The sequence below is a fragment of the Pedobacter steynii genome (assembly GCF_900103665.1).
Taxonomy (GTDB): Bacteria; Bacteroidota; Bacteroidia; order Sphingobacteriales; family Sphingobacteriaceae; genus Pedobacter; species Pedobacter steynii.
Genome location: NZ_FNGY01000005.1, coordinates 156,641 through 214,311, shown reverse-complemented (window position 1 = coordinate 214,311; position 57,671 = coordinate 156,641). Strand labels below are relative to the sequence as shown.

General features: G+C 38.2%; 55 protein-coding genes (1 of these 55 cut by a window edge). 12 read left to right on the top strand and 43 right to left on the bottom strand.

Annotation, left to right across the window (positions count from 1 at the left end; genetic code table 11):
* From wecB to gmd, 39 genes are all read right to left on the bottom strand, one after another.
* A protein-coding gene (wecB, locus tag BLQ87_RS15350) for a non-hydrolyzing UDP-N-acetylglucosamine 2-epimerase (RefSeq protein ID WP_074608340.1) crosses the window boundary here: on the bottom strand, positions 1–647 show its 5' portion. Its footprint begins 493 nt before the window's first position; the window shows 647 of its 1,140 coding nt (coding positions 1–647); its start codon is at positions 645–647; the stop codon falls past the left edge of the window.
* Between the two features lie 30 nt (positions 648–677).
* Complete coding sequence (locus BLQ87_RS15345; protein ID WP_074608337.1) at positions 678–1,796, bottom strand: polysaccharide biosynthesis C-terminal domain-containing protein; 1,119 nt, start codon at positions 1,794–1,796, stop codon at positions 678–680.
* Positions 1,797–1,799: 3 nt separating this feature from the next.
* Positions 1,800–2,234, bottom strand: coding sequence for a cupin domain-containing protein (locus BLQ87_RS15340; protein ID WP_074608975.1), 435 nt, complete (start codon positions 2,232–2,234; stop codon positions 1,800–1,802).
* A gap of 10 nt (positions 2,235–2,244) precedes the next feature.
* Entirely contained in the window at positions 2,245–3,282 is a 1,038-nt protein-coding gene (locus BLQ87_RS15335; RefSeq protein ID WP_074608334.1) for a polysaccharide biosynthesis protein, read from the bottom strand.
* A 29-nt stretch (positions 3,283–3,311) separates the two neighbouring features.
* On the bottom strand, positions 3,312–4,091 hold the full coding sequence (locus tag BLQ87_RS15330; RefSeq protein ID WP_074608332.1) for an AglZ/HisF2 family acetamidino modification protein: 780 nt from the start codon (positions 4,089–4,091) through the stop codon (positions 3,312–3,314).
* Entirely contained in the window at positions 4,091–4,705 is a 615-nt protein-coding gene (hisH, locus tag BLQ87_RS15325) for an imidazole glycerol phosphate synthase subunit HisH (protein ID WP_074608329.1), read from the bottom strand. Before hisH ends, BLQ87_RS15330 begins: the two co-directional genes overlap by 1 nt.
* Positions 4,702–5,844: an N-acetyl sugar amidotransferase gene (locus BLQ87_RS15320; RefSeq protein WP_074608326.1), complete on the bottom strand. Its 1,143-nt coding sequence runs from the start codon at positions 5,842–5,844 to the stop codon at positions 4,702–4,704. Before BLQ87_RS15320 ends, hisH begins: the two co-directional genes overlap by 4 nt.
* An 80-nt stretch (positions 5,845–5,924) precedes the next feature.
* The gene (locus BLQ87_RS15315) at positions 5,925–7,157 is read right to left on the bottom strand and encodes a glycosyltransferase family 4 protein (RefSeq protein WP_074608324.1); all 1,233 of its coding nucleotides are present in this window, start codon (positions 7,155–7,157) and stop codon (positions 5,925–5,927) included.
* Between the two features lie 183 nt (positions 7,158–7,340).
* On the bottom strand, positions 7,341–8,813 hold the full coding sequence (locus tag BLQ87_RS15310) for a hypothetical protein (RefSeq protein ID WP_074608322.1): 1,473 nt from the start codon (positions 8,811–8,813) through the stop codon (positions 7,341–7,343).
* Between the two features lie 39 nt (positions 8,814–8,852).
* Positions 8,853–9,629 (bottom strand): glycosyltransferase family 2 protein, encoded by a 777-nt coding sequence (locus BLQ87_RS15305; protein WP_074608320.1) that lies wholly within the window; start codon positions 9,627–9,629, stop codon positions 8,853–8,855.
* Complete coding sequence (locus BLQ87_RS15300; RefSeq protein WP_074608318.1) at positions 9,619–10,587, bottom strand: NAD-dependent epimerase/dehydratase family protein; 969 nt, start codon at positions 10,585–10,587, stop codon at positions 9,619–9,621. The genes BLQ87_RS15305 and BLQ87_RS15300 overlap by 11 nt, the downstream gene beginning before the upstream one ends.
* The gene (locus tag BLQ87_RS15295) at positions 10,584–11,024 is read right to left on the bottom strand and encodes a dTDP-4-dehydrorhamnose 3,5-epimerase (RefSeq protein WP_216857809.1); all 441 of its coding nucleotides are present in this window, start codon (positions 11,022–11,024) and stop codon (positions 10,584–10,586) included. The genes BLQ87_RS15300 and BLQ87_RS15295 overlap by 4 nt, the downstream gene beginning before the upstream one ends.
* Positions 11,012–12,109: a CDP-glucose 4,6-dehydratase gene (gene rfbG / locus BLQ87_RS15290; protein ID WP_074608316.1), complete on the bottom strand. Its 1,098-nt coding sequence runs from the start codon at positions 12,107–12,109 to the stop codon at positions 11,012–11,014. The genes BLQ87_RS15295 and rfbG overlap by 13 nt, the downstream gene beginning before the upstream one ends.
* Positions 12,102–12,893 (bottom strand): glucose-1-phosphate cytidylyltransferase, encoded by a 792-nt coding sequence (rfbF, locus tag BLQ87_RS15285; RefSeq protein ID WP_074608314.1) that lies wholly within the window; start codon positions 12,891–12,893, stop codon positions 12,102–12,104. Before rfbF ends, rfbG begins: the two co-directional genes overlap by 8 nt.
* Positions 12,894–12,965: 72 nt before the next feature.
* Positions 12,966–13,934 carry a glycosyltransferase family 2 protein gene (locus BLQ87_RS15280; protein ID WP_074608311.1) on the bottom strand — a complete coding sequence of 323 codons (969 nt, stop codon included), beginning with the start codon at positions 13,932–13,934 and terminating at the stop codon, positions 12,966–12,968.
* Positions 13,927–15,063: an NAD-dependent epimerase/dehydratase family protein gene (locus BLQ87_RS15275; RefSeq protein ID WP_074608309.1), complete on the bottom strand. Its 1,137-nt coding sequence runs from the start codon at positions 15,061–15,063 to the stop codon at positions 13,927–13,929. The genes BLQ87_RS15280 and BLQ87_RS15275 overlap by 8 nt, the downstream gene beginning before the upstream one ends.
* A gap of 72 nt (positions 15,064–15,135) precedes the next feature.
* Positions 15,136–15,717: an acyltransferase gene (locus BLQ87_RS15270; RefSeq protein WP_074608307.1), complete on the bottom strand. Its 582-nt coding sequence runs from the start codon at positions 15,715–15,717 to the stop codon at positions 15,136–15,138.
* Entirely contained in the window at positions 15,718–16,401 is a 684-nt protein-coding gene (locus BLQ87_RS15265) for a CatB-related O-acetyltransferase (protein ID WP_083361893.1), read from the bottom strand.
* 24 nt (positions 16,402–16,425) lie between these two features.
* Entirely contained in the window at positions 16,426–17,961 is a 1,536-nt protein-coding gene (locus tag BLQ87_RS15260) for a lipopolysaccharide biosynthesis protein (RefSeq protein WP_083361892.1), read from the bottom strand.
* Between the two features lie 2 nt (positions 17,962–17,963).
* The gene (locus BLQ87_RS15255) at positions 17,964–19,757 is read right to left on the bottom strand and encodes a hypothetical protein (protein WP_074608305.1); all 1,794 of its coding nucleotides are present in this window, start codon (positions 19,755–19,757) and stop codon (positions 17,964–17,966) included.
* Positions 19,757–20,317, bottom strand: a complete 561-nt coding sequence (locus BLQ87_RS34195; protein WP_172664887.1) for an acyltransferase — start codon at positions 20,315–20,317, stop codon at positions 19,757–19,759. Before BLQ87_RS34195 ends, BLQ87_RS15255 begins: the two co-directional genes overlap by 1 nt.
* Before the next feature lie 11 nt (positions 20,318–20,328).
* On the bottom strand, positions 20,329–21,306 hold the full coding sequence (locus tag BLQ87_RS15245; RefSeq protein WP_074608964.1) for a polysaccharide deacetylase family protein: 978 nt from the start codon (positions 21,304–21,306) through the stop codon (positions 20,329–20,331).
* Between the two features lie 4 nt (positions 21,307–21,310).
* Positions 21,311–22,300, bottom strand: a complete 990-nt coding sequence (locus BLQ87_RS15240) for a hypothetical protein (RefSeq protein ID WP_074608303.1) — start codon at positions 22,298–22,300, stop codon at positions 21,311–21,313.
* Entirely contained in the window at positions 22,300–23,028 is a 729-nt protein-coding gene (locus tag BLQ87_RS15235; protein WP_074608301.1) for an SDR family NAD(P)-dependent oxidoreductase, read from the bottom strand. Before BLQ87_RS15235 ends, BLQ87_RS15240 begins: the two co-directional genes overlap by 1 nt.
* Positions 23,021–23,440: a MaoC/PaaZ C-terminal domain-containing protein gene (locus BLQ87_RS15230; RefSeq protein ID WP_074608299.1), complete on the bottom strand. Its 420-nt coding sequence runs from the start codon at positions 23,438–23,440 to the stop codon at positions 23,021–23,023. Before BLQ87_RS15230 ends, BLQ87_RS15235 begins: the two co-directional genes overlap by 8 nt.
* The gene (locus tag BLQ87_RS15225; protein ID WP_074608296.1) at positions 23,440–23,685 is read right to left on the bottom strand and encodes an acyl carrier protein; all 246 of its coding nucleotides are present in this window, start codon (positions 23,683–23,685) and stop codon (positions 23,440–23,442) included. Before BLQ87_RS15225 ends, BLQ87_RS15230 begins: the two co-directional genes overlap by 1 nt.
* Positions 23,678–25,456 (bottom strand): HAD-IIIC family phosphatase, encoded by a 1,779-nt coding sequence (locus BLQ87_RS15220; RefSeq protein WP_074608293.1) that lies wholly within the window; start codon positions 25,454–25,456, stop codon positions 23,678–23,680. The genes BLQ87_RS15225 and BLQ87_RS15220 overlap by 8 nt, the downstream gene beginning before the upstream one ends.
* Positions 25,457–25,481: 25 nt before the next feature.
* Positions 25,482–26,228 (bottom strand): SDR family oxidoreductase, encoded by a 747-nt coding sequence (locus BLQ87_RS15215; RefSeq protein WP_074608291.1) that lies wholly within the window; start codon positions 26,226–26,228, stop codon positions 25,482–25,484.
* Complete coding sequence (locus tag BLQ87_RS15210) at positions 26,210–27,121, bottom strand: Gfo/Idh/MocA family protein (protein WP_074608288.1); 912 nt, start codon at positions 27,119–27,121, stop codon at positions 26,210–26,212. Before BLQ87_RS15210 ends, BLQ87_RS15215 begins: the two co-directional genes overlap by 19 nt.
* Positions 27,121–27,843 (bottom strand): acylneuraminate cytidylyltransferase family protein, encoded by a 723-nt coding sequence (locus tag BLQ87_RS15205; RefSeq protein ID WP_074608285.1) that lies wholly within the window; start codon positions 27,841–27,843, stop codon positions 27,121–27,123. The genes BLQ87_RS15210 and BLQ87_RS15205 overlap by 1 nt, the downstream gene beginning before the upstream one ends.
* A gap of 4 nt (positions 27,844–27,847) precedes the next feature.
* Positions 27,848–28,903: a nucleotidyltransferase family protein gene (locus BLQ87_RS15200; RefSeq protein ID WP_074608283.1), complete on the bottom strand. Its 1,056-nt coding sequence runs from the start codon at positions 28,901–28,903 to the stop codon at positions 27,848–27,850.
* Positions 28,896–30,008, bottom strand: a complete 1,113-nt coding sequence (gene neuC / locus BLQ87_RS15195; protein ID WP_074608281.1) for a UDP-N-acetylglucosamine 2-epimerase — start codon at positions 30,006–30,008, stop codon at positions 28,896–28,898. The genes BLQ87_RS15200 and neuC overlap by 8 nt, the downstream gene beginning before the upstream one ends.
* Positions 30,005–31,021, bottom strand: coding sequence for an N-acetylneuraminate synthase (gene neuB, locus BLQ87_RS15190; RefSeq protein WP_074608962.1), 1,017 nt, complete (start codon positions 31,019–31,021; stop codon positions 30,005–30,007). The genes neuC and neuB overlap by 4 nt, the downstream gene beginning before the upstream one ends.
* A 1-nt stretch (position 31,022) precedes the next feature.
* Positions 31,023–31,643 carry an acetyltransferase gene (locus tag BLQ87_RS15185; RefSeq protein ID WP_172664886.1) on the bottom strand — a complete coding sequence of 207 codons (621 nt, stop codon included), beginning with the start codon at positions 31,641–31,643 and terminating at the stop codon, positions 31,023–31,025.
* Positions 31,640–32,791 (bottom strand): LegC family aminotransferase, encoded by a 1,152-nt coding sequence (locus BLQ87_RS15180; protein ID WP_074608276.1) that lies wholly within the window; start codon positions 32,789–32,791, stop codon positions 31,640–31,642. Before BLQ87_RS15180 ends, BLQ87_RS15185 begins: the two co-directional genes overlap by 4 nt.
* Before the next feature lies 1 nt (position 32,792).
* Positions 32,793–33,791, bottom strand: coding sequence for an NAD-dependent 4,6-dehydratase LegB (locus tag BLQ87_RS15175; protein WP_074608274.1), 999 nt, complete (start codon positions 33,789–33,791; stop codon positions 32,793–32,795).
* A gap of 3 nt (positions 33,792–33,794) precedes the next feature.
* Entirely contained in the window at positions 33,795–34,868 is a 1,074-nt protein-coding gene (locus tag BLQ87_RS15170; protein ID WP_074608272.1) for a lipopolysaccharide biosynthesis protein, read from the bottom strand.
* Between the two features lie 24 nt (positions 34,869–34,892).
* Entirely contained in the window at positions 34,893–37,361 is a 2,469-nt protein-coding gene (locus BLQ87_RS15165; RefSeq protein ID WP_074608270.1) for an SLBB domain-containing protein, read from the bottom strand.
* A 96-nt stretch (positions 37,362–37,457) separates the two neighbouring features.
* Entirely contained in the window at positions 37,458–38,594 is a 1,137-nt protein-coding gene (gmd, locus tag BLQ87_RS15160) for a GDP-mannose 4,6-dehydratase (RefSeq protein ID WP_074608268.1), read from the bottom strand.
* Positions 38,595–38,906: 312 nt separating this feature from the next.
* Here gmd and BLQ87_RS15155 point away from each other — a divergent pair, with 312 nt between their 5' ends.
* Positions 38,907–39,137 (top strand): DUF4287 domain-containing protein, encoded by a 231-nt coding sequence (locus BLQ87_RS15155; RefSeq protein WP_074608266.1) that lies wholly within the window; start codon positions 38,907–38,909, stop codon positions 39,135–39,137.
* Positions 39,121–39,918: an SDR family NAD(P)-dependent oxidoreductase gene (locus tag BLQ87_RS15150; RefSeq protein WP_245723862.1), complete on the top strand. Its 798-nt coding sequence runs from the start codon at positions 39,121–39,123 to the stop codon at positions 39,916–39,918. Before BLQ87_RS15155 ends, BLQ87_RS15150 begins: the two co-directional genes overlap by 17 nt.
* Positions 39,919–40,001: 83 nt before the next feature.
* Here the strand turns inward: BLQ87_RS15150 and BLQ87_RS15145 are convergent, their stop codons facing one another.
* Positions 40,002–40,181 carry a hypothetical protein gene (locus BLQ87_RS15145; RefSeq protein ID WP_074608264.1) on the bottom strand — a complete coding sequence of 60 codons (180 nt, stop codon included), beginning with the start codon at positions 40,179–40,181 and terminating at the stop codon, positions 40,002–40,004.
* A gap of 15 nt (positions 40,182–40,196) precedes the next feature.
* Here BLQ87_RS15145 and BLQ87_RS15140 point away from each other — a divergent pair, with 15 nt between their 5' ends.
* The 4 genes from BLQ87_RS15140 (at position 40,197) to BLQ87_RS15125 (ending at position 44,297) form a co-directional block, all read left to right on the top strand.
* On the top strand, positions 40,197–41,003 hold the full coding sequence (locus BLQ87_RS15140; protein WP_074608262.1) for a phytanoyl-CoA dioxygenase family protein: 807 nt from the start codon (positions 40,197–40,199) through the stop codon (positions 41,001–41,003).
* 124 nt (positions 41,004–41,127) lie between these two features.
* Positions 41,128–42,348, top strand: coding sequence for a sterol desaturase family protein (locus BLQ87_RS15135; protein ID WP_074608260.1), 1,221 nt, complete (start codon positions 41,128–41,130; stop codon positions 42,346–42,348).
* A 113-nt stretch (positions 42,349–42,461) separates the two neighbouring features.
* Positions 42,462–42,881: a hypothetical protein gene (locus tag BLQ87_RS15130; RefSeq protein WP_074608258.1), complete on the top strand. Its 420-nt coding sequence runs from the start codon at positions 42,462–42,464 to the stop codon at positions 42,879–42,881.
* 126 nt (positions 42,882–43,007) lie between these two features.
* On the top strand, positions 43,008–44,297 hold the full coding sequence (locus tag BLQ87_RS15125) for an MFS transporter (RefSeq protein WP_074608255.1): 1,290 nt from the start codon (positions 43,008–43,010) through the stop codon (positions 44,295–44,297).
* Between the two features lie 6 nt (positions 44,298–44,303).
* Here the strand turns inward: BLQ87_RS15125 and BLQ87_RS15120 are convergent, their stop codons facing one another.
* Positions 44,304–45,002, bottom strand: coding sequence for a hypothetical protein (locus BLQ87_RS15120; protein WP_074608253.1), 699 nt, complete (start codon positions 45,000–45,002; stop codon positions 44,304–44,306).
* A gap of 283 nt (positions 45,003–45,285) precedes the next feature.
* Positions 45,286–46,569, bottom strand: coding sequence for a nucleotide sugar dehydrogenase (locus BLQ87_RS15115; protein ID WP_074608958.1), 1,284 nt, complete (start codon positions 46,567–46,569; stop codon positions 45,286–45,288).
* Between the two features lie 123 nt (positions 46,570–46,692).
* Between BLQ87_RS15115 and BLQ87_RS15110 the strand changes: the two genes are divergently transcribed.
* The gene (locus BLQ87_RS15110) at positions 46,693–47,673 is read left to right on the top strand and encodes an LCP family protein (RefSeq protein ID WP_074608250.1); all 981 of its coding nucleotides are present in this window, start codon (positions 46,693–46,695) and stop codon (positions 47,671–47,673) included.
* A gap of 16 nt (positions 47,674–47,689) precedes the next feature.
* Here BLQ87_RS15110 and BLQ87_RS15105 read toward each other — a convergent pair whose 3' ends face one another.
* Positions 47,690–48,235 (bottom strand): hypothetical protein, encoded by a 546-nt coding sequence (locus tag BLQ87_RS15105; RefSeq protein WP_074608248.1) that lies wholly within the window; start codon positions 48,233–48,235, stop codon positions 47,690–47,692.
* Between the two features lie 168 nt (positions 48,236–48,403).
* Between BLQ87_RS15105 and BLQ87_RS33780 the strand changes: the two genes are divergently transcribed.
* The 5 genes from BLQ87_RS33780 to BLQ87_RS15085 all read left to right on the top strand — a co-directional run.
* Positions 48,404–48,556 carry a hypothetical protein gene (locus BLQ87_RS33780; RefSeq protein ID WP_172664885.1) on the top strand — a complete coding sequence of 51 codons (153 nt, stop codon included), beginning with the start codon at positions 48,404–48,406 and terminating at the stop codon, positions 48,554–48,556.
* Positions 48,557–48,654: 98 nt separating this feature from the next.
* On the top strand, positions 48,655–49,218 hold the full coding sequence (locus tag BLQ87_RS15100) for a phage tail protein (RefSeq protein WP_074608245.1): 564 nt from the start codon (positions 48,655–48,657) through the stop codon (positions 49,216–49,218).
* Between the two features lie 54 nt (positions 49,219–49,272).
* Positions 49,273–49,836 carry a phage tail protein gene (locus BLQ87_RS15095; RefSeq protein ID WP_172664884.1) on the top strand — a complete coding sequence of 188 codons (564 nt, stop codon included), beginning with the start codon at positions 49,273–49,275 and terminating at the stop codon, positions 49,834–49,836.
* A gap of 578 nt (positions 49,837–50,414) precedes the next feature.
* Entirely contained in the window at positions 50,415–50,978 is a 564-nt protein-coding gene (locus BLQ87_RS15090) for a phage tail protein (RefSeq protein WP_074608240.1), read from the top strand.
* A gap of 38 nt (positions 50,979–51,016) precedes the next feature.
* Positions 51,017–57,671: MBG domain-containing protein (locus BLQ87_RS15085; RefSeq protein WP_074608237.1), on the top strand; the 6,655-nt coding region annotated here is incomplete at its 3' end.

Genomic DNA, 57,671 nt, shown 5'->3' with positions numbered 1-57,671 from the left:
TCACTACTGATATTCTCTTCTCTATGAGAAGAAACCACAAAATATTTATACTCCTCTAGTCCCAATCGATTTATTATATCAGATTTTTCAATCTGTGGCAGATAGTGATTTAAGACTTCAAACATCGGCGAGCCTGTTTTTATAATTCTGTCTGCAGGTAAGCCTTCACGTAAAAGATATTCTCTTGCAATGTCACTATAAGTAAGATTTACATCAGAAACATGATCTACAATTTTCCTGTTGGTCTCCTCCGGTACACGCTGATCAAAACAACGGTTTCCAGCTTCCATGTGAAAAATAGGGATGTGTCTTTTTTTAGCAGGAATTGCACATAAACAGCTATTTGTATCCCCAAGAACAAGGAATGCATCCGGTTTTTCGCTAACGAGCAAAGGATCTATCTTTATTAAAATCTGGCCTACAGTTTCGATTGCTGTGGCACCGGCTGCATTCAGAAAATGGTCAGGCTTCCTAATTGCCAAATCGTCAAAGAAAATCTGGTTTAATTCATAATCATAATTCTGTCCGGTGTGAACAATAATATGTTCTATAGCCTCAGAAGCATCAAGTGCAGCCATAACCCGAGCCAGTCTTATAATTTCAGGCCTGGTTCCTACCACTGTCATTACTTTAAGTTTTGATTTCATATTGTATAGCTCGCTCTTAACTGTATTAAATTAAACATTTTCAAAATAGGTATCTGGATCGGTTGGATCGAAAAATTCATTGATCCAGAAATTAGTATACAATTCATCATCACCAATATTTTTAATATTATGAGTATACCAGACCGGCATGTCAACATAAGCCGGTTCATTTCCATCAAGATAAAAATCAAAGATCTCTGTAGATCCGATTTTTCGCAATTGAATCAAGGCTTTACCTTTAATCACTGCAAATCTTTCAATCTTGCGGGTATGATAATGATTTCCCCTGGTTACCCCAGGAACTGTTGTCGAAAAGGACACTTGCCCTCCAACATTTAAACGTATAACTTCAACAAAGGTGCCCCGGACATCCGTATGTTGGATAAATTTAACCGGGAACTTATTTTTAACATCTATATACGACCTGAACGTATTGAATAGATCAAGGTCAAACTGCCCATTTAATGCCGGAATAATCCCTGCATCGAAGTATTGAGTTTTATACTTTTCCAAAAGGCTTAGTATCTCGGAAACTTTTCTTTCCTCGCTATGACAAACCGGGAAAAGGTCTCTGCCTGAGCAATTTCTGATCTCAGAAATCATGACTTTAACCAGGTCTGCCACATAAATTAGCTTTACTTCGCCGTCAACCTGTATTTCAGGCTGTTCAAAGTGTGTCAACTGATGACAAAATGTAGCGATAAAGGAATTATAATAAGGCTGTCCAAAAGGGCCAAAAACATTTGGAATAATCAGGCCCGTAAATTTTCCAGGTCCCTGAGCTGCCCAGTTGGCCAGAAGTTCTCTTCCCCTTTTTTTGCTTTTTCCATATAAATTGTCCTTTTCCTCCTGAGAAGAGGAAGAGAATAGAATGTGGGCCTTACTATTCGTAAAAACAAGCGCTTTATATAATTTATCTATCAATACGACATTGGTGTCGTATATAATTTGAGGATCAGGATCGCGATTCATTGCCGCCAGATGCACAATAACATCACAATTTGAAACGAAATTATTTAACCGTTCCTGATCTTCAAAAAACGAACGATGGTATTCAACTAATTCAAACTCTTCAGGGAAAAGTCTTATCGTGTTATATAAATGCTGACCAACAAAACCGCTTTGTCCGGTTATCCCAATTTTTATCATTAATTATGCTTTATTCCAATCATACCAGCTATTCTGGTCAAAACGATAATTATCGTCGGATGATTGTTCCGTTGAAAAATTTGAAAATACAATAAATTTGGAATTTGGTTCCAAAGCCTTAAATCCATTGGCATATCCGCCGGGAATATGTAAAACTCCCATGGACTCAACTGATAATGTAAATTCTATGACCTCCAGTTCTTCCGAAGGATTCACCCAATCGTCAGGTTTCACAACCAACATCTTAAAACTACCGGCTACCACACAAAACCATTTTTGTTCTACTTTGTGCCCTTGCCATGCCCTTACGATATCGATATTGGGATGGTCAATTGTATAAAGTCTCTTTACATTATCCAAATGAAAATCATTTACAAAAGAAACTACACCTCTAAAATCGCTGTGATGCCCCCCCGGAATAAATATTGGTTTTTCCATTGTAATTTTACTAATCCGGATATTGAGCACTTTCATCACCAAAGACCACTTTTCTCACTAAAGGAAGATTAGATAATATTTTTTTCATCCCCTCTACACCAAGTTGTTCAGTATTGTGAGAATGATAATCTTCAATAGTAGAAATGTCAGTTTCTCCCTCTGTAAAATATTGATTGTAATTCAGGTTTCTATTGTCTGCCGGGATTCTGTAGAACTCTCCCATATCCTGTGCCTTGGTCATTTCTTCCCGGGTACATAAAGTCTCATATAGCTTTTCACCATGTCTGGTCCCGATCACATCAATCTTATTGTCTGCATTACAAAGTTCTTTTAATGCTTGTGCAAGATCCCCAATGGTGCCAGCTGGCGCTTTATTAACAAATAAATCTCCCTGATTACCATGTTCAAATGCAAATAGCACCAATTCTACCGCCTCCTCCAGAGACATTAGAAACCTTGTCATTTTCGGATCAGTAATTGTGATTGTTTTTCCTTCTTTAATTTGTTTCAGAAACAACGGAATAACAGATCCTCTTGAGGCCATTACATTTCCATACCTTGTTAAACAAACAGTAGTCGTATTGTCAATGATATTACGCGAGGCAGCTATTGCAACTTTCTCCATCAACGCCTTAGAGATTCCCATTGCATTGATAGGATATGCAGCTTTGTCGGTACTTAAACAGATTACTTTAGAGACCTTGTTGACTACCGCAGCATCAATTACATTTTGAGTGCCAAAAACATTCGTTTTAGTGGCTTCCAAAGGAAAAAACTCACAGGAAGGGACTTGTTTCAGAGCCGCAGCATGGAACACGTAGTCTACGCCATGCATCGCTCGTTCAATGCTACTGTAATCACGAACATCACCAATATAAAATTTCAACTTTTCATTCTTAAGTTGATTTCTCATATCGTCCTGTTTCTTTTCATCTCTACTAAAAATTCTGATCTCTTTGAAATGATCTGTATGTAAAAATCTATTCAATACGGCATTTCCAAAAGAACCAGTGCCTCCGGTAATTAATAATATTTTATCTTGAAACATATTTTTATAGTTGATGCTTAATATCCTGGTTAAGAAAATTGAAAGCTGTTTTTTATCAAAGTATCTTTATCTGACGGATTAGGGTAGTTTATAAGCACAGCTTTATATATTCCTTTGAATACAAACAAACTTCCCGCCGACGCCCCAATTATTCCAAATTTGCTGATTAACTTTCCAATATCCTCTAAGGATCCGGCTCCCCCCAAAATTGTCAGCGGCAGATGAGTAACCGCTCTGATTTTATCTGCAAGGTTTAAATCATAGCCCTTCATTGCGCCATCCTGATCTATAGAATTTATCACGATCTCTCCAGCTCCTAATTTCTCGAGTTGTTTTACCAGATCAAATGGATTTTTACCAGTGGCTTTCTTTCCATTATTGATATAAACCTCATATCCTCCCAGCAACTTTTTCTTAACATCTATAATTACAACGACGCTTTGACTTCCTACTCTTTCCGCAATTCTTGAAACCAGTGTCGGATCTTCAACAGCCGCAGAACTGATAGCAATTTTTTCTACGCCTAAACTAAAAATTCGCTGTGCTTGTTCGGGTGTTTTAACACCACCACCATAACACAAGGGCATTCTGCATTCTGCAGCAAGGTTCTCGATCATTCTATAATCCGGTTCCCGGTTTTCGGCGGAGGCATCGATATCCAATACCGTCAATTCATCGACCTGTTTTTCATTAAAAATCCTAACTGCATTTATAGGATCCCCAACATATTTAGGATTTTTGAAGTGAACTGTTTTAACAAGGCCTTTGTCTTTGACTAATAAGCAGGGTATAATTCTGGGACGTAACATTATAATTTGGAAAAGTTGTTCAACAGTTGAATTCCGTATTGGTGACTTTTTTCAGGATGAAACTGTACGCCATAAATATTTTTTTTATTCACAGCACAGCTAAATTCAATTCCATAGTCAGTTGTTGCAATGATATCCTCTGCATCATTACAGTGGAAATAATAAGAATGCAAAAAATAAAATTTTGCATCTTTTTCTAATCCAGTCAGTATTGCATTTTCTTTCACAGGATTAACATCATTCCAGCCCATATGGGGTAGATGAGTTGAATATTTAATTTTACTTTCATCAAATTTCTTAACAGAAGCATCAATCCAACCAAGCCCCAGAAGTTTGCCTTCATCACTGGAATGAGCCAGCATTTGCATTCCAACACAAATGCCAACAACAGGAACATGATCTCCAAGTACCAGCTCATCCAGGCGCTGACGCATTCCGGATCGCTCCAATTGTTCCATAGCATGATCAAAAGCTCCTACTCCAGGAAGAATTATTTTAGTTACTTCAGTCAGGTCTTCCAGCTTTTGTGCTATTTTAATATGAACATCAAGTTTTTTATAAATGTTAGTAAAGGCTCTGATATTCCCTACTCCATAATCTATTATTGCTATCATCTAAATAATCTTTTTTCTAAGCCCAGTAAACGCATAACTTTAGTTCCAAGCCCTATGATACTCTTTTTATTTTTATAGTCTTTATACGTCTTATTTTCTCCATTAAAGATATCACGTAACTCCTGAACACTGAGATCAAGCTTGTTAGCCACATATTCAAATTCCTGCAATAGAAACTGATCATCCAACTCTGGCTTTGAAATTCGCTCAAGAGCCTCCTCCCGGCTCATCTGACCTGTGAGAATCAGACTTGAAAAATGCGCGCGGCGCTTCTCAAACCCAAACTTCCTTGGCAACCAGTAATCTTCGTAAAACCTTGTAAAACGGGATTCATGGTGCTTATGCTGAAATTTTTGCCATTTAAACTTATCTTCCAGTAATTTTTCTACATCTTTTTTAATGTAAGGCACAAGGTTTAAAGGCTTAAACACCTCCATCCCAAGGAAATACTTATAGAATATTTTATAAACCAACACGTCTACGATAGGAAAGGTTTTTAATGGTCTTTTACCAAACTTACGGTGTATGTCGTTTACCAGGGTTTTATCAATTCCTGCATAGCCTCCCCACTCTTCAGGCTCCCGACAACCTTCCGTTGAAATATTCGAACCAGTTAACACATATTTTATTTTATGTTTCCTCGCAAACTTATACAATGCAGAGAAAAAGGCATAATCCTGAACTAAGTCCTGATCAGGTATTTGTGATTTTAGAAATGCGACCTGGAGATCTTTTACTTCTTCCCAGTTGATCACCTCTGTATATAAGTCAAGGTTAAGGCCATCAATAAGCTTTTCAATATTTCCAACTGCCTGTTGTGTATTCCATCCTGCGTCAACATGAAAGATTAGCGGTCGCAGACCCATTTTTTCTTTTGCAACATAGGCTACATATGAGCTATCAAGCCCACCGCTCATTCCAATGATACAATCAAAGTCTTTCCCCAGACCTTCTTTTTTTATTTTTTCAGCAATTTTCATCAATTCCTTTTCTCCCTTTTCATCAGGGTGCCAATCCGGAACAATTGTGTTATGAAAATTGTGATAATAATCACTGACTCCATTTTCATCAAAAACAATATTAGGATCAGAAGTATCCATTATCGTTTTGGTGCAAATTTGGTATTTAACTTTACTCATATGTAATCATTGATAGTATAAATATTTTTAAAAATTAATAAGATCAAGGCCGAAATACGGGCCCTGTATCAACTTAAAACTTACTTTTTAAATTCCGGCAATTGATTTTCAAAAAGCTGAATGTTTGACGAAAGTACAAATGGATCAAATAAACGTCTTTGAATGTTTTCTTTAACCACCCTACGCTTTTCCGAATGTTGAGCACTACTTAATGAGGAGAATTCCTGAATTATGTTTACAAAAGTATCCATTTTTTCCAGATCTACGTCCCAACCAAGCCCATCATTATTTAAATCTCTCCATGGTGTTTCTGTGCTAATCAAGACAGGAGTCCCAACGGTTAAACACTCTGCAATAACATTGCCATAAGCTTCTCCACCAGTCGGGAATAAGAACAAATCATATTGACTAAATATTCTTAAAACCTGATCAGATGTAGCATTTCCAAGATAATTAACCTTAATATTATTCGGAAGTTGCTTGATCAGGCTCTGGCATTCTTTCCAATAGCTTTCATTTTCCGCCGGACCATAAATGTCAAACAAGATATTGGTTTCCACTTTACTCAGAACTTTAAGCGCATAATCCAGATTTTTCTCTCTTGAGATTCTGGATAAAAATACAATTCTTAAATCATGAGGGTCAGAACCTGACAAAGTTGGCTCCTGACTAAGAAAATCTGGAATATTTTTTATCGGCAAATCTCCCGTGATATGAATTGTGCCTGATTTAATATTCATTTCTTTAATAAGATCATTTTTCTCAAATTCACTTGAGACTCTCCAGATGACATTTTTGTACAAGCCCAGAAGTTTTGCAGCCTTGATAAAAAGATACTTTTTAAGATACTTCTGTCCGAGAGAAGCCCATGCAAATTCTCCAAACGGTGCAACAATAACCGGCTTAAACCCTATCCCGGAAAATCTCCTGATGAATAAGGTTTTAATGGTTAACGGATCAAAAAAACTATTCAACAATACGATGTCATGTGGAGTATGAGTTAACAGCGTTTTAATGCCTTTTAATGAAGCAACTTCAGGAGATAAATAATATACCTTCGCATTTCCTACTTCTTGCCATTCATTAAACCTAATGTTACCATAGGGTTCAGTGTCTCCCAGATCTCTATCTTTAGTTATAACTCGAAAATCAAAGCCATCAGACAAATGATCGATGGTATTGGCAATATTGCGTATAATCCCTCCTGCTTTATAACCAGGCAAATAATTACCAACAAAAACAAGTATAACCGGCTTATCCGGATTCTTTGCACCAGATTCGTTCTCTAATAATTGGATATTCTCTTTGGACATAATCTATAATTGCATAATTGGCAGAAATTATTCAATTTTCTTTTATTTATTTTTTAAAACAACGATTCGACTAATTTAAAATGGCTCATTCAGCACGGCAACGTTTTAATTGTCAAAAATAATGATTTTATTACGCTTTTAATCAGGTCATTATTGACATCAGGTTTGATTTAGCGATTAAATTTAAACATTCTGAATATTATTGTTTGAAACTTGAAATTTGAAAAAATTTTTAAAAATCAAATAGGTAAATATAATCCCAATAATATCGAATAGCAGCCAATCTAATCCGAAACTATTTAATAGCGTAAAGAAAACATATAATACAAAGCTTCTTTTTACATAAAATAAAAAAGGACTTTCATCGGCTATCCTTACATATACCCTTTTAAAAATGAATGCGACAAGAAATATTGGTAGAATGGAAAACCACATCCCAAACATTACATAAGCTTCTCCAAAAATTGTAAACTCATCAGATTGATACGAATCAGCAACCTTAGATTTTTGTGGTTTTCCCTGATTATTATAAATAAATGTCAAAGCAGTTGATGTCTTCGAGGTGTCAAAGACGTCAAAACCGGGGGTCAAAACATTATCAACAATACTTTTAAAATAATAGGGAAAATTAAAGACTTCTGCATACTCATCCTTGTTTGTAATGATTTCGGCAGCAAAGTCAAGAAATGCGATCCTTCCAAAGATCGGGGCCAATATGATTTCATTGTCAGCTTCAAAAGCTTCCATAATATCGAATTCCTTCAAAACCTCCATTGTCTCTCCACCAACAGCCCCCCTATTTTCTAATCTGGGTCTCAAAAAGGTGGCTACAGTAAAAAAGACAACCAGAATAGGAATTGCAATTAAGCCCAGAGCCAAATAAATTCTTTTTATTCTAACAGCAGCAAAAATAGAAAGATATGCAAAAAGAAAAAGATAAGAAACTGATATTACAGCAGCCCGGCTACCAGTTAGTGTTGAAATCACAATATAAAATAAAAGCCCTCCCGCGAGCAGGATCTTATATTGCAAATTGAATTTTTTGTAAAACAGTATAATATAAACCGCCACCATAAATAAAACAATCAGAATATTTATGAAAAGGCTATTTAACAAGCCAATTATAATAGAAAGCGGGCCAATTCCAAAAGAAGTCGAGAAAACCATAAAATAAACAAACAGGAGCACCATAAAAACCACAAATGGTCTCTTCGGCTTTATTTGATTATCTAAAGGCAATGTACTAACCTTTACTTTATTTAAATAAAGACCTAAAAATATAGCCACATTTGCCACTAAAATAAATAATATGGCTTTATTTAAATCTGATGGAGTAAAAGCAAACCGATCAAAAACAAATGAAAATGGATATATAGTTAGTGTCAGTATTCTTAGAACGTAATAAAATACCATCTGAAAACAAAGTACAATAACAAATGGATCGCGTCGCTTTTTCTCAATCTTCAGGAATGCAAAAAGTTGAATTGATAGTAATGCACCTAAATAAATAGTCGTTAAATCAATATATTTATTCGGCCCGTTTTGTGAGAAAGAGTACCACGTTGCCATCAAAATGATCGCATTTACCCACTGCAAAATAGTATTCAAATCTATTTTACTTACTTTCTTAATTACCTGAGTATTCAATTTCTCCACTAATCCTCTACAATTAATTTAAAGCTCTTTGGGTAAAGATCACGTATTTTGTTGTCCGTTTTTAATCTTATAGATCATCTTCTGAATGGCATTGAGCTTTGACCATTGAGACCTTACAACACCAAGCGTTCTTTTGTAAACATTGGAATCCATTAATGACAACTGTTGATCATGCAACCGGTATCGGACTAACCTTTTATTAATATAGAACACTTTACCTACAAGAGCTGATCTAAACCAGTATTCATAATCTTCAATCGCTTTAAGATCAGGATCCTCGTTAATATAGCCTATCAAATTGACCAGTTCTCTGCGAAATAAAACTGAAGAATTTGTAACATAAGCCAGAAAAATCAGAAGGTATTTTGCAGGAACCACATTAAATGACAAAAATTTGCCCCTTAAAAAACCCGACAGCTTACTGAAAGTCGTTTGTTTTTGACGAAAATTTATAAATGTAACGTTAGTACAGCAAACAGATACTGAAGGATTTCTGACCATAACCGATAGCTGATCTTCCAGTTTTGTCGGCTCCCAAAGATCATCATCATCACAAAGTGCGATGTATTCTCCTGCAGCCAGTTTAATACCATAGTTTCTGTTTATCGCAATAATTCCATTATTCACATTCTGATAAGCCTTTATTCTTTCATCATTGAAAGAGCCAATTAATTCCAAAAAATTATAATTAGAATAATTGTCTACAACAATCAACTCAAAATCAGTAAAGGTTTGTGATAGAATAGAAGAAACTGTCTCCCTCAATAATTCAGATCGATTATATGTGGTAACGACAACGCTGATCTTAGGCATCATGAATCTTTAATTTTTCAAAATAAACAAATAACTCTTCAATGCCTAGTTCTAAATTCATTTCCGGATGAAATCCAAGGGATGACAGTTTTTCATTCAAAAGCGTATAATAAGCTCCTGACATTGGAATATTTTCAGAAAGGACATTGGCAGAGTGATAAACAGGGATATGCGTATGGTATCTTTTTTCATATATCGAGCTCACCAGATGTGCAATTTCTAATAAACTTTTCGTTTGTCCGGAGGAAACATGGATCAGTGTTTCGAATAAATCCTCTTGCATCAGAACTATCCCAACTGCTTTAGCAATGTCGTCAACATGAATGAAATCCCTGGAAGGAGTTCCGTCAGAATTTAAAACAATTTTCTTCTGGTAATAAGCAGATCGACATAAATCGTTTATAACCAACCACCAGCAGTTATTATTTTCAAAAACCGGAGCACCATAACCATTTGAAAGACGTAAACTTATACATTGGCCTTTTGACTTCCGATTGTAATAATCTACCAGGTCTTCCCCAATTAAATGCGTCAAACCATATAAGTTTCCAGGTGCTCTAAGGATTTCTTCAGAAATTGGTGCAACAGGTAATTTACCTACGACCTGCATCGTAGAAAGGAAAATAAATTTTTCCATTTCGGATTTTGAAAACAAATCCAATAATTGCCAGGTAGCCAGCACATTGGTTTTATTGACATCTTCAATTGGAGCTGTTTCAGTTAAGTTATGATCTAAAGAAACCGTATGAATAATCGCATCGAAAGAGCTTGAAAATATTACATCTAATGTCTCCCCGGTAGTAATATCACCTGTTATGACCACTATATCTTTGAATTTATCATCCATATCAGCCGGCAAACTACGGCATAAAGCGGATACACTAAATCCCATCGCCCTTAAGCGAAGGGATATCTTAGCCCCGAGATAACCTGAGGCCCCTGTGACCAATATTTTTTTCATATTCCCCAATTAAAATCTATTTCGTCAGTACTACGGTTTTCGGCTTCAACAGGATTATGTTCGATATTTGCGAGGTTCAGCAACAAATTAAGATCTGGAGAAATCCCCTGAAAGGCTAGCCAGATAAGCGGTGGAACAGTTAACCTTTGATAATTATCAATCCCAATTATTTCCTCCCAGAATAAACCTTTTGACCTACTATGAGGTCTTTCATCAAACAACACAAATCTAATAGCTCCAACAGGAACTATTAGATTCAATGTCATCTCATGATGCATCTTCCATCCTTTAATTTCACCTTTAGCAACCGCAGAGAAATAGGCCTCACCGAAACCAACATAGTCTGGGTCGCTACTTTTAAGCGCATGCATAATATTCCCTTTTGGATGATGAATTATTTTTAAAGGGTTTAAATTAACACCATCTAAAATGTCCATTTAATTTGTTTTTGTTTGGCTAAAGTTTCATATCTGTCGATCTGATCTAATGTATAACTCCACATCCCTTTGTTCTCATGATAAAATTCATAATACCATAGGCTAGTGAAAGCAATCAGCTCCTGGTATTCCAATGTAGGAATCCATTTCAGAAAGAATAAAGACTTATCACAATTCAGTTTTAACAACCCAGCTTCATGAAAACGAATGTTATCCGTAATATTGTAAGCTTTTGAAGTATCCTCAAAATTCCAATGAGCACTCAGATCTTCTAACAAAACCTTAACAGTATGGCTATGCTCTGACTTAGGTCCAAAATTAAAACTCTCTCCATGAAGCGAACTATCTTCAGATAGTTTCTGTCCTAAATTCAAATAACCACTTATTGGTTCCAACACGTGCTGCCAAGGTCTGGTCGACTCCGGGCTTCTTATTTCTACTGATTTACCAAGATACCAGGCATTCATGCAGTCTGGAACAATTCTATCTTTTGCCCAGTCGCCACCGCCGATTACATTTCCAGCTCTCGCACTTGCAATTTTCACAAATGGGTGATCTTTAAAGAAAGAATGATAATAGGATTTGAATACCACCTCTGCAGCTCCTTTGGAACCACTATAAATATCCTTACCACCAACGGCGTCAGTTTCTTTATAACCCCAAACCCATTCTACATTATCGTAACATTTATCACTTGTGATAATAATAGCTGTACAGGGATTCTGAAGAGACCTTAGCGCTTCCATTACATGTACAGTTCCCATTACATTGGTAGAAAATGTATTTACCGGATCTGAGTAAGAAAGTGATACAATCGGCTGAGCAGCCAAGTGAAAAACAAAGTCTGGCTTTTCATTCAGAATAATTTCCTTAACTGCTTCGAAAGCTCTAACATCTTTTCGGTAATCTGTAATTTTTCCGGCTAAGTCCAGCTCTTCAAAAAGAGAGGGGCTTGTAGGAATATCAATAGAAATACCAACGACTTTAGCACCTAATTTTAAAAGCCAGGCAGTGATCCATGCCCCTTTAAAACCTGTGTGCCCTGTAACAAGAACCGTTTTGCCCTGATAAATATGATTAAACATTATTGCTGTTTTTTTTGATCCAAGGTGCCTTATTATTTTTCACCAAATTATCTAAATAATCTCTTTCTCTTACATTATCCATGCATTGCCAAAAATCATTATGCATAAAGGCCTGTAACTCGCCTTCCTGGGAGATTTTCTGTAAAGCACCAAACTCAAGGTCACAATCTTCATCTTCAGTAAGATAATTCATAATCGACTTATTAAAGACGAAATATCCCCCATTTATATAACCGGTTGCCATTTGGGGTTTTTCCTCAAAATTTGTAACACTGGTGCCATCCAACTCCAATTCACCGAATCTGGAAGGGGGGTGTACAGCGGTAACTGTAGCAATCTTTCCACTGGCTAGATGAAAATCAACCAATTTATCGATGTCAACATCACTTACACCGTCTCCATAAGTCAACAGAAAGTTTTCTGATTTGATGTATTTCTCCAAACGTTTTACTCTTGCACCTTTTAGGGTTTCTTCCCCCGTGTCCACAAAAGTAATCTCCCAATCGCTTTCGGGCATTGAATTATAAAATACAGGTTCATGATCAGGGGTCATTTTCAAAGTGAAATCACTACCTGAGATTCTGAGATTATAAAAATACTCTTTAATAAAGCTTGCTTTATATCCTAAGGCAAGTACAAATTTTTTATAGCCAAATGAGCTATAAGTTTTCATAATGTGCCAAAGAATTGGCATCCCGCCAATCTCTACCATCGGTTTTGGCCTTGTCAAGGTTTCTTCACTTAGCCTTGTGCCTTTGCCACCACAAAGAATTACTACTTCCATTTTTATATTATTTCAGATTAATATTATTTAATAACAGTTCATTACAAATTCAGGTAAGCATAGTGCCTAAAATTACTTAATTATCTTTCTTCCAAAATAATCAGCAGTAAAAATAACGGCTCCAGCCCCTAAGAATATCAAGTTTAGCAGCTCTAACCTAAATGTTTGTTTTAAAACGGCAGGAAAACTCTTTATACCGGCTCCAAAGTTTTCAATCATAAAAGAAAACCATACCAATCCGGCACCACACCTCAAACGAATAGATTTACTAAATGGCAAATGATATTTTAGTATATGTGCATAAAACAAACTATAAATTTCCACAATTTGTCTTTCTATCTTTATTTTACTTCTAATTGTCGTCTCATGTTGCCTAAAATTATTAAGTGCAGTAGTTAGGTAGTAGAAGTTTGTTTCTTCCGCCAGGGCCAACCAAAACGCCCAATCCGCCGCAACCAGATAATCTTCAGACAATTTACCTACCTTGAGATACAGTTCCTTTTTAATAATAGCAGCACTCAAGTTAGGTATCACACAGGAATAGGAAAGAAATCTACGCATTTCATCTCCAGTAATTACGGTATCTACCGCACACCTTTTTTTAAACTTCAATTCCCGTCCTCTAAAGTCATCATCGTACACCAATCCATCCTTATCAATAAGTGTACTCTTTGAAAACGCAACACCTACACTATTATCTGAAGACAAAGAACTTACCAGTTTCGTTATTTGCTGAGGATCGGCATGATCATCACATTGGGCAAATAATAAATATTCTCCCTTTGCAAATTTGGCACCATAATTACTCGCCTTGACATAACTTCCCGTATTTTTTTCCAACAGATGAAGACTTACGCGTGGATTATCGGCATAAGTTCGGAGTATCTGTTGACTTCCGTCTGAAGAATTATCATCTACAACAATAATTTCCAGGTTAGGATAAGTTTGATTAACGATACTGTCTAAAGCCTGTTTCAGGTATTCCTGATGATTGTAGCTTGTGAAGACAACCGTAACCATTGGTTGGTTTTTATTAATCATTTAATAATCCTTTTTCTTTTAATTCCCCTAAGGATCTTTTATAATCAGTAGTATCCAAAGGTATATCTTTTTGCTCCAGGACCCAATCAATAAACTTATGAAGTCCGTCTTTAAAAGTCCATTCCGGAATAAATCCAAGTGTATTTTTCACCAGATTAAGATCTGCGAAATTATGCCTAATGTCACCCTCTCTAAAAGCTCCGGATATTTTTATAGGCGACGCACTCTTTAAATAGGAGACGATTTCATTAGCAACTTCAAGCACAGTAACAGGAACACCACTACCTACATTTAATATATGTTGCCCTTTGACATCAGCATCCAGACAGCGAACAGTTGCTTTCACGACATCATCAATATATACGAAATCCCGGCTTTCTAAACCATCTTCGAAAATGTTGATCTCTTCACCTTGTAACGCCAGACGGGAAAAAATAGAAAGGATCCCTGTATATGGGTTTTTTAAAGACTGCCCCGGGCCATAAACATTCTGATACCTTAACGCAAAGCCGTTGATATTCTTCAACTTCGCAGCCAAAATAACCATCTGTTCCTGAACCTGTTTTGTAATGCCATAGAAAGAAGAAGGATGTATCTTAGAAGCCTCGTCTGTAGCCCTGATCTCCAGATTGTAGTCTCCTGAAACCGGACAATTTACTTCAAAACTATTTTTCACGCTATTAAAGGTCCTGGAATCCGGATAAACATCTCCATGTAATTCTGAATAGTATTTCCCTTCACCATATATGGAGCGCGAAGACGCAACAATCACTGTTTCGAGTGCATGCTCTTCGTTGATAATGTAGTCACACAATGTAGATGTGGCCTGAATGTTTACAAAGGTATAGCGTGAAATATCATACATTGATTGCCCTGTACCTGTTTCAGCTGCATAGTGGATCACCGCATTCTGACCTTTAAGAGCAGCATAGAAAGTGTCCTTATCGGAAACGTCTCCTTCGATTAACCGAACTTTACCGGCCAAATCTGCCGGAAGTTCATTCTTTCCTCCATGAATCTGAGGTAGGAAATTATCGAGTATAGTAATGTTAAATCCCTTCGATAACAATTGCCTGCTTACGTTTGTACCTATAAAGCCCGCGCCTCCGGTTATTAGAATGTTTTTCATTAATTTTATTTAATTGGTATAATGCTTATAAACCATAAGCCATAAACTTATGATGATACTATTTTTAATTAACTATGAGATTTTTGAATCCTGGTTTACCCATTTCATTTTTTCAAAATCATATCTTTTGATCACTTTTGCCGGGGCCCCAACGGCTATGCAATAATCAGGCACATCTTTCGTAACCACAGAATTAGCGCCAACTACAGCATTCTTTCCTATATTAGCTCCGATAATACAAACATTCTCTCCAATCCAGGCCCCACTTTTTATAGTTACAGTTGATTTAAATAAGACTTTCTGATCAATTACAGGAATTGACACATCCTCATAAGCGTGAACATTATCGGAGATATATACCTTATTAGCAATCAAGACTTTGTCTTCTATATTCACACTTCTGACAGCCGCAATATGAGAAAAATCCCCAATAGCGCAATGCTCCCCGATAACGATACTTGGATCATTATCATCAATTTTCAAAGCTAGAAGCCAGCCATCTTTTTGAACTACTGAATTACTACCGACACTAATGTACTTTTTACCGTTTACCCTTACTGAAAATAGAACAACAGCCCTAAAATCTAAATATTTATAGATCCGGACATTTAAAAAATAATAAATTAGCGAGATGACTCTATGAATATATTCCAATTATACCTTATTTAAATTTATTAAGAATTCTTCCTGATCCATAAAGGTTAAACAATTATCTTCCAACCACTCTTCTGAGTTATTCCACCATTCAGATTCATTAATTCTACTAGCGACTTCTTTATCAAATCTATACCGAATGAATTTGGATGGCACTCCCCCAACAATTGAATAGGCTTCAACATTTTTTGTCACAACCGCTCCCGCAGCAATAATTGCACCATTTCCTATATTTACCCCATCTATTATTATGGCGCGTTCTCCAATCCAAACATCATGTCCAATTGTGGTTCTTTTACTCGATTGAAAACGATCTTCCTTGCTATATACTTTTCTTAAAGGTGTATTTTTCAAATAAAGCGCCGGATGAGTCGTCACTCCGTCAACTTTATGAATGCCTGGCCCTATGCTTACTCCAGACGCAATAGAGCAAAATCGACCTATTTCTGCATTAAAAATAGTCGATTTCTTTTGCACATAAGTATGCGAACCAATTGTGCAAGAATCAATAGTTACATTTCTATTAATAATATTAAATTGATCAAATGTCGTATTTGAAATACGGGCACCCGAATAAAACTCACATGTCGGATATTCTTGTTGAAGTTTACTCAATTCATAAGTCTCCTTAATATAGGTCAATAAATCGATCAGTAATCTTTTGACAAAGCCTATTATCATCATAAATTATTTATTTCGAGTCTAAAATCACGCATTTTTAAAGAACTTCGTAAAAATAGGAGTAATTATTGAATTAACCATCTGTCTAAAAACAGTGGATAAAAAATAGTAAATAGCTACTGCTATGAAAATTATAATTCCGTTGTATAGAAAATAAATCAATAAATTAATTTTGTTCTTTTCGATAGGAAGAAATGATCTTGTCAACATCATCATAGCAAAAATAAATATTATCGGAATAATTGCGGGCGAAATCAATTTCCATAAAAATGGCCAGAAACTAAGCTGTAAAATCCCTACCGCAATAGAAAGATAAACAACGGCTACTACAAAAAAAGCAGCCAATTTGAAATCGGCAAAAGCCTGTAATCCGATAACCCCGAAAGTTGAAAAAACGCCTATCCAATATACAATTGGCAATAAGGCACTCGTTATATATAAAAGTTTTACACGTTCGTAGGCCATTACTAAAATTCCAGTAGGAGAAGAAATAAAACTAAAAAGATAACTTAAGACTAAAACTTCAGCAACTGGTACGGAGTCTATATATTGAGGCCCAACCCAGGTAAAAATAAAACTTTTGATAGTTATCGAAATTGATAACACAGGAAATACAGTCAGAGGTAGTCCTATCACTAAAATTTTATTAAAAAAAATCTTTAGACCTTCGAAATCTTTCAATCCTACAAAGTGATTAAATTTGGCTGTAAAAGGACTGAATAGAATTCCGAAAATGGATCGGAAGTATTCCATTAAGGTAAAGCCGATTGCATAAATTGCTAAATATTTTGCACCCAATAATCTGGATATAACAAAAGGATCCAGTTCATAATATAATATCCAGCAAAGCGTAAGAAAAATAGAAACAAAAGCTAAACTTTTAGTTTTCCGATATAAGTCCTTTGAGAATTTAAATCCTTTAAAAAAGAGAATCAGATCATACCCAAGTCTTCTTTTTGCTACATATAAACCAACAATGACACAAATCATTGTGCATATTTGTGAAAATAAAAAATAACCAACTATTGGATAGTTTCCCTGACTAAAAAAAACAAGCGCAAATATAATTTTAATTGCATTAGAGCAAATCATAATGCGTTGAAATATAAAATCTTTAAGCCTTACTGCAAAAATAATCTGTGTGATTCTTTGCAGGACAAATACTGGAGTAAATAAAGAGAGTATTAATAAAAGATTGCTTGCAATATCGCGTTCTTCAACATTAATCAAACCCTTTACAAGTAGTTCTGGTTTAAATGAAATATAGAATATCCCAAGCGCATAAAACAACACAAACACGAGGAATATGAAGCCTGTAAAGCCTAATATTTTAGTTTCCTGATTCAGATCCTTTTGCGCATAAGATTCCGAAGCGAATTTCATTCCCGCACTCAAAAAACCGAAATCTGCATACGATAAAAATAAATAAGCAGCTACAACTAAAGTATAAATACCATATAAAGCAGGATTTGATGACAAGTAAGGTGTAACAACAAATATTGATGCAAAATTAAATAGGATGGAAACGATCTGCCAGAAATAAATTTTTAAAAAATTCTCCACAATTATATACCTCTGTTTAATCTTGGCACATTTAAAATCGAATAAATGAAATCTACGTTACGCTCCAAATTCTTACCATCTAATGGCCCTATATACCTTTCAAGAACACTTCGATCCATAAATTTATTAAAAATTGAATCATTCAAATAGAATGCTTCAATTTTAGCTGAAAGCTCCTCGATATTTAATGCAGTAACTAATTCACTTTTACAGTCATATGGTCTAAATAAATCAGCATCATCTTTCTTATAATAAATAGTTGGGATCCCTAAGACAGCAGCTTCCATTAAAGTTTGCGAATAAAAGGAGATATAAAGGTCAGCTTTTGAAACAACTTCAGAGAACGGTGTATCCTGAATGACGGTAACATTCAAATGAGGAAAATATTCCCTTAAGAAGTCCTGATATAAATTTGCATAACCATTCGCTCTAACTTTTAAAGTAATGCTATAATTAGTATGCCCTAGGTCTGTAAGTGCCTTTAGTACATCGAATAAAAAGTCAAATTCAAAAGCAACATAGCTCGTTTGGTCCAAATGACTATATGCGGCTGCACCAATCAGAATATTAGGAGATTTCCTATTAACTACTTTTGGGCTGCTCTTCGCATAACTATCCATTCTCGGATCACCGAGAGGCAGGGCATTATTTTTATTTCCAAAATAATCCATCTTTAAACTTTCTGAATAACAATTAACCCAGGTACTATCATGGGCATCCTGCCAATGCCGAGCATTTAACAGCCCATTTATAATCATAAAAATTGGAATATTGTTGTTCTTACAATAGTGCATAACCAGCCTGTTGTTCAGCCATAAATTTGTAACAGGTATTAAAAGCTTAATCGGTTTCCTAGAAAAATATGCATTTATATTATTTATCTGAGCAAGTGCTCTATCAATATTTTTTTTAATATTGATTATTAATCTCTCCTCAAGTATCTCACTCAGATTAATATTTTCATATATCCAGTTTGTTTTGATGGCAGATGTATAGTTATGAACTATCTGATCGGATTGCTCAATTCTATAGTTTTTAATTTCAAATCGTCTTTGACTAAAGATTTTTTTTCCTGGGATGTAATCGTTTAAAACTACTTTTAGTTGCTTCTCATCTATTAATGTATGTATAACGGATTCAGTGGGATGGTAATTCTGAATAAATACGGCATTATTTTTCCCCCCTCTAAAATTATCATAGATCGCTAAAAATCTATCTAGTAAACCCGACACCGTTTTCTTTATTTTACTTTTGAAAGAAACGGAATTTATTTGTTCATTTGTCCATTTAATTATCGGAAAGTTATATACCGGTTTGTTTAAAGCATTTTTATGAACAGACAGGAAACTATAATCTATCCCTAGCCTGGTTAGCATACTGTTGATGATCACATCTTGAGATGCCACAATGAGTTTTTTATATTTTAGTTTCCTTAAAGCTATAAGGTTTAAAATGAAATGACACGGATAAGTAATGTCATTCAGGATGTCCAGTAATAGCGCATCACCAATATCATAGCCCTGATAATTCAGAAGATCATTTCCCTCTCCATCTCTAAACCAATTTTGCAGATAATGGTTCATTTCAGCGTTGAATTGATTTGCGGTTTCTGTATCAGTCAGGTGGTCTAAATAGGCAACATTGACACCTTCCGATTTTAATTGATGATATAATCCAAAATCAATGCAAAGCACCAAGTCAGTTGATTTATTAATTTGAATTCCTTCCCAAAGATTTCGGTTTTCAACAATATAAATCGAATCAAAAGGAGCATTGCGAATCTCTAACAATTCCATTATTTTATGTCCGTTATTGTTTTTAAAATCTTTGCGGGATTGCCTCCGGCAACAACACCATCAGGTATTGATTTTGTCACTACTGATCCTGCTCCTATTACTGAATTTCTACCTACCGTTACGCCTGGAAGTATAACGGCATTGGCTCCAACCCAACATCCACTTTTCAACACAACCGGCTTATCAGCATAATATCCCTGATCAATGAGCGGAATATCCAGCCTGTCAAACCTATGATTATGAATGTAAATATGTACACCTGATCCTATCATTACATCATCTTCAATAATAATAGTTGTTTCCGAACTCACTGAATCACCAAATAACATAGATTGCGGCCTAATCACAACCCGCTCTCCAATCACAATTTTGGAGCAACCAATAGCATAAGCACCTGGTCTGAATACTGCTGTATCAGAAAAGCTTTTAAATTTTCTTTTACACAATTTGAGCATCTGATTTTGATAGTAGAGCTTCCAATGCGTAAAAGGAATATCAGGCCCTATTCTGTCCGCACTCAGGTTATACCTGATTTTTTTTATTATATCAATTATCAGCATTCCAGAAAGTATTAAATAGCTTTTTTATACCAGTCATTAATTGTACTGTTCTTTTCTTTTGGTAAATCATTTGTATCTAACCGGGGTAGAAGAAACCTCATTTTCTCTATCGGCTCCGCAACATCTACTTGAGTGGTTACTGCCATCTTACAGCCTCTCGAGGATAGCATTCTAACAGCTTGTTCATCAAAGGAACCGTAAGGATAACATGCCGTCCAATTTTTCATATCAACACCTATATCGTGCAAAAAACTCATGGACAGATCTAATTCACTGGCCAGGTCTTTTTCATTTAAGTGATTCCACCAATAATGATTGAATCCATGGCTCCCTATATGCATTCCACTGTTCTGCATATGGATCAGCTGATCTTCGGTCATATAGAGTTCCTTCGCAAATACATGTTCCTCCATACCAACATATTTTACAAAAAGCTCTTCCACAATTTTGAGTCTTAACTCTTCAATTAATTCCACCTGTAAAAGTCTTTTAATAAAAATAACTTCCTTGCTATCATATCTGCTTGCTTTTGCCAGCATATCATAATAATGATCAAATGGGTAGAGTTGATATGTTGTTCTATACTTTTCAAGAAGATGTTCAAGGTCTTTAACTATCATCAACTTATCCGGTGTTGAGGCCAAAATAAAGTGAATTTTATTTACATCTAATACCACATGTTCCTTAATTGCTTTCACTGGTATATAGAAACTGCCTTGAATACCATAATTACTTAATATAGGAAATACATTCGTATAATGATCAATATACCCATCATCAAACGTTAACAAAGCAGATTTAGGTGGTAAGCTTTCCCCGGTATCTATACTATGAATCAACTCTTCTGTAGTGATGACATTATAATGCTTATTTAGGTATTCTATTTGATTAACAAAGCAAGGTAAATCAAGCCCTTTAATCTCAGGATATCTTGAATTTGCAAGATCCCTGACATAGTGATACATCACAATAGTAACATTTGATTTCATATTCTTAATTTGGTCTATCCTGATCGCCATCTGCTTTAAATAATCTTAAATTATCTGGCCCTTCAGTATCTGAGAAAAAATTTACTTTAATGTTTTTTCTGATAAAAGGCTGAAAGTAGTTCGGAATAATTAACGCTTCGGCATCAGGGTCAACCTCAATGAAACCAGCCTGCTTTAATTGGGAATCGCCCAACCCATAGCAGAAAAAGTCAGCATATTCATATTTATTATCTTTCAAAATCTCACAAAGCTCTTTCGAAATATATTTCAATTCTGATTCGTCTCCAATAAAATCAACGATTCTTAAAACCTGAGACTGTTCCGCAGATTCAACGCGCATGACCAGTATAGATGATATTGATTTATTATACACGATCCCAAATACGTTATACTTATATATGGGATGGTCAAAGTATCTCTTGTTGAAATATCGCGCATCCTTATATTGGATATTGTTAATGTATTTTTCAAAATTAAAAGAGAAATCCCGATCTAGCGGAATTAGTTTACGGCTCTCTGGATCAGAAAAAACAGGGCTTTCCATTTCCGGAGGGAGTTTGGCAATTCGCATTTCAGACAAGGCCGGGTTAACTAAAACATATTGTTTTAACCTTCCCGTGTACATATTCATGTATTTATAAATGCCAATCGTCTTCTCATTAATACCCACACTCATCACAGTCCTGAATCGCCCCAAATCTCTTAAAAACTCCAATAACTGCATTCCTAACATTGGATTCCCTGCCCGTTTTGCTACTTTCCAGATTACGGTACAGATGTCAGCTTTTTCGGCATAAGATGATGGAATAAATCCCAAGAGTCCATTAATTTGTTGATCATCATCAATCGATATCGCAAAATTAATCTCTGTCCCAGCCCGATGTTCATAGAGAAAAAAATCCTTATTTTTACTAAGTATGTGATTCTCTTTCCATTCATGATGAATGAAGTTCATAATCGCATCGACGTCATGGAGGTTGGCTAATCTTATCATTAAAAAATACTTCCACCCGTAATCGGGATATTAATACCATTTATATATTGTGATTCATCTGACAGCAGAAGTAACATAACTGGAATAACGTCATTTACTGTAGCGTTTCTCTTCATCGGGTTACTTGCTGCAGAGATTTCAACAAACTTTTCATTGATTAAAGAAAGGAATTTGGTTTCTATCATAGAAGGGGAAATCGCATTGATGTTAATCCCTTTGTCCGCATATTCACTGGCAAGGGATTTCATTAAACCCAACAACGCATATTTAACCGTAGTGTACTGTACAAGAGCCTTTGGTGGGACATTAATCGTAACACTTGATAACATTAAAATAACTTTACCTCTTTTTTCTTTAGCCAGCTTAGGCAGAAAACGATTTAAAATTAAAATTACGGACTTTAAGCTTAAAAGTATTTCATCCTGAAATTTAGGCCATTCAATATCCTTAAATCTCACATTTTCAAACTTTGCTGCAGCCAGGTGGACTATTTTATTAGGCACACCATAATTTTCTTCCACATAGTCTAAAAGATTGCAAACCTCACTTTCCGATGCCAAATCCGCTTGAATTGGAATTAAAACATTACTTATTTCCTTTGAGACCTCAGTTAAGGGCGCAAGAGAGGTATTGTAATGGGCAATGATTAAACATTCTTCCGTTAAGCTTCTAATAAGCTGAATCCCTATATCGGAAGACGCTCCGGTTATAAAAATTATATTATTCATCGATCAACCCTATTTTTATATTCGCTTTTGAAACTTTCACTCCAGCCTGATTAGAAATATAAGCTTTTACTTCTATTTGTTTATATGCTTCATTTATATAAGATACTATTCCTACAATTTTTAGCTGATCATTGATAAACACCGGTTTTAAAAATTTAATATCAATTGAATGCAGAATAGCATATTTCCCCGGTAAATAAACACCCACTAATGTTGAATAAAAAGTGGAGGTCAGTAGCCCATAGACTACCCTATCCGGGAAATTTTTATGCCTGGCATATTCTGAATTAATATGTAATGGATTATTATCCCCTGATATTTCAAGAAATTTGTCGAGCTTATCAGCACTTACAGTCGCTTCAAAACTTTGTTCTAATCCAATATGGATATCAGAGAAAACGAACTCATTCATTATTTCTCAATTTTTTCAACGATTAAATCAATCATTGCCCCAACATCTTTAAGACCTGACAATTCATTGAAATTAAACTTAATATTAAATTCCTTTTCTATAGATACAACAAGATTGATATGATTTAGGGAATCCCAATCATCTATATGATCAGAATTCGTAGCATCATTAATATTTAAACTTTGATCATCAAAGATATCTCTAAAGATTTCTTGTACTTTTTCAAAAATTTGCGCTCTATTCATTATCTATTTTGATTAAATTATTCTTTATTTTATAACTATTTACCATCAACTTCCACACGGAATTTTCCCCCTCTGTACTAACAAGTTCAAAACCCATTGTCTTATAAAATCCGGCTACCATATTATTTTTGGGTGTTCTATAATAATAACCAATTATTTCAGTAACCCCTCGTTTCTGACACTCTTCCACCAACCGGTCTAATAGTGCAAATTCCATGTTTCGTTTAAGGACCCTGCAGCTCATCAGCCATAAATCCAAGTGACACGCTTGATCAATAATCTGGCCTATTAAGATTGTTATCAATCCATTATCACCAAATTTATCTGTTAGCTTTCCATATAATTTGATATAGTTTTCATCACCTGATATCGCCTCGATTTCTCCAATCACATAGCGCTTTGTCGTCAAGTTAAACTGATTGGTTTTATTAATCAGCTGGGTAATCCGATCAATATATAATGATGAAAAAGGCTTTATCTCTGCAACCATTCCCAAAGAAATTAAGAATTCATCATAGCTTCTAAACAAAGATTCCTGTTCCAGCCTGGCATTGTTATCCTGGTAAAATTTGTTTCTGTTTACATCGTCATTTGACAATGATACAATTTCAAAATATGCATTTTTCTCTATATGATCAACAAAATTCATGACATCACTCCCTGCGTCAGGAACACTTACTACTGGTAACTGAGAGGATACAATTTCCCGTTCAACAGAGTTATCATCTATAAATACCAAACTATCCAAACCAATATTTATTTGATCTGCTATCTTTTTAATATTTTCAGATTTAGGCTCCCAATTAGCTTGAAAGGAGGTAAAGTCTTCAAATTTCAATACACTATCCGGGTGTAGAAATCCTTCTTTAGCCAAGTCATGCTCATTTTTGGAACAAACAGCAAGAATTACTCCACGCTCTTTCAATTCTTTAACATAATTCTGAAAATACATAAAAGACTCTCCTTGCGCCGTTTCATTGCCTAAACAAATTCCATCTAAACCATCATCTCCTATTATACCACCCCAACACGTATTATCCAAATCCAGAACCAGGCACTTTTTAGGACCACCAACGATCGCTTTAACGATACTGGCAACCTGATGTGCATACAATGGCATGGAGTCAAAACTGATGGCATATTTTGCCGAATGCCAAAGGTTTCTGTCAAACCAATTCTTAATGCCAATTGAAGCGGATAAGTAATTAATATCATTAATGTACAGATTTTTAATTTCTCCCGCACTATTTGAAAATTCAAGATTTAACTTGCTTATAAAAAAGGTTTTTCCGTGAATATCATAACAATCTAAACTACCTAAACTTCGATTTAGAGGTAAATCAAAATTATTTTGGATTATTGCACAATTATATTTAGCTAACGATTGCCAAATTGTTTTAAATTTTCTCAGTTCGATTCGCAACAATTGATCAACATCCTCAGAATTGTCGGAGAACCGGGGGTATTCGGTGATATTAACCACAGAAGTATGAATAAGAATTATATCCGGTTTAAAAAGTGATAATTCCTCATTATCAAACACTGCATCTTCATAAAACTTATTGTACTCCGATTGATAAAAATTAGGTAAAAAGCCGTTATTTAGGAGAAACAACTCCAGAATGTTTTTCATTTCATCTGTTGTCGAACCGCCCAAAATAGCTACATTGATCGCTGTTTGAGGGCTTTTGAGCAATAATTCTCGCTTAATAGCTTTTTTCTTTCTTAATATAATACTGATATCAAAAGGATAAGTCAAGCTGGTTATCATATTTTAATTATTAAAAACTACCTTATTAAATTGCGGTCCAACCGCCATCAACCATTAAATTATGTCCTGTAATAAAGGACGCTTCCTCAGATAAAAGAAAGGTCACAGCAGGTGCAATTTCTTCCGCTCTTCCCATCCTCTTAAGAGGTGACTTCGCTTCATATCTCTCTATGAAGGACACATGCTGAGCGTCTTTTATTCCACCTGGAGAGACACAGTTAATTCTAATATTATCCTTCCCGAAATAAGAAGCGAGATATCTTGAAAAATTAATTATTCCCCCTTTTATTGCAGCATATGCAGCCGGTGAGGTTCCTCCATAGCCTTCATATATAGTAAAATCATTACCAACTACTCCATATATTGATGAGATATTCACGATAGAGCCAGATTGTTGTTCCTTCATCAGTCTTAATACATGCTGACAAAGCAGAAAGACAGCATTCATTTGCATGTCTACATTTTGCTGCCAGGAACTAAAAGGGATGTCTTCAAATTTAACTCCCCAGTCTTTTGTTCTGGGATAGGCATTATTAACAAGACCATCAATTCGACCAAATTTGTCAACCACATCCGTAACCAACCGAATAATATCTTTCTCGTCCGTAACATCACAATGGTAATTTCCAATCGCCCAATCCGTTTCAACGCTTATCTCGGCATTAATTACCTCAGCACCATTTTGTCGTAAATGATTCAATATCGGTTTTCCAATTAATCCACCGCCTCCTGTAACAATAATTACCTTGCCCTTTAATCGTTCGCTATGCATAATTTTAATACTTCAAAAGCCTCATTAATTGAGTTAAATTCTACTTTATTATTTATAACCTGTTCGGTAAAAAACAGAAGTTGATCCTCGTATGTATTTAATACGTTTTTATCCGACTCATATATAATTTCCCCATTATATTTCACTTTATTTTCAAGAAGATCGACATAAATAGTCCCCTCATCAAGCAGAACCTCTAAACTACGTTTAGCGTCTCTACGGTAATAGTTGAGCACGATATTGGCACAAAATTCCGGATATTTAAGCATATAATTTGCATAATCCATTGCAGATATATTCAAAGAAGAATTGTTCGCTTTAGTCGATGTGACTTCTTCCGGCTTACCAAATAACCAGTAAATATAATCCATCTCATGAATGAGGTCAATATGCACTCCCCCACCCATTTCTATATTGGCGCTATAGATCTTTCTAAAGTCTTGTCCAGGTCTCCAATCAGGCAGATAAGAGCCACAATAACTATTCACTTCATTAATCCGTTTATTGATAATATATTGTTTAACAAATGCGATGCATCCTAGAAACCGTAAATTACAGGCCACATAAGTCAGTGTATGCTGTGCTGCGATTTCTTCCAGAAGTGTTCCTATCTGTAAGGTATCAAAAACAGGCTTTTCGATAAAAAGCGGTATTTTGTAGGGTATTAGTGTACTTATGGTCTGCTGATGATAAGCTGTTGGATTTGATATAATTGCAAAATCAATTGTTGACAGTTCCAAAGCAGATAACTTATAAATGTTCCTAACTCCATCAACTTCTTTCGCCTCAGTTGAAGAACGTAATGCACAAAAATGCACATCTGGATCGATGCCTTTTAATGCATTAATATGCTTCTGCGCAATTGAGCCTAAACCTATAATCAGGACATTCATTACAATTCGAAATCTAAATGACCGTTTTCCATTAAGAACGCCATCATAACAAAATCTATTGGATGGTCCAGATCAAAACATAGGTGTGGAACCTCGTAAACCAATGACCATTCTGTGATGGCGGTTTTAAGACCTTCGCTAAAAAATTTTGCTTTATAAATATAAAAAGAGGCATTCATATCGTATACTTTTGGCGCAGATTGTCTGGTTAAAAATGCACCCTTTTTACACGTTGAGAAAAAACCATCAGCTTGCTCTTCAACCATATTAAAATATGGATTTCTATTAGCCGGACTCACTGAGAATATATTATAGGCTTTTTCATTACACTTCAATGCCTCAAATGCCTGTTGCAGATCTGATACCGTTCTTAACGGAGAGGTTACGTCCAGATCAATAACATAATCATATTGCTGATTATTTTTTTGTGCCGCATATTTAAAAACATCATGAATGGCATCAATTTTACCAGCAGTGTCAGATGCTAAAAATTCAGGTCTTAGATACCCGGTATCAATATTGAATCCGAAAGATTCTACTGCAGTTTTAATTTCCTGATCATCCGTTGATAAAACGACATCAACATTCCCAATCAGTTCGGCAAACTTTGTTGCCGTACTTAATGAAAAATATATCAAAGGTTTACCATTCAACAATTTGATGTTTTTTCCTGGAATACCTTTAGATCCTCCTCTGGCACAAATGGTAATTAGTATATTCATTTCACTAGAAATTTAAATGTTTGATGTCATCCTGCGCCTTTATAAAGTCCTGATGTTTACCTATGTCAAGCCAGTAACATAACAATGGGTAATGGACAAGTGCTGTATTGTCGTCGGATATAATATTATCCATCAGATCAGTGGCATTAAAGAAGCTATCTTTTTCAAATGAACTTTTCAATTTAAACTTCAACAAGTAAATCCCTCCATTTGAATAATAAGTATAAGTTGGCTTTTCAATAAACGAAGCTACATGATGATGATCTGTCTCCAAAACAGCATAAGGGATATTTACATGGTAAGGAATACTAGCTACTGCCATTTCCGCTCCCTGAGTTTGATAAAACTGGAAAAAGTCCTCAAAATCTATATTTGTTAACAAATCAGAATTCATAACCAGGATATCATCATATCCGATTCCATCAATTAGAGCTAATGCACCCAATGTTCCCAGAGGTTCCTCTTCAATAAGGTATTTAATCCGCACACCTTTTGCTGACCCGTCACCGAAATAATCCATTATTTGTTCCTTAAGATACTTTACACTGATGTAAATTTCTGAAATACCAAAAGCAATTAAACGATCAATATTATGCTCTATGATAGGTTTTCCACCGACATTCAGCATTGGCTTAGGGACTGTATCTGTAAATGGCTTTAAGCGTTCACCTCTTCCCCCCGCCATAATCAATGCCGCGGCTGGTAAAATAGTTCTGGTCTTTGTAAGATCCAACACCTGTGTGATCTGTCCAAAATCATTCAAAAGGGGAATTAATTTCAGATCGGCTTCCCTCAGAGATCTGATGACTTGCACATTATTCTCGTGTTCGTGAATAGACTTGAACCCTTTATTCATAAAAGCTTCAATTGGCTGAGATATTTCTAATCCATTCAATAAGCCTCTCCTGATATCGCCATCTGTTAAAGAGCCCACCATCTTATTGGAGGTGTTAACAATAAAAAGAGTTCTGCTGATACTGTTTTTTAATTTATCTAAAATCCTTAACGCACTTCTGGCTTCTTCACCCTGATATATAATATGTTCCTGAAAGTTAATCATTGGAAAATTGCTTTAAAACTTGAATGATCTGATCAGCCGCTCCATTATTGAAATATAAATTCTGGCCAGTAAACATCTCTGATGTTTGAATTCTGGAAACGGCATTTAATATACTATTTAATTCTACGGGCACATGTATTACATTTTCACCAGCAGCCCTTCCCTTTTGTCTATCTCCAAGGTTAATCACAAACTTCCCAAAAGAGGCAGCCTCTATTACTCCACTAGACGTATTTCCTAATAGGAATGAGACATGCTTCAGAGCCGTAAAATAGCTTTGCTGACCAAGGTTCTCAATTAAGAATACCCTGTTGCTACCAGAAAAATGTGAAATAAATGTTTGCCTTATCGCATTCCCTGCCGTGTCGGCATTCGGCATGGTAATAATGACCTGATAATCTTCCAGAAAATCGATGGCCTTCACAATTTCTGCAGCAAAATATTCGTTCCGGCTAAACTCAACCGTTTCAGGATGGAAAGTCGTCAAAATTGTCTTTTTAGACAGATCGATCCCCCACTTCTCCTCAAATCCTTGTATTGTGAGTAAGTCCAGAGTGGAAATATTGTCAAGACTAAGCGCTCCAACATTGAAAATGTTCTCTTTTTTTCCCACTAAAGATTCAACTCTTGCAGCACTTTCCTCAGTAGATACAAAGTGGCAATTGGAAGCCAATGTAATAGAATGACGGAAAATATTATCTATCGCACCTAGCGTAGTCTCCCCACCATGAAGATGAATAAAATTAATTTGAAAAGGAATGCCTGCAACTACTGCTGCAAACATTTCGTAACGATCCCCGAGACAGAAAATCGCGTCAAATTTATCACCATTGTTTTTCCAGAATTCTGCAAATTTTATAGAGGTAAGACCAATAGCCGACGCAATGGCATCTGGCGTATCATTTAACAGCATTGAATCGATGGTATATGCAATCTCGAAACCGTTCTTCCTGATTTCTTTAGCACTCTCGCCAAAAAAAGGAGAAAGGTGAGTTCCAAACGCAATAATATCTACCTCAAAAAAATGATCTGCTTTTAATTTTTCAATTAACGGCAGGTAAATTCCGAAATCGGCTCTGGAACTTGTTAAAATACCTATTCTCATCCTTCAATATCTTGAAATGAAAGCTTAGTCCCTTTTTTCAGATCTTTATTTAGTGTTTTACCGATGATTTCTCTCATTCTCATGGGAGAAATTCCATCACCAGGTCGCAACATTTCCAGATCTTCTTCTTTTATTTTTTCTCCTTTATTTTTCTCCACTTTCAGATGTATGCTTTTTCTGGCAACACCTATATTTTTTGATTCGGATGCACTTGGGAATTTCATCTCCATACCCAATGCCTGCTCAATATTTCTAATTGCATTCACCATATCTCTTAGCTCAAGCGGCTCTAATGAGGCTGCGTGATCTGGTCCGGGAAGTGTTCGATCCAGGGTAAAATGTTTTTCTATCACTGTAGCACCTAAGGCAACCGCAGCAATAGGAACTTCAATACCTAAAGTATGGTCAGAGTACCCAACATCGACCCCAAAAACACGCTTAATCTCGTTCATCGCTAAAAGATTCACATCTTCATAGGGGGTAGGATATTGAGTGTTACAATGTAGAACGGTAATTTTAGCATCAGAGAGGCCTTTTAGCACGGCAATTGCTTCGCCAATTTCCTCCATAGTACACATTCCTGTCGACAGAATAACTTCTTTCGCCAGGACCGCTATCTTTTCCAGATATGGTAAATTTGTGATTTCACCAGACGGCACTTTAAATAACCCTAAACCCAATTCATTTAAAAAATCTAAGCTGTCCAGATCAAATGCAGTAGAAAAGAACGCCACTCCTTTAGATTTACAATACTCAATCAGGGTGTAATGATCCTCTCGTGACAACTCCAGTTTTTCCAGCATCTGTAATTGACTCTCCTTTACATTCCCAGTATTTTCATTCTGGTAATCTGCTTTCTGAGCCTGTTGGCTAACCAACTTTGAGGCTTTAAATGTTTGAAATTTGACATAGTCAACTCCTGCCTCTGCAGCTGAATTAATCAGCCTTTTTGCTATTTCGATATCGCCATTGTGGTTAACACCAGCTTCTGCAATAATTAATATTTTGCTCATCTTATCTTTTTTTAGATGGGTTACCATATACAGTAGATCCATCCGGAACATCTCTGATTACAACAGAACCTGCTCCTATAATTACTTCTGAACCTATTTTAACTCCTTGCCGAATTACAGCATTTGCACCTACAAAAGTATTTCGCCCAACAATTACATTTCCAGCCAATACAGCCCCGGGAGCAATATGAGAATAATCACCTATAAGACACTCGTGTTCTATTACAGCCGAGGAATTACAAATGACAGCATTTCCTATCTCTGTACAGGAGTTAACAACAACTCCTGGCATAACAACCGTCCCTAAGCCTAATTTGGCCTTAGAAGAGAGGCAAGCGTGAGGATGGACAAGGATTGGACAAGAGACATTCATCGCCATTAATCTTTCGAAAATTTTAGCCCTGATATAATTATCCCCTATTGCTATAAATGCATGAAGATCCTTAATCTGTTCTATTACCTTCTCATCTCCTTCACTTCCTAAATAGGACAATTCATAGGGATTCTTTAATTTTAGTTCCTGCTCACAATACCCACTTACTTTATATTTATTAGCTAATAATACATCTAACACAACAAACGCATGTCCAGAGTAGCCGATGATTATTGCTTCCTTTCTCACAATCTTACACTACTGGGGATATTTACCAACCTATCCGCAATCCATTCACTATTCGATAAATCAGACTTCTCGCAATGCTCAAACATCGAAAGATGATGCATCAATTCCCATACAGGTCTTGCCATTACTCCATTACTATTCATAAAAGTGAGAAACTCTTCTCTTTCTTCTTTACTATTTAAGATCAAAGAATTCAACCAATAATTGGCGCTTGTCTCGTTAAGCTCCGTATGGAAGTCAATGTTCAAGGTATCAAAATACGATTTATATTGACTGGCTAATTCTCTTTTATTTTCAACAAAAGGACTCAATTGCTCTAACTGTGCACATGCCAGCGCTGCATTCAAATTCGGCATCCTATAATTATACCCAATAGCGTCATGTACAAACGCCCAGGGGTGAGCAACTTTTGCCTGAGTAGTCAAATGTTTTGCCTTTTTTGCCAACTCTTCATCATTGGTCACAATTGCACCACCACCACCACAGGTTACCGTTTTATTACCGTTAAAACTAAAAGTTCCAACTTTACCAAAAATACCTGTATGGATTCCTTTATAATAGCTACCTAATGATTCCGCAGCGTCCTCTACTAATACAATATTCCATTCCTGACAAATGGTAGCAATTTCATCTATTCTACAGGGGAAACCAAAAGTATGCATTGGAACGCATGCCTTTATTCTTTTTCCTGTTATTCTATTATATGAAAACCCATCTTCATTCCTGACTGCATTTTGCTTCAGATACGCGCTGAGCGAGTTAGGAGACATCCCTAAAGTATCACGATCAACATCAACAAAAACCGGATGAGCACCAATATAACTAATCGCATTGCAGGTAGCGATAAAAGTGAGGCTTTGAGACAACACTTCATCATCCCTCTGAACATCTGCAAGCAGCAGCGCCAAATGTAATGCATTAGTTCCGTTTACAATTGCAATCGCATATGACGCACCTGTAATCTCACACATCATTTCCTCAAACCTGTTTACAAATGAACCAACAGATGATACAAATGTAGAATCCAAAGTTTCCATCACATATTTTCTTTCGTTTCCTATAAAAACAGGTGCGTGCAGAGGAATAAAGTCCTGATTTGGAAATTTTTCTTTGACGAAGTTGGCAATATTATGAAATAACTCTTGCATATTATATATTGTATATATCCGCTTTATATTGCTTCAAATTTTCAGGATTTCTGAACCACTCAATGGTCTCAGCGATACCTTCAGCAAAAGTATAGGATTGCTTCCAGTTTGTATTTTTTAAAATTTTACTGTTTGATCCGTACAATCTAAAGACCTCTGATTTTTCAGGTCGGATACGCTGTTCGTCAGTAAGTACTTTTGCTGCAGGATTAATTTGTCTGATTAACTCCTGAGCAAGATCATTAACTGAAATCTCCGACTGAGTAGCAATATTACAATCCTGACCTATTAAATTTTCCGACTTCGCAATCTCAATGAAACCACTAACTGTATCTTTTACGAAAAGTAAATCTCTCGTTGGAGTAAGATCTCCAAGCTTGATTTCTTCCTTTCCGTTCAACAATTGAGTAATAATTGTAGGGATTACTGCCCTGGCAGACTGGCGTGGTCCAAATGTATTAAAAGGGCGAACAATGGTCAGTGGTAAATCGAAGCTACGGTAGAATGAATCGGCAATACAATCAGCTCCTATTTTGGAAGCTGAATAAGGCGATTGTGGTTGTCTTGGATGATTCTCATCGATAGGAATATATTGAGCCGTTCCATAAACTTCAGAAGTAGAAGTTACCAGTACTCTTTCAAGTCCAAGATCTTTTGCCGCCTGTACCACATTCAATGTACCTTTTACATTCGTATCAATATAAGAATCGGGAGAATGATAACTAAAAGGAATAGCTATAAGCGCCGCAAGATGGAAAACAACATCTATATCTTTCATTGCGGTCCTAACTCCATTTGGGTCCCTGATGTCTCCTGCAAAAATCTCTATTTGACTTAATTTCTCCTTAGGAAGTGTATCTAACCAACCCCAATTATTAAAAGAATTATAATATACGAAAGCTTTTACAATGCATCCCTCATCTAATAGTTGCTCAACCAAATGGCTACCAATAAAACCGTCTGCTCCAGTTATTAAAACTCTTTTATTCTTTAGTTCCATAAATTACGCTAATATATCTCTTAATACTTTCTTAACTAGAAAAAACAATACTGTTAAAAATCCAAACCAAAATCCTCCGAGGATTATTCCTTTTGACTTTCCGAACTTATCAATCTCTAAAGGAAAAATAGGTGAATCTACCACCTGGATCAAAGGCGATTCCTTTCTGAGGCTAATCTTCGATAGCTCAAGATTTTTCATCAACTCCTTCAAAAGTTCTTTATTTGTTTCTGCATTAAACTGCGAACGCTGAACCGGTGTACGCAAGATTTGACGCGTAGGATTTAAATTAGGTGTAGCATCTATTGTATTCGCAGATATAGAAATCGCGCCGTTCATCACTGCAACAACAGAATCAGTCTTTTGTTGCAAAATGGAAACATTTTCAAGAGATTTTTTTGTTTTAGTATCCACGTAAAACTGACTAACAGTTGCCACCATTTGATCATTAAACGATTTTGCAAAATTTTCATCAATAGATTTAACGGTAACCTTTATAATGCTTAATTTTTTATCTGGTTTGCTTACGTTTAAAACTGAATTATTTATTTCCCGCACAAATTCATTAAGAATACTGTCCTGAGTTCTGTTGAAATTTCCGGACTGAGGAAAAGTAATGTCTTTTAACTTAGGATTTCCGCCCCATCTCTTGCGAAAATTACCACTTTTGATATACTGGTCAATTAGCAACTCTTTCTTTCCATCAATAACAAACGTACTCAATAAAGCATTTTTTATCATTGATCTGGACTTGTAGAGCTGAAGGATATTGTCCCCTTGAAACAAACCTGTTCCACCTCCTCCTAAATCTATACCTACCATTGATGCAATTCCGGCATACTGTCCCATGCCTCCCCCTCCGCCTTCTTCTAAAACAAAAGTAGTGGTTGCTATAAAAATCGCCTTTTTAGATTTTGCATATAGAAAACCCAAAACACCACCTACGAGCCCCAAAGCAACAATTATCATCCATTTGGAAATCAGATACCGAAACCATTCTTTAAATTTACCAAAAAGCTCTTTAAGAGACATTTCATCTGTGTTTACCAAGTTGGTATTTAAATTTTCTGAACTCATATAGGTTTAAATAATCTTACAAGGTTATCTAAGTAATGACACTACAATTGCAGCCATCGAAGCTACAGCTGTACCAATTCCAATCCAGCTTTGTGCGGTCATACGTTCACGATTGGCTCTTTTTGGAACCAAAATCTCCGCACCTGGCTTTACTTTTGGGTAATTATTAAAGAACAAAAATTTCCTTGCTGATTCTACTGATCCATTAGCATATTTAATGTAAGCTCCATTCTTCAAGGCATTGGCGGTAAATCCTCCCGCCCCGTTGATATATTGCTTAAAGCTTCTCCCTGGCAGATAAACAATGCTATTGGGATTAAGAACTTCTCCGGTAACCTTTACGATTTGTAGTTGTCGGGGTACCCGAATTACATCTCCATTTTCTACGATTAAATCATATCTGGATTGCGGCTTTTTTAATATACGTGTCAGGTCTATCCCAACCAGATCTGATTGAATTAGTTGTTGTTCTACTTCAGCTTTAACAGTATCCTTAACACCACTTTCCTGTACACGTTTTAAGCTTAAAAATTTTTTATCCTCCTCTTCTTTATTATTTATAGCATTTTTATCACCAGGGTTTGTCTTTTCAGCTCCTGGCCTTTTTAACGATGCACCATCAGTATAAGCCGTTTGGGTTAATCCCCCTGCTCTTTTTATCAGATCAGAAATACGTTCATTTTTCTGGGTAATGGTGTAGGTACCTGGGTATAAAACTTCGCCCTCCAATTTCACTTGTTTTTGAATCTGATACCCTTCAGAACTTCGTATTGAAATCACATCAAACGGCTTCAATATAAAAGTCGAATCAACAATTCTAAGGTGTTCGTCAACACTAACATTAAATACTTCAGCGGTTCTTGCAGATGCAGACATAGCATCGCTGTTTTTTATTCTTCTGGAAATCTCAATCCTATTTGGAGTGGCACCTTCTTTAAAGCCGCCGGCCATTTGGATCACATCTTCTAATTTCATATTATCAGCGTAATCAAAGGTTCCGGGAGCTCTTACTTCTCCCTGAATACTGACCTTATATTCATCACGTAAATCGAATAAAGAAGAAATAGTAATTCTATCTTCTCTTTGCAAATTAATATCCCCTTCCGTTCCTGCCATTATTTTAGCAACATCAAAAGAAAGCAGATGTTGGGTATTATCAGCATTTAAACGCTGAATATAACCCCGGTTTAAAAAAGCATCTTCAGTTAAGCCATCTGCTTTGGCAATCAGACTTTTTAGCGTTAAGCCTTTATCCAACTGGTATGATCCTGGACGGAAAACAGCTCCTGCAATCTCAACTTTATTCTCAAACCTGTCTAATATCGCTTCAACAACAAATTTATCTCCATTTTTAGGATTATATGTTGTAAAATCTGGCATTGAAATATCAGTTATACGACGTTCTTTATCTGTATTTTGGAAGGATTTTATTTTAGCAGTATATGCCTGTGTAGTAAAACCACCCGCATAATTGATCAGATTTTGTAAAGTTTCTCCTCTAACAATCTCAAAAAAAGCAGGTTGCTTAATCTCACCTAAAATCTCTACCCGTTTCTCAAAAACCGGGATATTGATCACATCCTGATCCTGCAAACGTATATTATCTTGTTGAATTCCTTTTAATAAAAAATCATAAACATCAATTGTAGCGACAACCTTATTATTCCGTACCACCTGGATATTACGGAATGTTCCATTTTGAGAAGGTCCCCCTGAAGAATATAGAGCATTATAAACTGTAGCAAGGGAAGGAAGCGTATAAGTTCCTGTTTTTACTGCCTGTCCTGTAATGGTAACTTTAATGCTTCTTATGTTCCCTAAATTAATCGATAAACTAGTACGACCTGAGCGTAAAGCTGGATAAGTCTTAGACATCGAAGATTTGATCTTGGATATTGCCTGATCAATCGTTAGCCCTCCAACCGCAATCCGACCAACAAACTGAAGGTTAATCACTCCATCAGGACTTACCTGAAGATTATAACTTGCTTCGTTATCACCAGTAAGATCTATCAATAGTTTATCATCAGGACCAATCACATAACCTTTAGGGGTAGCCATTCTTAAATTTGGTTCAAAAGTAATTGCACCATTTTTGAAAAGATCAGCACCAAAAATTTTTGGCCCAACTTCTTCTTCTTTCTCCTTCTTCTCATTATCAATGGCACCACCTTCAGTCGTTTCGCTAACTTCACGACTTGCACTTGTAGGCTTAGTTTCCACCTGAACACCAGAACCTTGTTTACGAATTTTCTCTACCCTAAGTTTAAGTTTCTGAACTTCATCAGCTTTCATCCCTTGTGCAGCAGCCATTTGTTGTAACTGCGCCTCAGAATACCCGATAGACTCCGCTTTTTTTATCATTTGCAGAATCTCTGCATCTGAAAGCTCATCTACTTTAACATTCGCATAATTAGTTTGGGAATAAGCGCTTTGTGCGACAAGCACAGTTAGAAAAAAAAGTACAGCGGTTATCGTATTTTTAAAATTCATATATCAGATTTTGTGCCCTACCCCGAAACTAATCAGAGCATTTATAATAAGATGTACAAATAAAGCTAACATCCTACCTCTTACAAGAGTTATATTTTATTCAAAGTAATTTAAAGTCTTAAATCCTCCTTGTTTCAGGTATTCATCTTTCTTCATCAAATGAAGATCAGAATGAACCATATCCTGAACCAATAAAGGCAGATCATACTTAGGTTTCCAGCCCAATTGAGTATTTGCCTTTGTCGGATCTCCCAATAAAAGATCAACCTCTGTCGGCCTAAAGTATTTTTCATCCACCTGAACAACAATAGTACCTGGTTTCAAATATTCATCATTTAGTCCTAATTTCTGTACCAATTCCTGGTCAACATCAATAATTACTCCCCGTTCGTATTGATCTTTGCCACTAAACTCAATTTCTATGCCTAATTCTGCGAAACTCATTTTTACAAAATCGCGAACAGTAGTCGTTACCCCTGTAGCAATCACATAATCTTCCGGTTTCTCCTGCTGTAGAATCAACCACATCGCCTCAACATAGTCTTTTGCATGCCCCCAGTCTCTCTGAGCGGATAAATTCCCCAGGTACAAACAGCTTTGCAAACCTAACGCGATTTTACATGCTGCACGGGTAATTTTTCTGGTTACAAAAGTTTCGCCTCTTACCGGACTCTCGTGATTAAACAAGATCCCATTACAAGCATACATATGATAAGCTTCCCTGTAGTTTACAGTGATCCAATAACCATACATTTTTGCAACAGCATAAGGAGAACGTGGGTAAAAGGGAGTGGTCTCACTCTGCGGTACCGCTTGTACCAATCCGTATAACTCTGAAGTAGAAGCCTGATAAATCTTAGTTTTTTCAACAAGCCCTAAAATCCTCACTGCTTCAAGTAATCTCAAAGGTCCTATACCGTCTGCGTTAGCTGTATATTCAGGTGTTTCAAAGCTCACTTTAACATGACTCATTGCTGCCAGATTATAGATCTCATCCGGCTGTGTTTCCTGAATGATTCTGATCAGATTTGTAGAATCAGTCAAATCACCATAATGCAGTTTGAAGTTTAAATCATGCTCATGCTGATCCTGATATAAATGGTCTATACGTTCCGTATTAAAAGAAGATGAACGTCTCTTTAACCCATGAACGAAATATCCTTTTTTGAGTAGAAATTCAGCAAGATATGCTCCATCCTGGCCTGTGACGCCTGTAATTAATGCAACTTTCATTGGTATAGTATAGGTTTAATTTAAGAAGGCAAATATATACCAATTTATTGGAATTGTAAGAAAATGATGACAATCCGGCACAGGTGTAAAGTAAAATGAACAATCAAAAGAGATTTGCACAAAAATTTGCATTTTTGATAAATTATTAACCAACAATCAAGATAAGTCTCATGACAAACATTTTAACAACATCTTAAAAAGAATACAGAAAATCCGACTGTCGCAATTCCCCCTTAACTTTGTCGCATACACCTAGACAAAAATCAGCACCATTCACTTAAATTTGTTTAAATCAATATAAAGAATAACAACATGTCATTTCAAGCCTACTTAAAAACCATCAAAGAAAAAACAGGTCTGGGACCTGTAGATTTCAAAAAAATTGCTGATGAAAAAGGATTCAGCGAAAACGGACAGCTTAATGCGAATATAAAAGCGACAGAAATTGTCAACTGGTTAAAACAGGATTTTGAATTAGGTCACGGACATGCCATGGCAATTTATGCGCTATTGAAAGGTATTAAAAATGAGGATAGCGTATAAAGGCATGAATGAATACGCTTTAGTAACAGGTGCAAGCAAAGGGATTGGAAGGGAAATTGCGTTATTGCTAGCCCGTTCGGGTTACCACCTGCTATTGGTTGCCCGTTCTGAAGCTGAGCTTCAGCAATTGGCAAAACTGATAAATGAAACGTATAAAGTCCATGCTTTTTATCTACCTATAGACCTTTCTGTTGAAAAGGCCGCTGATCAGGTAGCAAACTGGTGCAAGAAGCAGACTCCTGCCCTATCCATCCTGATCAACAATGCAGGATACGGTCTATGGGGTAATTTTGATCAGTTAACACTCGCTGATCAAATGAATATGCTAAAACTCAATATTGATGTGGTGCTGGAATTAAGTCATCATTTGCTTCCGGTTTTAAAGCAACAAAAACAAGCCTATATTTTAAACCTTTCCAGTACCGCAGCCTATCAGGCGGTACCTACCCTCTCTTTATATGCCGCCGGCAAAACCTTTATTCTGTCTTACAGCCGTGCTTTACGTTATGAACTTAAAGACAGCACTGTTTCTGTAAGTTGTCTTTGCCCCGGTCCAACAGCAACAGGATTTTCCAATCGGGCGGGTATGGATGCTTTAGCAGACCTGGCAGAGAAGTTTAACATGTCCCCGGAAATCGTTGCTGAAATTGGGCTTAAAGGAATGTTTAATAAAAAAGCGGAAATCATCCCTGGATTTCTGAACAAAATTTCTGCATTTGGCACGAGACTCCTTCCTAAGTTCCTGATTGAAAGGATCACAGCCCGCTTGTATCAGCAATAATTATTAATCTTCTTTTTTTTCAAAATAAATTTGAGAAGACAATTATTTTCCTACATTTGTAATGTCTACTAAATTAATAGACTTTATTTCAATGAAGAATAACAACCATATTCATACCGCACACACGATGCGAATGCGCTGCTCCGAAAGGGCTGGTTGTTGCTATTGTTGTTGTTGATCTCCATTACCTTATCGATTTCATCATTCATCAGCTCCTGACGGCTTATCCCGCAGATGGCATTGTTCACCTCAACATTTAGCATTAAAAATTCAGTATCATGGAAAATTTATCTATAAAATTCACTTTAGGAAATAAAATAACTACCGAACAAACCGACTTCTTTAATAAAAACGGGTTCATTCATTTCAGAAACTTTATTAAGCCGGAAACCGTAAACGACATCATTCAGGCTTCTCTTGAAGTTCAACGAAAATGGATTACAGATCAAAAAATTAAAATCAACGGCATCCCTATCAAATATGGCAGAGACCTCGATGGCTCTGCTATTGTTCAACGTTTTGCATTCATCAACCAGGAGCATCCCTTATTCGCGGAACTGCCCAATGATCCTCGTTTTGAGACCCTCCTGGAACTAATTGGTCCGGGTGCCAGACTCGGAACAGCAGAAAAAGACGGTATGGTGCTCAATCATTATGTCAACGGGCCTGAGAGTAAGTTTACCCAAATGGGCTGGCATACCGATGGTTTACGTGATATCTTCCAGGGACAAAAACTCAATCCAATGCTCAATGTAGGCATACACCTGAGCAGCCTGAAACCAGAAAACGGAGGATTGCGCGTACTTCCGGGAACACACAAACAAAGTCTATATGGCATGCTGTTTCGTAAAAAGTATTTTCTGGACAACAAGCCTGATGCAGCTGAAGTGGCAATTGTCCCCGAAGCCGGCGACCTGACCATTCATGATGGCCGTTTATGGCATAGAGTAGCACAATCCTCCGTAATTGGAGAAGAAAGCCGCAGAAGGGTAATTTATTTACCAATTATAGCTGGGAAGTATGAACCAAAACATGATAAAAGTCCAACCGCCTTTTATCAACGTTTTGCAGGTCTTGTTAAATAATAAGGTCATGTTAATTGCATTAGCAATCAGCTACCTGATCCGTTCAGGAAAGCTGCACACCCTGCAAAGAGGGATTGACCAATGGCGGCTACTCAGTTTTATAAAAATAAGAAACAAGCCATAAATGATCCAGTTAAACTACCTGGCCTTTGCCATTCCCGCATTTTTCCTCTTCCTCTATCTGGAATACCGTCTGGCTCTCCACTTAAAAAAGCCGGAAGTTTTTAAATATGAGAGTTCAATTGCAAACATCAGTATTGGCATTGCGGAAAGGTTACTTAACTTATTTATCTCTGCAAGCTTTTACAGCTTGTTTTATTGGGTATATAAAAACTATGCCCTTATTAATATTCCCAATTCCTGGTGGGTATGGGTGTTGTTGATCCTGACTACCGACTTAGTCTGGTACTGGTATCACCGCTTAGGCCACCAGGTAAATTTTTTATGGGCAGCGCACATTGTCCACCATCAAAGTGAAGAATTTAACCTGACCGTTTCTGCAAGAATCACCATTTTTCAGGCATTGATCAGAAATATCTTTTGGTGTTTAATCCCTTTACTGGGATTTCATCCGACAATGGTCATTGCCATCCTCATGGTTCATGGTGCTTATTCTTTTTTTACCCACACACAGCTGATCGGAAAACTAGGCTGGCTGGAACACATCTTCATCACTCCTTCTCTTCATGGGGTACATCATGCCAGCGACGAGAAATACCTTGATAAGAACTACGGAGACGTTTTTGTCTTTTGGGACAAGTTGTTCGGGACTTTTCAACGCGAAGAAGAAACGCCTAAATATGGTCTTACCCATCCGGTAAAAAGTTATAGTTTTTTATGGCAGCACTTTCATTATTACCTGGAAATCCTCGAAGCCTGTAAAAAAGAAAAAAGCATTAAGGCAAGGCTGAAAATCATTTTTGGAAATCCAGCCACCCTCGATCAAAACATCCGGCCCATCCTGGAGAGCAGATACCTCCAGCAAAAAGCAGAACCCTCCTATCGTTTTAAATTCAGGACTTACTTAAACTTCCAACTCATCCTTTGCATTGCATTGCTCAGTTTTGTTACCGCCTTTTATGTTGAGCTGCACTTCGAAGACAAACTATTCACCGCCGCTGTCATTCTGATCACCCTGATCAATTGTGGTGCACTGCTGGAACAAAGGAAATGGATCTATTACCTGGAATGCTTCCGGCTAATCCTTTTATTCGCTTATGCCTTCTGGAAGTTTCACATTTTTGAACTTGTCATCCTACCCGTAGTTATCCTGCTCATTCTCGAAAATGTATTTAGGCTAAGCCAGCTATACAGACAGTACCTGCTCAGGTATGAGGAATTCTAAATCTATATCCCCGGATACAGGTAGAAATAAAACCTCCTTTCCAGGTATTGATTGAAAAAAACGTCCATGATAGATTTGTAGTCACATTATAATCTATAAAAAACAAAAACCTCATGAGACTTTTACAATTTAAAAACAACCTGTTCACAAAAATCACCTTTATGTTTCTCGCTGCAGGAATAATCAGCTCCTGCTCAAAAGATAAAGACAAATTTGATGATCCCAGAGCCGGCTATCCTAAGACAGTAACCATCGACTACAATGTAACACAAACCGCTGGAAATGTTGGCCTCACCGACATCAGATATACCAATGAAACAGGGGCATTCACTAGCTTAGATAACCAGTCCTTACCTTTCTCCAAAAAAATCACCAAAAAAGTAGAATTTGGCGAAAGCGCAACCATTTCCACTTACACAGCTGGTCCGGGCACAATTAAATTGGAGATATTGGTCGACGGAAAAGTAGTAGAAACCGCATCGCCTGTTTCAAATACTTACATTAACCACAATATAAGCTATCAGTTTAAATAAGATAGGTTAATTATAACACCCCATTAATTTTCATACCCCTGCATCATTTGATAAGTTCAGATCGTGTAGAGGTATGAAAATTTACTTAAAAGCTTTATCTTTTGTTTTCCAAAACAAAAACAAGGTATGAAAGCAACCATTGAGCCCCGACGATTAAAAGCCATATTTGGGGGCTCTGTAGGAAACTTGGTAGAATGGTATGATTGGTATGCCTATTCTGCTTTCGCTATTTATTTCTCCTCTGCATTCTTTCCGGAAGGGAACGATACAGCAAAGCTCCTCAACACCGCAGGAATATTTGCGCTTGGCTTCCTGATGCGCCCCCTTGGCGGATACCTGTTTGGAAGAATTGCAGACCGGGTTGGCCGAAAACAATCCATGACACTTTCCGTCTTGCTCATGTCTTTAGGTTCACTTCTAATTGCTTTAACTCCCACTTTCGCTATCATTGGTATTTTTGCTCCAATCCTCTTGTTAACTGCAAGGCTATTGCAAGGATTGAGTGTAGGTGGCGAATATGGAGTCTCCGCGACCTACCTGACCGAGATGGCCACCAAAAACCGCAGAGGCTTCTATTCCAGCTTTCAGTATGTCACCCTCATCGGAGGGCAATTACTCGCGCTGGCACTTCAGCTTCTTTTACAAAAGGTTTTACTTTCTGAACAACAACTTCAGGAATGGGGTTGGCGAATTCCCTTTGTTGTTGGTGCCATACTTTCCATTGTAGCGTTATACCTGAGGAAAAATCTCGACGAAACCAGCGCTTTCGAAAATCAAAAAGCAAAGGGAGCTGAAAAAAAGGGAACCTTAAAAGAATTGTTAAAACACCCGCGAGCACTCATCACAGTCGTAGGGCTAACCCTGGGAGGAACCCTGGCTTTCTATACTTACACCACTTACATGCAGAAATTCCTGGTCAACACCGTAAAAATGACCAAAGAAGAGTCCACCCTCCTTTCCTTTCTCTCTTTATTCCTTTTTGCCTGTTTACAACCTGTATTTGGTGCTTTATCCGACAAGATAGGTCGCAGGCCTTTATTGATCGGTTTTGGTGTATTGGGAACGATTTGTACCGTACCTTTACTTACCGCATTAAGCCAGACCAGTAGTCAATGGACCGCATTTCTCCTATTGATGGCCTCATTAATCATTGTAAGTGGCTATACCAGCATCAATGCGGTCGTAAAAGCAGAACTATTCCCTGCTGAAGTACGCGCATTAGGCGTTGGCCTCCCTTATGCCTTAACTGTTGCCATATTTGGAGGCACGGCAGAATATATTGCCTTATGGCTGAAAGACCGGGGCCATGAACCATATTACTACTGGTACATCACCTTCTGCATTTTCAGCTCATTACTCGTTTATGTATTTATGAAGGATACAAAAGCAACTTCAAAATTAAATGAAGACGCCTGACAGGTTCTATTTATTACTTCCTAAATGGATGGTAATCCCTACAGATACAGGGTTCAAAAGGAACTCTGCCTTATTTGTTTTCGCTAATGTCCGCACATTACTCGCGTCCTGAGTTACGAATTCCTGTCGTTCATAGGAATAAAAGAAATCCAGACTGCTTTCTACAAACAGAGATACTTCACTGATCACATTGAATTTTATTCCGATTAACGGCGTAGCGATAAAACCAACTTTAGTCGCTTCAACTTTACTGGAAGCAATGGCATCACTCTGTAAAGCACCTTTCAAAACGTTCGCATTTTGAGACAGTCCAATAAACTTATTAGAGCGATAACCAAGATCCACTCCAAAGTAAGGTTGAATTCTGGAAAAATTAAGGTTCTTTTCAAAACCAACTTTGAATGCATAGTCGGTCACATCACCAGTGACAATCTCACAAGTATTGCAATTGTTATAGAAAGTTTTAGATTTTTTGAGGTAACTTCCTCCTAATCTATAGCTAATCTGGTTGTCATTGAACTTCATCACCAGACCGCTGAAATATGTATTCACATATTTACTATAATCAGTCTCGTTTAAAATTTTGGGCATTTGCATCATGCTGAAGCCTCTCGCAGCAATGGAATAATTGTAGTCGCCATTCATTTGTGAGAACGCAGAACCAGCAAATAACAGTAGTAAAATAACAAGTAGATTTTTTTTCATTTAGACACCCCCCCGGGTTTATTTAGAGCTATAAAATTAACAGAAAAATTTCCATTTGCAATAAAAAAAAACATTGTTTGAGGGATTTCTTTCTACCAGATAGCCTTCCGCTGAGAACAATGATTTACAATGAGTTAAATGTCCCGGAAAAAGGCCAATGTTAGGAATGAAGGCGTCAACAAGGGAATAAAGCATTGCTTTTATTATTTTCCAATGAGTATCTAAAAACGTGCCAAAAACAAGTTTTTTCTTGCCGGATCTGATAATATCTTATATTTAAAATTTACAATCTTGCATCGGTGTATTTTCTTTCTATAAATGATTTGGTGTCGAAGATAATTGCGCCCGATTCTTTATATTTTTTATAATCCACCGCCAAAAATTCCTGATGAGAAACGGCGACTATAATCGCCTTATAGTTTTTATCTATAAGAACATTGTCCAACTCAAATCCGTATTCTTTCCTGACCAGTTCCGGATCAGCCCATGGATCAAAAACAGTAACTTCCATTCCGAACTGTTGCAGCTCTTCATAAATATCAATGACCCTGGTATTCCGGATGTCCGGGCAGTTTTCTTTAAATGCAAAGCCCAGAATCAGCACTTTTTCTCCTTTTACCGGATATCCTTTAGCAATCATCAGCTTCACCACTTTATTGGCAACAAACATCCCCATATTATCATTTACCCTTCTTCCGGAAAGGATAACCTGTGGATGGTAGCCCAGGGACTCCGATTTATGCGCCAGGTAATAAGGATCCACGCCAATGCAGTGGCCACCTACCAGTCCTGGTTTATATTTTAGAAAATTCCATTTTGTTCCCGCAGCTTCAATCACATCGGTAGTATCAATCCCGATCCTGTCAAAGATGAGAGCAAGCTCATTTACAAAAGAGATATTTACGTCTCTTTGTGCATTCTCTATCGCCTTAGACGCTTCTGCCACTTTAATACTCGGTGCTTTATGTGTTCCTGCGGTAATGATCTGTGCATACAAACGATCCACTTCCTCTGCCACTTCGGCTGTAGAACCGGAGGTTACTTTCTTAATCTTTGTCAGTGTATTGACCCGATCTCCCGGATTGATCCTTTCCGGTGAATAGCCACAGAAAAAATCCCTGTTAAATTTCAACCCGGAATGTCTTTCCAGAACGGGTACGCAATCTTCTTCTGTACAACCCGGATATACCGTTGATTCATAAATCACAATATCTCCCTTCTTTAATACCTTCCCAATCATTTCAGAAGCCTTTAATAAGGGGCTCAGATCAGGGGCTTTAAACCGGTTAATGGGTGTAGGAACCGTAATGATGAAAATATTGCAAGACTCCAGGTCTGAGCTCAAAGATGAAAACTTCAATCCTGAATTTTCACCTTTCGAATTCAATAACTTCTGCAACTCCTCCAGATCAGCTTCCTTTGTCCGGTCTTCTCCAATACGAAGCTCTTCAATTCTCGGTTGATCGATATCAAATCCCAGTACCTTATATTTCTTAGCAAATTCAATAGCGAGCGGTAAACCCACATAACCCAACCCTATAATTGCAATTTTATACGCTTTGTCCATAAACATCTTTCTTTTCCTTTATCTGCGGATTTAAGAACGTTTTAAAGGTAGCAAGAATTTTATTTGTTCTCAGGTACGGTTATTGAAATACACTGGTCCTGAATTGTAAATAAAAATAAAAAAATGAAGGCTTTTATATTTGTGATTTTCTTTTCGATCCTTTCTTCATTTACCACAAACGCTCAGGACAGCCTGGCTCAAACTCCTGCAATACCGGCACGAAGATCTCCAGTACCATTAAACAGGTCAACGGAAGCATTGGGCATTTCTCCAAAAGTTCAGCAGAAAATAAAAACCATAACCAATCCACCTATAAATATTGCACTGTTCGCAGTCGACAGGCGTACGGAACAAGAAGCTGGAAACTCAGATGTAGTGATGATCATTTCAATCAATCAGCTCAATGGAAAGATTAAAATGGCATCCATAATGAGGGATACTTATGTCAAAATCGAGGGTAAAGGTATGCATAAGATCAATGCAGCCTATGCTATAGGTGGTCCTCAGCTAGCTATCAAAACCATCAATCAGAACTTCGACCTTGACATTAAAGACTATATGAATGTAGATTTTTACAGCGCCTCAAAAATTGTTGATGCCTTAAATGGCATCATGGTAAATGTGAAAACCGAAGAGCTTCCCTACCTGAATAATTACCTGGACGAACTGGCCATTTATGAGAAAATTCCAGCGGTACATGTACAAAATCCGGGTCTTCAGAAACTGAACGGAAAACAAACCGTTGCCTATACCAGGATCAGAGCTGTGGGTAAAGGAGATTACGAAAGAACCGAGCGTCAGCGAAGTGTTTTGATCTCCATTTTCGATAAATTAAAAAACTCAGGTCAGGAAATTTTTCCCGTTTTTGCCTCAGAAGTCCTTCCGAACATTGAAACGAGTATGGCCAATTTCACACTTTTAAATTTTGCAGGAAGTATTCTTAAATCAAAAAATAAGACGATCGAACAGGCCCGGTTCCCATTGGATAAAGAAGGTGTTGGAAAAAGGATCAATAACATCTGGTACTTAACCACAGACCAGAAAGTAACCGCCAATTCGATTCACAATTTCATCTATAAAAGTATCACCGCAAGCAAGAAATAAATTTGGCTGTCTCCATCTAAATATTGTCATCCCCACGCTCTTCTTTAATGCAAATCCAATTTTGCATGTAAGGAAAGGATTTTACATTTAAGATTCCGGCATTTTTTTCATCATAAGCCATTTGCTGATACTGAAGCATGGGTAATCCAATATAGATACCATCTTCAAAGTTTCGGATGAGGTGGTCTCCATCACCTTTATATCCATCCTGATGAAAAACCACATGAGGAGGTATTTCCAGTTTCAGACAAGCGGCGTAGCTCCAGGCCAGGCTCATCAGCTCTGCTCCCCGGTGCAGGTCAATATCGGGTAGTTCTCCATCCAGCTTACATCTTACTGCATAAGTAACGGTGGCCAGATGCCCGGCTTCATGAAGGATGTCCCCGGGATAAAGTACTTGTGAAGGATCAATACTCAGACCCCCTGTTTTAATACGGATACCAGGAAGAAAGGAATCTCCTTCATGCCTTTCCAATAAGACTTCCAGACCTATTTCCCTAAGGAAGGTAACGATTGCATCTATAATTCGCTGATTTTTGAGAGCAGTTAATGGAGCATTCATGTTATAAAAAAACAAAAACAAACGGACATAAAGACAGAATTTGTCGAAATATTCCCGAAAATATTATTTGATATTTATTTTTTTACTAGTTTTATACAAAAATGGTGGCATCCTTTTTCAAAAAGAACACTATTTAAAGATAATTAACGCCTTAACTCTCTTCATTTTATGTACATTTTTGTTTTCACGAATGCGTTCGTATCAACAACACTGGCACCTTTTGGACAACCAACGGGCTCAATGTATAATTTCAATAATTTTTCCGGCTATCTCAATAAACTACAGGAATATGCCAGCAATGGCCTGGACCCTTTCAGATAAAAATTTAAGCGTACGATCTAAAACCGTGTAAGGGGGGACGATCCTTATCACTGACATATTTTTAAATTAACCAATCAAATTACATAAACTCAATTATTATGGAAGAGTATTTAGGAATCGTTAAAATCTTTGCCGGCAACTTTGCGCCAAGAGGCTGGATGCTATGCCAGGGTCAGATCCTTGCCATTGCACCAAATACGGCACTTTTTTCAATTCTGGGCACCACTTACGGCGGAAACGGTCAAACCACATTTGCTTTACCCAACCTTTGCGGCAGAGCTCCTGTCGGATGGGGACAAGGTCCAGGCCTGAGCAATTATGTCCTGGGTGAAACTACAGGTACAGAAAGCACCAGTATTCTAATCACCAATATGCCGGCTCACAATCACGTAGCCACTTCAACCCTATCACTAAATGCAAGTGATGCTGCTGCCACAGTTGCAACACCTGTGGCCGGAAATGCATTGGGAGCAGGTAAAGATGTAAATACAGATCCGGTATCTATGTATACCACTTCAGCTCCTACCGTTCCTCTTGCTGGAGGCACTGTAGCGACCACAGTTGGCATTGCCGGAGGAAGTCAGCCAATCAGTATTCTACAACCTATATTGGCAGTCACCTATATCATCTGTACATCAGGCCTTTTTCCTAGCAGAAACTAATCATTACAGATCACCATACCACTAAATCAATTAACCAATTATACAATCATTATCATGGAAGAGTTTATAGGAGTCGTTAAAATTTTCGCAGGCAACTTTGCACCAAGAGGCTGGATGCTGTGCAACGGCCAAATTATCAGTATCGCCCAGAATACCGCAGTTTTTTCAATTTTAGGAACAACTTATGGCGGGAATGGTCAGACGACCTTCGCCCTACCTGACCTCAGAGGCAGAGCCCCTATTGGCCAAGGACAAGGTCCAGGTCTGAGCAGTTATGTCTTGGGAGAAGTTACAGGTACAGAGAACGTTAGCATATTGATCAACAATATGCCAGCTCACAACCACATCGCAACCTCAACTTTGGCGCTAAATGCCAGCAACGCTGCTGCAACGGTTGCAACTCCTGTTGCCGGAAATGCACTTGGAGCTGGTAAAGATGTGAATACCGATCCGGTATCGATGTATACCACCTCAACACCTAACGTTCCTCTTGCAGGAGGCACAGTAACGACTACAACAGCGCTGAACGGAGGAAACATTCCGATAAGCATCCTGCAACCTACGCTCGCTATTACCTATATCATCTGCATGGAGGGTATTTTTCCAAGCAGAAACTAGACATTTTATGTTGATTGATCCGCATTGCTGAAAGACACATATCCTCAGCCGGCGACCATCATTTTTTTAGAGAAAAAGACCTTCCGATTAACTTCAGAAGGTTTTTTTCTCTTTCCAGTAGCTCAAAAACTACAAACAAGAACTAAAAAAACAGGGCAGTAGAGAGTAGAACCATTAAAAAAATTTATAAATATTGCTCAATATTTATTTTTTTCACTAATTTTAGTGGAAATTAAGATTTCAATTTACTGAAGATCAATGATTTTCAACAGATTGAAGTACTGATTAAAAGATAATTAACGCCTCAACCCTCTTTATCTTATGCACATTCCTGCTTGTACAAATGCGATTGTATTGCAAAAAACGGATCAGCTCATGAACCCGATTGGTTCTATATGGAATCTATTCACCGAATGGCATAAGCGTTAGCATTCCAGGCATCTTTTGATCATCGTCAAAAGTCTTTGGAAAAGAAGTTAAGCACGTTACTATCTGAAAGTACCTCAGGAATTTTATCCTGAGCATTGGCTTGTAAAAATAAATTTAACAATTATAAATTAATTAATCACAAATCAACTATGGATGAGTATATGGGAATGGTAAAAATTTTCGCAGGAAACTTTGCGCCAAGGGGATTTCAATTTTGTAATGGACAAATCATTGGTATCGCTCAGAATTCTGCTCTTTTTGCACTTTTAGGAACCACTTACGGTGGAAATGGCCAAACTACTTTCGGCTTGCCCGACCTTAGGGGCAGAGTCCCTGTAGGATGGGGACAAGGGCCAGGTCTGAGTAATTATGCGTTAGGGCAGGTTTCTGGAACAGAGAGCACCTCTATCTTGATCACCAACATGCCTGCACACAACCACATTGCAACTTCGACCTTAGCACTGAATGCCAGTAATGCCGCAGCAACAGTTGGAACTCCGGTTGCAGGTAATGCTTTGGGAGCAGGTAAAGATGTAAACACAGATCCCGTATCAATGTATACGACTTCAACACCTAACATTCCTCTTGCAGGTGGTACCGTAACTACCACAGTTGGTATTGCCGGAGGAAGTCAGCCAATAAATATTCTACAACCGATACTCGCGATTAGCTATATCATTTGTATGGAAGGGGCTTTCCCTAGCAGAAACTAGATATACCCACAGAATTTTATTAGAATTAACGCTCTCACATGAAAAATTTATACTTTCGCTTTTTAGCGGCATTATTTATCATCTGCCTTTTTTGCTTTTCCGCAAATAAAAGCACAGCCCAGTTAACTACCGGAGATTTTGCTATTGTTGGCTTTAACGGGAACTCAGCAACAGTGAATCTGGCTATTGTAGCCTTAAAAGTAATTCCTTCAGGTACAGTACTTAAGATTACCGACCAGGGCTGGGACCAATCCGCATTGGTAACGAATGGCTCCGACGGACTCATTACCTGGACCACTACCAGCAGCATTCCTGCAGGAACGATATTTAACATTGCAATCACAGGTGGTGCCTTACCAACGGCAACAGGACTCGAAGGTTATGGAACAGTGACAGTCGCCGGCTGGACCACAGGAACTGTTGTTGCAGGTGGCGGGGACAATTGGTTCCTCTACGACGGTAACGATGCTACTCCGAATTTTATCTATGGATTTGCAAACTGGTCTACCGCACTTCCCGGCACCAATGCCCCTGATCCTACCACAGGATGGCAGGCCGCCGGATCAGTTACTGCAGCAGTATCTTACCTGCCTACCACACTTGCAGCAGCAAATTGCTATATTACATTAACGATTGCAGGTACTCCGCCAACAGGTTATCATGGAGATTATAACAACTATGCAGGAACATTTACCGGAACAAAAGCTTCCATTCTAACCGCAATTAATATAAAATCAAACTGGACAACTACCGAAATACTTGCCAACAAGAAATCTCTGGACCCCGGTGGGGCAGCCTTCCCGGGTACGAATCCGATCTTTCAACTTGGAACAAATGTTACCGGAGTAACCTCTTCCGCGGCCAATGGAAGCTATAAAATAGGAGATGTTATCCCGATCAATATTACTTTTTCAACGGCCGTTACCGTTACCGGAACACCTTTATTAAACTTAAACACAGGTGCCAATGTCAATTATAGCAGTGGCACCGGAACAAATACACTAACCTTTAATTATACGGTTGCCAGCGGACAAAACACCAGTGATCTCGACTATGGCGCTACTACTGCACTAAGTCTCAATGGAGGAACAATCAAAGACGCCGGAAGTGTTGATGCTACGCTTACCCTTCCGGCACCGGGCGCAACAAACTCTCTTGGTAATAATAAAGCGATTGTCATCGACGGAAATGTACCCTTTCTGACTTCGGTCAATTCAAGCACTGCCAACGGTTCTTACAAAGCCGGGGACATCATCGTCATTAACATTACTTTTAATGAAGCCATTACCGTAACCGGAACACCTCAACTTGCATTGAATTCCGGCAGCTCTGCAAGTTACACCAGCGGTTCGGGAACATCCACCCTCAGCTTCAACTATACGGTACAGGCAACTGATGCCAGTGCCGATCTGGATTACACCGGGACTAATGCCCTCAGCCTAAGCGGAGGAACATTAAAGGACGCCGCAGGAAACAATGCTACATTAACCCTGTTTCTCCCTGGATCTGCGGGATCTTTAGGCTTTAACAAAAATATTGTGATCGATAATACCTCACCAGCTGTCAGCTCGGTCAACTCCAGTCTTGCCAACGGAACTTATAAAATCGGGGACCTGATTCCAGTAACGGTCAACTTCTCTGAAGCAGTAACCGTAACCGGAACACCGACACTCAGCCTGAACTCAGGTGGAACAGCAAGTTATGCCAGTGGCTCGGGAGCAGCGGCTTTAGTCTTTAACTATACCGTAGGACTCAACCAAAGTATCGCCGATTTAGATCAGGCCAGTACGGCTGCACTTGTTCTTGCAGGTGGAACCATTAAAGACGCTGCAGGAAATAATGCCACCTTAACCCTGCCCGCTCCAGCCGCTGCAGGATCTTTAGGGGCTAACAAAGATATTGTGATCAATACATTAACACCTACTATAGTCAGCATCACCAGAATTGGAAATGCCAATATCAACACTGCATCTGCACAGTTTCTAGTCACGTTCTCTGAAAACGTAACTGGTGTCAATACCTCCGATTTCAGCATCACTAATTCAGGAAGTATTACCGGGGCTGCAGTTACTTTCGTCTCCGGAAGTAACGCTACCAGAACCGTTACGGTAAACACCGGAACGGGATCTGGAACGCTAAGACTTAACCTTCAAAGCTCAGGAACAGGCATCATCAATACCATTGGGAATGAGATCCAGGGAGGCTATACTTCCGGAGAGATTTATACCATAGACAAAGCCAATCCGACCTTAACTGCGGTAAGTATTGCTTCCAATAATGCCAATACTGCAAAGGCAAAAACAGGAGATCTCGTTACACTCAGCTTTACTGCTTCAGAAACCATTGGCACACCAGTGGTTAGCATTCTTGGAAATCCAGCTACAGCCATCACCAATACCTCGGGAAATGACTGGACGGCAACTTATACGACCCAGGCTGCAGATGCAGATGGTGTTGTTCCTTTTAACATCGCCTTTACCGATATTGCCGGAAACGCCGGAACTGCGGCAACCGCAACCACAAATGCCAGCAGTGTTACTTTAGACAAGGCATTACCGACATTAACTACAGTAGCCATTGTTTCCAATAATGCTTCAAATCAAACCGCAAAAACAGGAAATATCATCACTTTAAGCTTCACAGCTTCAGAAGGTGTTGCACTTCCTGTAGTAACGATTGCAGGAAGCGCCGCTGTGACTACTTCTGCAGGTGGAAATAGCTTTACTGCTACATACACATTGACAGGAGCAGAAACAGGGGGAGTTATTCCTTTCAGTATTGCCTTTACTGACCTCGCAGGAAATGTGGGAACTCCGGTTACGGCTACCACCAACAGCAGCAGTGTCACTTACGACAAAATCGTTCCGACACTAACCGCGGTAACCATTGCTTCTAACAACGCTGCTACCAGCAAAGCAAAAGTAGCGGACATTGTTACCCTGAGTTTCACTGCTTCAGAAAGTATTGCCATACCAACAGTCACCATTGGCGGAACGGCTTCCGTTCCAACCAATACAGGAGGTAACAACTGGACAGCAACTCATACCGTATCAGGAACTACTCCTGAAGGAATTCTTGCTTTCAATATTGCCTTTTCAGACCTTCCCGGAAATGCAGGGACCCCGGTTACAGCAACTACCAACAGCAGCACCGTAACTGTTGACAGAACAGCTCCTGCTGTACCAACAGGCCTGGCGGCTGCTTCGGGAGATACGCAAAATGTCATCACCTGGACGGCAAATACAGATCCGGACCTGAACAACTACGTTCTTTATGGTGGCCCGGTTAATCCGAATGCCTTCCTACAGAATATTCCGGCGGGCACTTTAACTTATACCCATAGCGGACTAACCAATGGTACCAGTTATTTCTACCGCATCGCTGCTATAGATTTAACCGGAAATGAAAGCGCAAAATCAACTGGTATCGTTGCGACGCCTAAGGCTTCACAGACCATCACTTTCAATGCACTTGCCCCTTCAACTTATGGTGCAGGAACCATTACCCTTACTGCAACCAGCACCTCAGGATTACCGGTAACTTATACTTCCAGCAATACTGCGGTAGCAACCGTAACCGGAAGTACCGTAACCATTCTTGCTCAGGGAACAACAACCATCACTGCATTACAGGCCGGAAACGGCGCCTTCCTTGCTGCGACTCCTGTAACCCAGGACCTCCTGGTAAACAAGAAAGATATTGCGGTTACTGCGGTGGCCAAAACAAAAGTATATGGCGCTGCTGATCCAGCATTAACTTACACGTTCAGCCCGGCACTGGTTGGTCTTGATGCCTTTACAGGAACCTTAGACAGAGCTCCAGGTGAAAACACAGGTAATTATGCCATCACACAGGGAACTGTTGCCCTAAGCAACAATTACACCATTACTTTTACTTCAGCCGACCTCAGTATTACCACTAAACCAGTAACAGTTACTGCGGTTGCTAAAACCAAAATCTTTACAGATGCTGATCCGGCACTGACTTATACTTTTAGTCCGGCATTAATCGGAACAGATCTATTTACAGGTAACCTGGACCGTGCTCCCGGTGAGAATGTAGGCCCTTATGTCATTAATCAGGGCGACCTGAGCCTGGGCACAAACTACCAGATCACTTATGTACCAGCCAACCTGAACATCACTGCAAAAAGCATTACTGTAACTGCAGTCGCTAAAACCAAAGTTTATGGAGATGCTGATCCGGCATTTACTTATACGTCCAGTCCGGCGCTGAACGGAACAGATACTTTTACAGGCAACCTGGACCGGGTTGCAGGTGAAAACGTTGGTAACCATGCCATCACGCAGGGAACCCTAACGCTCAGTCCAAACTATGCTGTCGTTTATAACGGAGCTAACCTGGGCATCACAACAAAAACAATTACAGTAACGGCTACCCCTGCCAGCAAAGAATATGGCACGGCAGATCCTGTACTTGCCTATACTTTCAGTCCTGCACTGATCGGAACGGATACCTTTACAGGAACGCCAGACCGTGCAGCGGGTGAAAACATTGGCAACTATGCCATCGGACAGGGAACACTGGCTTTAAGCAATAACTACACCCTGAACTATACCAGCGCCGATTTCAGCATCACCAAGAAAACAGTCAACATAACTGCAACAGCTAAAACCAAAGTATACGGCACTGCAGATCCGGCACTGACTTATACTTTCAGCCCGGCACTAATCGGAACAGATGTATTTACCGGGACCTTAGACAGAGCCCCTGGTGAAAACACGGGTAATTATGCCATCGGACAGGGAACCCTGGCTTTAAATGCAAACTATACCCTTGCCTTTACTTCAGCTGACCTGAACATTACCGCGAAACCGGTAACTGTAACTGCAGTAGCTAAAACCAAAGTCTTTACAGCTGCTGATCCGGCATTCACTTATACTTTCAGTCCGGCATTAATCGGAACGGATGTATTTACCGGTAACCTGGACCGTACACCTGGCGAAGACATCGGCAACTATGCCATTAACCAGGGTAACCTGAGCCTGGGTACAAACTACCAGATCACTTATGTACCAGCCAACCTAACCATTACTACCAAAGCCATTACCGTAACGGCAATTGCTAAAACCAAAGTTTATGGTGAAGCTGATCCGGCACTGACCTATACCTTCAGCCCCACACTAAACGGAACAGATGCCTTTACAGGTAACCTGGACCGCGCTGCAGGTGAAAACATTGGCAACTATGCCATCACACAGGGTAATCTAAGCCTGGGTACAAACTACGCCCTTGTTTATAATGGAGCTGACCTGAGCATCACTAAAAAAACAGTTGCAGTAACCGCGACTGCGAACAGCAAAGAATACGGAACTGCAGATCCTGTACTGGCTTATACTTTCAGTCCGGCACTGATCGGTACAGATGCCTTTACAGGTAACGTATCCCGTGTCGCAGGTGAAAACATCGGCAACTATACCATCGGACAGGGAACACTTGCTTTAAATGGCAACTATACCCTGAACTATACTACCGCTGATTTCAGTATCACCAGGAAAACAGTCAACATAACTGCTACTGCCAAAACAAAAATTTATGGCGAAGCCGATCCTGCTTTCACTTATACTTTCAGCCCGGCATTAATCGGAACGGATGTATTTACAGGAAGTTTAAACAGAGCTGCAGGTGAGAACATTGGCAACTACGCCATCGGACAGGGAACACTCGCTTTAAATGCAAATTATACCCTTGCCTTTACTCCAGCTGACCTCAACATTACCAGCAAACCACTAACCATTACCGCGGTCGCTAAGACCAAAATATATGGTACAGCCGATCCTGCACTGATTTATACCTTCAGCCCGGCGCTGATCGGTACCGATGCCTTTACAGGAACCCTAACCAGAACTGCTGGTGAAAACATCGGAAATTATGCCATTGCACAGGGAACAGTAACCGCGGGGCCGAATTACCTGATCACTTACAACCCGGCTAATCTGACCATCACCTCCAAAGCGCTTACCCTAACTGCAACCGCAAAAAGCAAAACTTATGGCGATGCTGATCCGGCACTGACTTATACTTTCAGTCCTGCCTTAATCGGTACAGATGCCTTTACAGGAAGCTTAACCAGAACTGCCGGTGAAAACATCGGAAGTTATGCCATTGCACAGGGAACAGTAACGGCGGGTCCGAATTACCTGATCACTTATACCCCTGCCAACCTGAGTATCGGTACAAAAACCGTTACCGCAACCGCTACACCGGCAGCCAAAACTTATGGTACTGCTGATCCGGCACTGACTTATACTTTCAGTCCGGCACTGATCGGTACCGATGCCTTTACAGGAAGCCTCAACAGGGTCCCTGGTGAAAACACAGGAACTTATGCCATCAACAAAAACACCCTGGCACTGAGCAGCAATTATGTATTGAACTATACCGCTGCAAACCTGACCATCAATAAAACACCGCTGATCATTACTGCAGAGGATAAAGTGAAATTTGCAGGAACAGTGAATCCGGCACTTACCGTTAAATACGATGGATTTGTCAATGCAGAAGGCCCGGCAGCACTCAGCAGCCAGGTGGCCATCAGCACAACAGCGACGACAAACAGCCCGATCGGAACTTATGATATCGTTCCTTCTGCAGCAACATCAAACAATTACCAGATCAGTTTTGTAAACGGAACGTTAACCATCAGACCAGGTGCACCAACAAATATCCTGA

Coding starts and splice junctions, on each gene's coding strand:
- BLQ87_RS15225 (WP_074608296.1), bottom strand. CDS start 23,685: ATGAATAGAGCGCAAATTTTTGAAAAAGTACAAGAAATCTTTAGAGAT.
- rfbF (WP_074608314.1), bottom strand. CDS start 12,893: ATGGAAGTAGTAATTCTTTGTGGTGGCAAAGGCACAAGGCTAAGTGAA.
- BLQ87_RS15165 (WP_074608270.1), bottom strand. CDS start 37,361: ATGAATTTTAAAAATACGATAACCGCTGTACTTTTTTTTCTAACTGTG.
- BLQ87_RS15205 (WP_074608285.1), bottom strand. CDS start 27,843: ATGAATATACTAATTACCATTTGTGCCAGAGGAGGATCTAAAGGTATT.
- BLQ87_RS15120 (WP_074608253.1), bottom strand. CDS start 45,002: ATGAAAAAAAATCTACTTGTTATTTTACTACTGTTATTTGCTGGTTCT.
- BLQ87_RS15105 (WP_074608248.1), bottom strand. CDS start 48,235: ATGAATGCTCCATTAACTGCTCTCAAAAATCAGCGAATTATAGATGCA.
- BLQ87_RS15340 (WP_074608975.1), bottom strand. CDS start 2,234: ATGGAAAAACCAATATTTATTCCGGGGGGGCATCACAGCGATTTTAGA.
- BLQ87_RS33780 (WP_172664885.1), top strand. CDS start 48,404: ATGTACATTTTTGTTTTCACGAATGCGTTCGTATCAACAACACTGGCA.
- BLQ87_RS15115 (WP_074608958.1), bottom strand. CDS start 46,569: ATGGACAAAGCGTATAAAATTGCAATTATAGGGTTGGGTTATGTGGGT.
- neuB (WP_074608962.1), bottom strand. CDS start 31,021: ATGAGCAAAATATTAATTATTGCAGAAGCTGGTGTTAACCACAATGGC.
- BLQ87_RS15215 (WP_074608291.1), bottom strand. CDS start 26,228: ATGCATAGCGAACGATTAAAGGGCAAGGTAATTATTGTTACAGGAGGC.
- rfbG (WP_074608316.1), bottom strand. CDS start 12,109: ATGTTTAATCATATTTATCAGGGCAAAACGGTTCTTGTTACAGGGCAC.
- BLQ87_RS15245 (WP_074608964.1), bottom strand. CDS start 21,306: ATGAAATCAAATGTTACTATTGTGATGTATCACTATGTCAGGGATCTT.
- BLQ87_RS15145 (WP_074608264.1), bottom strand. CDS start 40,181: ATGCTAAATGTTGAGGTGAACAATGCCATCTGCGGGATAAGCCGTCAG.
- BLQ87_RS15315 (WP_074608324.1), bottom strand. CDS start 7,157: ATGTCCAAAGAGAATATCCAATTATTAGAGAACGAATCTGGTGCAAAG.
- BLQ87_RS15095 (WP_172664884.1), top strand. CDS start 49,273: ATGGAAGAGTTTATAGGAGTCGTTAAAATTTTCGCAGGCAACTTTGCA.
- BLQ87_RS15100 (WP_074608245.1), top strand. CDS start 48,655: ATGGAAGAGTATTTAGGAATCGTTAAAATCTTTGCCGGCAACTTTGCG.
- BLQ87_RS34195 (WP_172664887.1), bottom strand. CDS start 20,317: ATGCTGATAATTGATATAATAAAAAAAATCAGGTATAACCTGAGTGCG.
- BLQ87_RS15255 (WP_074608305.1), bottom strand. CDS start 19,757: ATGGAATTGTTAGAGATTCGCAATGCTCCTTTTGATTCGATTTATATT.
- BLQ87_RS15320 (WP_074608326.1), bottom strand. CDS start 5,844: ATGAGTAAAGTTAAATACCAAATTTGCACCAAAACGATAATGGATACT.
- BLQ87_RS15345 (WP_074608337.1), bottom strand. CDS start 1,796: ATGATAAAAATTGGGATAACCGGACAAAGCGGTTTTGTTGGTCAGCAT.
- BLQ87_RS15125 (WP_074608255.1), top strand. CDS start 43,008: ATGAAAGCAACCATTGAGCCCCGACGATTAAAAGCCATATTTGGGGGC.
- gmd (WP_074608268.1), bottom strand. CDS start 38,594: ATGAAAGTTGCATTAATTACAGGCGTCACAGGCCAGGATGGAGCATAT.
- neuC (WP_074608281.1), bottom strand. CDS start 30,008: ATGAGAATAGGTATTTTAACAAGTTCCAGAGCCGATTTCGGAATTTAC.
- BLQ87_RS15230 (WP_074608299.1), bottom strand. CDS start 23,440: ATGAATGAGTTCGTTTTCTCTGATATCCATATTGGATTAGAACAAAGT.
- BLQ87_RS15090 (WP_074608240.1), top strand. CDS start 50,415: ATGGATGAGTATATGGGAATGGTAAAAATTTTCGCAGGAAACTTTGCG.
- BLQ87_RS15295 (WP_216857809.1), bottom strand. CDS start 11,024: ATGGACATTTTAGATGGTGTTAATTTAAACCCTTTAAAAATAATTCAT.
- BLQ87_RS15135 (WP_074608260.1), top strand. CDS start 41,128: ATGATCCAGTTAAACTACCTGGCCTTTGCCATTCCCGCATTTTTCCTC.
- BLQ87_RS15150 (WP_245723862.1), top strand. CDS start 39,121: ATGAGGATAGCGTATAAAGGCATGAATGAATACGCTTTAGTAACAGGT.
- BLQ87_RS15175 (WP_074608274.1), bottom strand. CDS start 33,791: ATGGAACTAAAGAATAAAAGAGTTTTAATAACTGGAGCAGACGGTTTT.
- BLQ87_RS15200 (WP_074608283.1), bottom strand. CDS start 28,903: ATGATTAACTTTCAGGAACATATTATATATCAGGGTGAAGAAGCCAGA.
- BLQ87_RS15210 (WP_074608288.1), bottom strand. CDS start 27,121: ATGAATGTCCTGATTATAGGTTTAGGCTCAATTGCGCAGAAGCATATT.
- BLQ87_RS15300 (WP_074608318.1), bottom strand. CDS start 10,587: ATGAAAAAAATATTGGTCACAGGGGCCTCAGGTTATCTCGGGGCTAAG.
- BLQ87_RS15275 (WP_074608309.1), bottom strand. CDS start 15,063: ATGAAAAACATTCTAATAACCGGAGGCGCGGGCTTTATAGGTACAAAC.
- BLQ87_RS15335 (WP_074608334.1), bottom strand. CDS start 3,282: ATGTTTCAAGATAAAATATTATTAATTACCGGAGGCACTGGTTCTTTT.
- BLQ87_RS15170 (WP_074608272.1), bottom strand. CDS start 34,868: ATGAGTTCAGAAAATTTAAATACCAACTTGGTAAACACAGATGAAATG.
- BLQ87_RS15330 (WP_074608332.1), bottom strand. CDS start 4,091: ATGTTACGTCCCAGAATTATACCCTGCTTATTAGTCAAAGACAAAGGC.
- hisH (WP_074608329.1), bottom strand. CDS start 4,705: ATGATAGCAATAATAGATTATGGAGTAGGGAATATCAGAGCCTTTACT.
- BLQ87_RS15280 (WP_074608311.1), bottom strand. CDS start 13,934: ATGATTAATAAAAACCAACCAATGGTTACGGTTGTCTTCACAAGCTAC.
- BLQ87_RS15305 (WP_074608320.1), bottom strand. CDS start 9,629: ATGATGCCTAAGATCAGCGTTGTCGTTACCACATATAATCGATCTGAA.
- BLQ87_RS15180 (WP_074608276.1), bottom strand. CDS start 32,791: ATGCAAGAGTTATTTCATAATATTGCCAACTTCGTCAAAGAAAAATTT.
- BLQ87_RS15130 (WP_074608258.1), top strand. CDS start 42,462: ATGAGACTTTTACAATTTAAAAACAACCTGTTCACAAAAATCACCTTT.
- BLQ87_RS15265 (WP_083361893.1), bottom strand. CDS start 16,401: ATGATGATAATAGGCTTTGTCAAAAGATTACTGATCGATTTATTGACC.
- BLQ87_RS15220 (WP_074608293.1), bottom strand. CDS start 25,456: ATGATAACCAGCTTGACTTATCCTTTTGATATCAGTATTATATTAAGA.
- BLQ87_RS15140 (WP_074608262.1), top strand. CDS start 40,197: ATGGAAAATTTATCTATAAAATTCACTTTAGGAAATAAAATAACTACC.
- BLQ87_RS15235 (WP_074608301.1), bottom strand. CDS start 23,028: ATGAATAATATAATTTTTATAACCGGAGCGTCTTCCGATATAGGGATT.
- BLQ87_RS15155 (WP_074608266.1), top strand. CDS start 38,907: ATGTCATTTCAAGCCTACTTAAAAACCATCAAAGAAAAAACAGGTCTG.
- BLQ87_RS15110 (WP_074608250.1), top strand. CDS start 46,693: ATGAAGGCTTTTATATTTGTGATTTTCTTTTCGATCCTTTCTTCATTT.
- BLQ87_RS15240 (WP_074608303.1), bottom strand. CDS start 22,300: ATGATAAGATTAGCCAACCTCCATGACGTCGATGCGATTATGAACTTC.